Origin of the sequence: Micromonospora sp. NPDC018662 (genome assembly GCF_044391475.1) — a bacterium.
In the GTDB taxonomy this organism is placed as follows: domain Bacteria; phylum Actinomycetota; class Actinomycetes; order Mycobacteriales; family Micromonosporaceae; genus Micromonospora.
Genome location: NZ_JBISAC010000016.1, coordinates 1 through 56,691 on the forward strand (window position 1 = coordinate 1; position 56,691 = coordinate 56,691).

General features: G+C 73.1%; 55 protein-coding genes (1 of these 55 only partly in view). 42 read left to right on the top strand and 13 right to left on the bottom strand.

Annotated features, from left to right (window positions below; genetic code table 11):
• Positions 1-82 (top strand): acyl-CoA dehydrogenase family protein (locus ACH495_RS29790; protein WP_396861102.1); only part of this gene is annotated, 82 nt, incomplete at its 5' end.
• 95 nt (positions 83-177) lie between these two features.
• On the opposite strand, the gene ACH495_RS29795 is transcribed toward ACH495_RS29790, so the two are convergent.
• Positions 178-837 (bottom strand): hypothetical protein, encoded by a 660-nt coding sequence (locus ACH495_RS29795; RefSeq protein WP_396861035.1) that lies wholly within the window; start codon positions 835-837, stop codon positions 178-180.
• Between the two features lie 23 nt (positions 838-860).
• On the opposite strand from ACH495_RS29795, the gene ACH495_RS29800 reads away from it, so the two are divergent.
• The gene (locus ACH495_RS29800; protein ID WP_396861036.1) at positions 861-1,376 is read left to right on the top strand and encodes an acyl-CoA thioesterase; all 516 of its coding nucleotides are present in this window, start codon (positions 861-863) and stop codon (positions 1,374-1,376) included.
• A gap of 207 nt (positions 1,377-1,583) precedes the next feature.
• Entirely contained in the window at positions 1,584-3,554 is a 1,971-nt protein-coding gene (locus ACH495_RS29805) for an acetoacetate--CoA ligase (RefSeq protein WP_396861037.1), read from the top strand.
• 93 nt (positions 3,555-3,647) lie between these two features.
• Here ACH495_RS29805 and ACH495_RS29810 read toward each other — a convergent pair whose 3' ends face one another.
• Complete coding sequence (locus tag ACH495_RS29810; protein ID WP_396861038.1) at positions 3,648-4,337, bottom strand: TIGR03089 family protein; 690 nt, start codon at positions 4,335-4,337, stop codon at positions 3,648-3,650.
• A gap of 150 nt (positions 4,338-4,487) precedes the next feature.
• Between ACH495_RS29810 and ACH495_RS29815 the strand changes: the two genes are divergently transcribed.
• Both ACH495_RS29815 and ACH495_RS29820 read left to right on the top strand, forming a co-directional pair.
• Positions 4,488-5,633 carry a glycosyltransferase family 4 protein gene (locus ACH495_RS29815; protein ID WP_396861039.1) on the top strand — a complete coding sequence of 382 codons (1,146 nt, stop codon included), beginning with the start codon at positions 4,488-4,490 and terminating at the stop codon, positions 5,631-5,633.
• Between the two features lie 63 nt (positions 5,634-5,696).
• Positions 5,697-6,788: a mannose-1-phosphate guanylyltransferase gene (locus tag ACH495_RS29820; protein WP_396861040.1), complete on the top strand. Its 1,092-nt coding sequence runs from the start codon at positions 5,697-5,699 to the stop codon at positions 6,786-6,788.
• A 12-nt stretch (positions 6,789-6,800) separates the two neighbouring features.
• On the opposite strand, the gene ACH495_RS29825 is transcribed toward ACH495_RS29820, so the two are convergent.
• Positions 6,801-7,379, bottom strand: a complete 579-nt coding sequence (locus ACH495_RS29825; protein ID WP_396861041.1) for an NUDIX hydrolase — start codon at positions 7,377-7,379, stop codon at positions 6,801-6,803.
• Between the two features lie 39 nt (positions 7,380-7,418).
• Between ACH495_RS29825 and ACH495_RS29830 the strand changes: the two genes are divergently transcribed.
• Together ACH495_RS29830 and ACH495_RS29835 are read left to right on the top strand one after the other, a co-directional pair.
• Positions 7,419-8,459, top strand: a complete 1,041-nt coding sequence (locus ACH495_RS29830) for a hypothetical protein (protein ID WP_396861042.1) — start codon at positions 7,419-7,421, stop codon at positions 8,457-8,459.
• A gap of 243 nt (positions 8,460-8,702) precedes the next feature.
• Entirely contained in the window at positions 8,703-9,701 is a 999-nt protein-coding gene (locus ACH495_RS29835) for an ArsR/SmtB family transcription factor (protein ID WP_396861043.1), read from the top strand.
• 207 nt (positions 9,702-9,908) lie between these two features.
• On the opposite strand, the gene ACH495_RS29840 is transcribed toward ACH495_RS29835, so the two are convergent.
• Positions 9,909-10,994 carry a coenzyme F420-0:L-glutamate ligase gene (locus ACH495_RS29840; protein ID WP_396861044.1) on the bottom strand — a complete coding sequence of 362 codons (1,086 nt, stop codon included), beginning with the start codon at positions 10,992-10,994 and terminating at the stop codon, positions 9,909-9,911.
• Positions 10,991-11,938 (bottom strand): 2-phospho-L-lactate transferase, encoded by a 948-nt coding sequence (cofD, locus tag ACH495_RS29845; protein ID WP_396861045.1) that lies wholly within the window; start codon positions 11,936-11,938, stop codon positions 10,991-10,993. The genes ACH495_RS29840 and cofD overlap by 4 nt, the downstream gene beginning before the upstream one ends.
• 99 nt (positions 11,939-12,037) lie before the next feature.
• On the opposite strand from cofD, the gene ACH495_RS29850 reads away from it, so the two are divergent.
• The 6 genes from ACH495_RS29850 (at position 12,038) to ACH495_RS29875 (ending at position 18,689) form a co-directional block, all read left to right on the top strand.
• A complete protein-coding gene (locus tag ACH495_RS29850; protein ID WP_396861046.1) occupies positions 12,038-13,069 on the top strand; it encodes a hypothetical protein in 1,032 nt (343 codons plus the stop codon).
• Positions 13,070-13,194: 125 nt separating this feature from the next.
• Positions 13,195-15,708, top strand: a complete 2,514-nt coding sequence (locus ACH495_RS29855; protein ID WP_396861047.1) for a bifunctional FO biosynthesis protein CofGH — start codon at positions 13,195-13,197, stop codon at positions 15,706-15,708.
• A gap of 151 nt (positions 15,709-15,859) precedes the next feature.
• Positions 15,860-16,150: a hypothetical protein gene (locus ACH495_RS29860; protein ID WP_396861048.1), complete on the top strand. Its 291-nt coding sequence runs from the start codon at positions 15,860-15,862 to the stop codon at positions 16,148-16,150.
• Positions 16,151-16,223: 73 nt separating this feature from the next.
• Complete coding sequence (locus ACH495_RS29865) at positions 16,224-17,621, top strand: DUF4331 domain-containing protein (RefSeq protein ID WP_396861049.1); 1,398 nt, start codon at positions 16,224-16,226, stop codon at positions 17,619-17,621.
• A gap of 14 nt (positions 17,622-17,635) precedes the next feature.
• Positions 17,636-17,974: a phospholipase gene (locus ACH495_RS29870; protein WP_396861050.1), complete on the top strand. Its 339-nt coding sequence runs from the start codon at positions 17,636-17,638 to the stop codon at positions 17,972-17,974.
• Positions 17,975-18,428: 454 nt separating this feature from the next.
• Entirely contained in the window at positions 18,429-18,689 is a 261-nt protein-coding gene (locus tag ACH495_RS29875; RefSeq protein ID WP_013284161.1) for a WhiB family transcriptional regulator, read from the top strand.
• 72 nt (positions 18,690-18,761) lie between these two features.
• Here ACH495_RS29875 and ACH495_RS29880 read toward each other — a convergent pair whose 3' ends face one another.
• The gene (locus ACH495_RS29880; RefSeq protein WP_396861051.1) at positions 18,762-19,211 is read right to left on the bottom strand and encodes a metallopeptidase family protein; all 450 of its coding nucleotides are present in this window, start codon (positions 19,209-19,211) and stop codon (positions 18,762-18,764) included.
• Positions 19,212-19,366: 155 nt separating this feature from the next.
• Here ACH495_RS29880 and ACH495_RS29885 point away from each other — a divergent pair, with 155 nt between their 5' ends.
• Complete coding sequence (locus ACH495_RS29885; protein WP_343443388.1) at positions 19,367-19,744, top strand: DUF3499 domain-containing protein; 378 nt, start codon at positions 19,367-19,369, stop codon at positions 19,742-19,744.
• Positions 19,745-19,752: 8 nt separating this feature from the next.
• Here the strand turns inward: ACH495_RS29885 and ACH495_RS29890 are convergent, their stop codons facing one another.
• Both ACH495_RS29890 and ACH495_RS29895 read right to left on the bottom strand, forming a co-directional pair.
• Positions 19,753-21,129 (bottom strand): NAD(P)/FAD-dependent oxidoreductase, encoded by a 1,377-nt coding sequence (locus ACH495_RS29890; protein WP_396861052.1) that lies wholly within the window; start codon positions 21,127-21,129, stop codon positions 19,753-19,755.
• Positions 21,130-21,132: 3 nt separating this feature from the next.
• The gene (locus ACH495_RS29895; protein WP_396861053.1) at positions 21,133-22,479 is read right to left on the bottom strand and encodes an aspartate aminotransferase family protein; all 1,347 of its coding nucleotides are present in this window, start codon (positions 22,477-22,479) and stop codon (positions 21,133-21,135) included.
• 431 nt (positions 22,480-22,910) lie between these two features.
• Here ACH495_RS29895 and ACH495_RS29900 point away from each other — a divergent pair, with 431 nt between their 5' ends.
• Both ACH495_RS29900 and ACH495_RS29905 read left to right on the top strand, forming a co-directional pair.
• Positions 22,911-23,681, top strand: a complete 771-nt coding sequence (locus tag ACH495_RS29900) for a helix-turn-helix domain-containing protein (protein WP_396861103.1) — start codon at positions 22,911-22,913, stop codon at positions 23,679-23,681.
• Positions 23,672-23,869 (top strand): DUF397 domain-containing protein, encoded by a 198-nt coding sequence (locus ACH495_RS29905; RefSeq protein WP_181571771.1) that lies wholly within the window; start codon positions 23,672-23,674, stop codon positions 23,867-23,869. Before ACH495_RS29900 ends, ACH495_RS29905 begins: the two co-directional genes overlap by 10 nt.
• Here ACH495_RS29905 and ACH495_RS29910 read toward each other — a convergent pair.
• A complete protein-coding gene (locus ACH495_RS29910) occupies positions 23,848-24,360 on the bottom strand; it encodes an Lrp/AsnC family transcriptional regulator (RefSeq protein WP_396861054.1) in 513 nt (170 codons plus the stop codon). The two genes, ACH495_RS29905 and ACH495_RS29910, sit on opposite strands and share 22 nt — an antisense overlap.
• A 207-nt stretch (positions 24,361-24,567) precedes the next feature.
• On the opposite strand from ACH495_RS29910, the gene ACH495_RS29915 reads away from it, so the two are divergent.
• The 9 genes from ACH495_RS29915 to ACH495_RS29955 are packed head-to-tail and all read left to right on the top strand — an operon-like array spanning position 24,568 to position 33,017.
• The gene (locus ACH495_RS29915; protein ID WP_396861055.1) at positions 24,568-25,752 is read left to right on the top strand and encodes an extracellular solute-binding protein; all 1,185 of its coding nucleotides are present in this window, start codon (positions 24,568-24,570) and stop codon (positions 25,750-25,752) included.
• A 5-nt stretch (positions 25,753-25,757) separates the two neighbouring features.
• A complete protein-coding gene (locus ACH495_RS29920; protein WP_396861056.1) occupies positions 25,758-26,912 on the top strand; it encodes an ABC transporter ATP-binding protein in 1,155 nt (384 codons plus the stop codon).
• Positions 26,909-27,817, top strand: coding sequence for an ABC transporter permease (locus ACH495_RS29925; protein ID WP_396861057.1), 909 nt, complete (start codon positions 26,909-26,911; stop codon positions 27,815-27,817). Before ACH495_RS29920 ends, ACH495_RS29925 begins: the two co-directional genes overlap by 4 nt.
• Positions 27,814-28,647, top strand: coding sequence for an ABC transporter permease (locus tag ACH495_RS29930; RefSeq protein WP_396861058.1), 834 nt, complete (start codon positions 27,814-27,816; stop codon positions 28,645-28,647). Before ACH495_RS29925 ends, ACH495_RS29930 begins: the two co-directional genes overlap by 4 nt.
• Positions 28,644-30,065 carry an NAD(P)/FAD-dependent oxidoreductase gene (locus ACH495_RS29935; RefSeq protein ID WP_396861059.1) on the top strand — a complete coding sequence of 474 codons (1,422 nt, stop codon included), beginning with the start codon at positions 28,644-28,646 and terminating at the stop codon, positions 30,063-30,065. Before ACH495_RS29930 ends, ACH495_RS29935 begins: the two co-directional genes overlap by 4 nt.
• Entirely contained in the window at positions 30,065-31,267 is a 1,203-nt protein-coding gene (locus tag ACH495_RS29940) for a saccharopine dehydrogenase family protein (protein ID WP_396861060.1), read from the top strand. The genes ACH495_RS29935 and ACH495_RS29940 overlap by 1 nt, the downstream gene beginning before the upstream one ends.
• On the top strand, positions 31,264-32,277 hold the full coding sequence (gene speB / locus ACH495_RS29945; RefSeq protein ID WP_396861061.1) for an agmatinase: 1,014 nt from the start codon (positions 31,264-31,266) through the stop codon (positions 32,275-32,277). The genes ACH495_RS29940 and speB overlap by 4 nt, the downstream gene beginning before the upstream one ends.
• A 39-nt stretch (positions 32,278-32,316) precedes the next feature.
• The gene (locus ACH495_RS29950; RefSeq protein ID WP_396861062.1) at positions 32,317-32,709 is read left to right on the top strand and encodes a type II toxin-antitoxin system RelE/ParE family toxin; all 393 of its coding nucleotides are present in this window, start codon (positions 32,317-32,319) and stop codon (positions 32,707-32,709) included.
• Entirely contained in the window at positions 32,706-33,017 is a 312-nt protein-coding gene (locus tag ACH495_RS29955) for a helix-turn-helix domain-containing protein (RefSeq protein WP_107157744.1), read from the top strand. Before ACH495_RS29950 ends, ACH495_RS29955 begins: the two co-directional genes overlap by 4 nt.
• 15 nt (positions 33,018-33,032) lie before the next feature.
• On the opposite strand, the gene ACH495_RS29960 is transcribed toward ACH495_RS29955, so the two are convergent.
• Positions 33,033-33,500, bottom strand: coding sequence for a hypothetical protein (locus ACH495_RS29960; RefSeq protein WP_396861063.1), 468 nt, complete (start codon positions 33,498-33,500; stop codon positions 33,033-33,035).
• Positions 33,501-33,705: 205 nt separating this feature from the next.
• Between ACH495_RS29960 and ACH495_RS29965 the strand changes: the two genes are divergently transcribed.
• Complete coding sequence (locus ACH495_RS29965; protein WP_396861064.1) at positions 33,706-34,365, top strand: hypothetical protein; 660 nt, start codon at positions 33,706-33,708, stop codon at positions 34,363-34,365.
• Positions 34,366-34,447: 82 nt separating this feature from the next.
• On the opposite strand, the gene gabT is transcribed toward ACH495_RS29965, so the two are convergent.
• Entirely contained in the window at positions 34,448-35,719 is a 1,272-nt protein-coding gene (gene gabT, locus ACH495_RS29970; RefSeq protein ID WP_396861065.1) for a 4-aminobutyrate--2-oxoglutarate transaminase, read from the bottom strand.
• Between the two features lie 4 nt (positions 35,720-35,723).
• Positions 35,724-37,160 carry a gamma-aminobutyraldehyde dehydrogenase gene (locus tag ACH495_RS29975; protein WP_396861066.1) on the bottom strand — a complete coding sequence of 479 codons (1,437 nt, stop codon included), beginning with the start codon at positions 37,158-37,160 and terminating at the stop codon, positions 35,724-35,726.
• A 142-nt stretch (positions 37,161-37,302) separates the two neighbouring features.
• Here ACH495_RS29975 and ACH495_RS29980 point away from each other — a divergent pair, with 142 nt between their 5' ends.
• Positions 37,303-38,742, top strand: a complete 1,440-nt coding sequence (locus ACH495_RS29980; RefSeq protein WP_396861067.1) for an aldehyde dehydrogenase family protein — start codon at positions 37,303-37,305, stop codon at positions 38,740-38,742.
• Between the two features lie 6 nt (positions 38,743-38,748).
• Here the strand turns inward: ACH495_RS29980 and ACH495_RS29985 are convergent, their stop codons facing one another.
• Positions 38,749-39,984 carry an SUKH-3 domain-containing protein gene (locus tag ACH495_RS29985; RefSeq protein ID WP_396861068.1) on the bottom strand — a complete coding sequence of 412 codons (1,236 nt, stop codon included), beginning with the start codon at positions 39,982-39,984 and terminating at the stop codon, positions 38,749-38,751.
• A 78-nt stretch (positions 39,985-40,062) separates the two neighbouring features.
• On the opposite strand from ACH495_RS29985, the gene ACH495_RS29990 reads away from it, so the two are divergent.
• The 15 genes from ACH495_RS29990 to efeB form a co-directional block, all read left to right on the top strand.
• Positions 40,063-40,476 carry a YbaB/EbfC family nucleoid-associated protein gene (locus ACH495_RS29990; RefSeq protein ID WP_396861069.1) on the top strand — a complete coding sequence of 138 codons (414 nt, stop codon included), beginning with the start codon at positions 40,063-40,065 and terminating at the stop codon, positions 40,474-40,476.
• Between the two features lie 3 nt (positions 40,477-40,479).
• Positions 40,480-40,836: a hypothetical protein gene (locus tag ACH495_RS29995; protein WP_396861070.1), complete on the top strand. Its 357-nt coding sequence runs from the start codon at positions 40,480-40,482 to the stop codon at positions 40,834-40,836.
• Between the two features lie 24 nt (positions 40,837-40,860).
• Positions 40,861-45,138: a toxin glutamine deamidase domain-containing protein gene (locus ACH495_RS30000; protein ID WP_396861104.1), complete on the top strand. Its 4,278-nt coding sequence runs from the start codon at positions 40,861-40,863 to the stop codon at positions 45,136-45,138.
• Positions 45,135-45,578 carry a hypothetical protein gene (locus ACH495_RS30005; RefSeq protein ID WP_396861071.1) on the top strand — a complete coding sequence of 148 codons (444 nt, stop codon included), beginning with the start codon at positions 45,135-45,137 and terminating at the stop codon, positions 45,576-45,578. The genes ACH495_RS30000 and ACH495_RS30005 overlap by 4 nt, the downstream gene beginning before the upstream one ends.
• Before the next feature lie 16 nt (positions 45,579-45,594).
• Complete coding sequence (locus ACH495_RS30010) at positions 45,595-46,161, top strand: DinB family protein (RefSeq protein WP_396861072.1); 567 nt, start codon at positions 45,595-45,597, stop codon at positions 46,159-46,161.
• Positions 46,158-46,874 (top strand): deoxyribonuclease V, encoded by a 717-nt coding sequence (gene nfi / locus ACH495_RS30015; RefSeq protein ID WP_396861073.1) that lies wholly within the window; start codon positions 46,158-46,160, stop codon positions 46,872-46,874. The genes ACH495_RS30010 and nfi overlap by 4 nt, the downstream gene beginning before the upstream one ends.
• A 112-nt stretch (positions 46,875-46,986) precedes the next feature.
• The gene (locus ACH495_RS30020) at positions 46,987-47,952 is read left to right on the top strand and encodes a hypothetical protein (RefSeq protein WP_396861074.1); all 966 of its coding nucleotides are present in this window, start codon (positions 46,987-46,989) and stop codon (positions 47,950-47,952) included.
• A gap of 170 nt (positions 47,953-48,122) precedes the next feature.
• Positions 48,123-48,329 carry a Trm112 family protein gene (locus ACH495_RS30025; RefSeq protein ID WP_107157732.1) on the top strand — a complete coding sequence of 69 codons (207 nt, stop codon included), beginning with the start codon at positions 48,123-48,125 and terminating at the stop codon, positions 48,327-48,329.
• A complete protein-coding gene (locus tag ACH495_RS30030) occupies positions 48,326-49,522 on the top strand; it encodes an SIS domain-containing protein (RefSeq protein WP_396861075.1) in 1,197 nt (398 codons plus the stop codon). The genes ACH495_RS30025 and ACH495_RS30030 overlap by 4 nt, the downstream gene beginning before the upstream one ends.
• Before the next feature lie 28 nt (positions 49,523-49,550).
• Positions 49,551-50,600, top strand: coding sequence for a cation diffusion facilitator family transporter (locus ACH495_RS30035; protein WP_396861076.1), 1,050 nt, complete (start codon positions 49,551-49,553; stop codon positions 50,598-50,600).
• A 3-nt stretch (positions 50,601-50,603) separates the two neighbouring features.
• Complete coding sequence (gene manA / locus ACH495_RS30040) at positions 50,604-51,764, top strand: mannose-6-phosphate isomerase, class I (protein WP_396861077.1); 1,161 nt, start codon at positions 50,604-50,606, stop codon at positions 51,762-51,764.
• A 277-nt stretch (positions 51,765-52,041) separates the two neighbouring features.
• On the top strand, positions 52,042-53,541 hold the full coding sequence (ahcY, locus tag ACH495_RS30045; RefSeq protein ID WP_396861078.1) for an adenosylhomocysteinase: 1,500 nt from the start codon (positions 52,042-52,044) through the stop codon (positions 53,539-53,541).
• Between the two features lie 223 nt (positions 53,542-53,764).
• A complete protein-coding gene (gene efeU / locus ACH495_RS30050; RefSeq protein ID WP_396861079.1) occupies positions 53,765-54,724 on the top strand; it encodes an iron uptake transporter permease EfeU in 960 nt (319 codons plus the stop codon).
• 30 nt (positions 54,725-54,754) lie between these two features.
• On the top strand, positions 54,755-55,885 hold the full coding sequence (gene efeO, locus ACH495_RS30055) for an iron uptake system protein EfeO (protein ID WP_396861080.1): 1,131 nt from the start codon (positions 54,755-54,757) through the stop codon (positions 55,883-55,885).
• Positions 55,882-56,691, top strand: partial view of an iron uptake transporter deferrochelatase/peroxidase subunit gene (efeB, locus tag ACH495_RS30060; RefSeq protein WP_396861081.1) — the 5' portion only. Its footprint extends 513 nt past the window's final position; only the first 810 of its 1,323 coding nucleotides appear in the window; the start codon lies at positions 55,882-55,884; the stop codon falls past the right edge of the window. The genes efeO and efeB overlap by 4 nt, the downstream gene beginning before the upstream one ends.

Consider the following 56,691-nt stretch of genomic DNA (forward strand, 5'->3'; position numbering starts at 1 on the left):
CGACGCCAAGATCACCCAGATCTACGAGGGCACCAACCAGGTGCAGCGCATCGTCATGGCCCGTCAGCTGCTCAAGGGCTGACCGGCGGGACCGGGCGAACTCGGCGTGCGCCGGCCGATGCGTCGCCGGGCCCCCGGAGGGGGTGGGCCGACCGGCGACCGGCCGGCCCACCGGAGTCAGCGGAGTTCGTCGGGGCCGTCCGGGCGGTTGCCGGCCCGCGGCGGCGCCGACCAGGGCGACTCGCCGCCGGTGCGGCGGGGCAGGGGTTCGGTCGGGGTTTCCGGATAGGCCAGCGTGAGCGGGGCGGTGTCCGGGTCCTTCGCCGGGCCCGGCGCGGACCAGCCGGTGAGCGCGGGCTCGGGCTCGGTCGGGGTGCCGGCCGGGGTCAGCTCCGCCCCGGCCGTCCGCGGCGTGGGCGGGCGACGCCAGCGTCCACCACTGAACACGGCCATCAGCAGCAGCAGGCCGATGAGGAACAGCGTGCCGTTGTCCAGCGGCTGGTGCAGCGGCAGCGGGTCACCGAGCAGCCGCAGGTCGCCGGGAACCCGGTCCCGCACGGCGAAGGGCGCGACGAACAGCCCCACGTACGGGGCCGCGAGCAGCAGCCCCGCCACGAGCGGGCCGAGCGGCGAGAAGCGCAGCGTGCCGAGCAGGCCGAGCAGGATGCCGGCGACGCCGAGGTAGACGGCCGGTTCGATCAGGTTGGGGGTGCTGTACGTACCGATCTCCACCCAGCGGTTGACGGTCCGCCCAGATCCGTCCTGACCGAGCGTGACGAGCACCCAGGTGACGGGCGCCACCACCAACCCGGCGAGGAAGCTCCAGAGATGTCGCATCCGCGCACCGTACCGTTTTCGGCATGACAGATCATCCCGCGGTCCCGCCGGGTAAGCCGACCTCGTACTCCCGCGTCACGCTCAGTCGCATCATGACCGCTGTCGATGTCAATCTGTACGGGACCGTGCACGGTGGGGTACTGATGAAGTTCGTCGACGACGTGGCCGGCGCGGCGGCGGCCCGGCACAGCGGCGGCACCGCGGTCACCGCCTCCATCGACGAGATCGTCTTCTCCGAGCCGGTCCGGGTGGGTGATCTCGTGCACGCCCACGCCCAGGTCAACTGGACCGGCAGCACCTCGATGGAGGTGGGGGTGCGGGTGGTCGCCGAACGCTGGGACTCGGCCGAGGACGAGCCGGTCCGGGTCGCCACCGCGTACCTGGTCTTCGTGGGGGTGGACGTCGGCGGCGCGCCCCGCCCGGTCCGGCCGGTGCTGCCGGAGACGCCGGAGGACGAGCGCCGCTTCAAGGAGGCGGAGATCCGCCGCGCCCACCGGCTGGCCCGCCGCCGCGCCATCCAGGCCCACCGCGCCGCCTGAGGTGTTAAGCGGGGCCCCCGCCTATGCAGAATGCGTTAACAGGGGGCCCCTCCTTACATCCGTGCCCCACATGGGGCGGGGGTGCGGGGTGTGGGGCGGGCACGCACCGGGCGCGGCGCCGGGTGCGGAGAATGGCGGCACGAGGTAGGGCAAGATGGCGCCACGGCCCATGCACAGTGTCGTGCCGGGCCCCAGGGAGGGTGGAACGTGTCTGACGTGCTGTGGACGCCGCCGGCCGACGTGCGTGATCGGTCCCGGATCGGTGCCTACCTGCGCTGGCTGGCCGAGCACCGCGGGCTGGAGTTCGCCGACTACGACGCGCTGTGGCAGTGGTCGGTGACCGACCTGGACGGGTTCTGGTCCTCGATCTGGGACTACTTCGACGTGCTCGCACACACGCCCCCGACCGCAACACTGGCCGGGAGGTCCATGCCGGGCGCCCGCTGGTTCCCGGGCGCCACGCTCAACTACGCGGAGAACGTGCTGCGCATGCCGGGGCTCGGCGACGACGACCCGGCGGTGATCGCGCACGGGCAGACCCGCGCCCCGGAGACGCTCACCGCGGCGCAGTTGCGCGAGCGGGTCCGCCGGGTGGCCGCCGGCCTGCGCCGGCTCGGCGTGGGCCCGGGCGACCGGGTGGCCGCGTACGCGCCGAACATCCCGGAGACGTACGTCCTGCTGCTCGCCACCGCCAGCCTGGGCGCGATCTTCTCCTCCTGCGCGCCGGAGTTCGGCACCCGCAGCGTCACCGACCGCTGGCAGCAGATCGAGCCGACGGTGCTGGTCGCGGTCGACGGCTACCGGTACGGCGACAAGCCGATCGACAGGCGCGCCGAGGTGGCCGCCATCCGGGCCGCGCTGCCGTCGCTGCGGCACACCGTCGCCGTCCCGTACCTCGATCCGGCCGGCCCGGCCCCGGACGGCGCGATGACCTGGGCGGAGTTGGCGGCGGAGACCGACGAGCCGCTGTCCTTCACCCCGGTGCCGTTCGACCATCCGCTCTACGTGCTCTACTCCTCCGGCACCACCGGCCTGCCGAAGCCGATCGTGCACGGCCACGGCGGCATCCTGCTGGAACACCTGAAGATGCTGGCGTTGCACCACGACCTGGGCCCGGCGGACCGGTTCTTCTGGTTCACCACCACCGGCTGGATGATGTGGAACTTCCTGGTCTCCGGGCCGGCGGTGGGCGCGGCGATCGTGTTGTTCGACGGCAACCCGGGCCACCCGGACCTGGGCGCGCTGTGGCGGCTGGCGGCGGAGACCGGCACCACCTACTTCGGCACGTCGGCCCCGTTCCTGCTGGCCTCCCGCAAGGCCGGGCTGGTGCCGCGGGAGATCGCCGACCTGTCCGCGCTGCGCGGCCTCGGCTCGACCGGCGCGCCGCTGCCCGCCGAGGGCTTCACCTGGGTGTACGAGAACGTCGGCGACCGCCTCCAGCTCCAGTCGCTCTCCGGCGGCACGGACGTCTGCACCGGGTTCGTCGGCGGCGTGCCGCTGCTGCCGGTGCACGCCGGTGAGATCGCCTGCCGGGCGCTCGGCGCGAAGGTGGAGGCCCGGTCCGCCGACGGCTCGGCGGTGGTCGGCCAGCTCGGCGAGCTGGTGATCACCGAGCCGATGCCGAGCATGCCGGTCGGGTTCTGGAACGACCCGGACGGGAGCCGCTACCGGGAGGCGTACTTCGACGTCTATCCCGGGGTGTGGCGGCACGGTGACTGGATCACCGTGAACGAGCGCGGCGGCTGCGTGATCACCGGCCGGTCGGACGCCACGCTGAACCGGGGCGGGGTGCGCCTCGGCACGGCCGAGTTCTACTCCGTGGTGGAGGGGCTCGACGAGGTGGTCGACTCGGTGGTGGTGCACCTGGAGGACGACGAGGGCGGCGCCGGCGAGCTGCTCCTGTTCGTGGTGCTCGCGGACGGCCTGGAGCTGGACGACGCGATGCGGAAGAAGATCTGCCGTGAGCTGCGTACCGCGCTGTCGCCCCGGCACGTGCCGGACGAGATCCACCAGGTCAAGGCCGTCCCGCGCACGTTGAGCGCGAAGAAGCTGGAGGTCCCGGTCAAGAAGATCCTGACCGGCACCCCGGTCGACCGCGCCGCCGCCAAGGGCGCCCTGGCCAACCCCGAGTCCCTGACCGCGTTCGCCACCTTCGCCCAGCGCCGCCCCCCGGCCTGACCCGCCCCGGCGATCTTGCACTTGCTGACCCGGCGAAAGGGGTGAATCGCCCGGAACCTGGGCCGCAACTGCACGATCGCGGGGGAAGGGGGATCAGGGCAGGGTGTGGGTGGTCTTCTCGGTTTCGGCGCGGGCGGGGAGACGGGCCGGGTCGGGGTGGGCGCAGGCGACCACGCTGGCGTGGGCAGTGAGCGGGGCCAGCAGCCAGTCCACCGGGTCGGGGTGCCGGGTCACGTCGACCAGCAGGCGGTCGCCGGGGGAGAGGCCCAGCTCCGCGACGCGGGCCGCCGCGCGGGCCAGCAGCGCCGCGTCTCCCTCGCCACCCGAGGGGTACGGCGTGAAGTGGTCGCCGTGCGCGCGGACCGCACTGACGAAGTCGGCGCAGCCGGCCGGCACCTGCCGCATCGGCAGCGCGAACGGGTCCAGCGCCAGCGCGTAGCGCTCGCCGGCCGGCCAACGGGTCGCCTCGTCGACCCGGTCGACGGCGGTGAACAGCACCTCCACCGGGCCCGGCGCGTCGACCACTGTCAACGTGGCCGACCAGCAGCCGAGCAGCACCGCAGCGGTCTGCCAGTGCGGGGGCAGCAACACGCCGGCCGCATCGCCCGGCGCGCAGCCGACCTCGTCCACGAGCAGGTTGGCGGTCTTGGCCACCCAGTTCGCCAACGTCGCGCCGGACAGTTCGGTGCGCTCGCCGGTGGCATCGTCGTACCAGGTCAGCAGCGGTCGGGTGGGGTCGGGCGCGATCGCGTCGGCGAACACCCGGGCAATGTTGTCGGCCATCGGCGCGAACGATACGCGCCCGAAGTGCGTACTCGATGACAACGACAAGTCGGCGTACCGTCGGGTCGCAGTCAGCGTCGGGCGGCCCGCCCGGCGTAGGCTTGCCGACAGTGTTCTTTCCCACAACTGCGCCACCTGAGGAGTCGCCCCGTGACCGCCGGTCGCCCGCCCCGCGTTCTCATCGACGCCACGAGTGTCCCCGCCGATCGCGGCGGCGTCGGTCGATACGTCGACGGCCTGCTCGGCGCGCTCGGCCGGGTCTGCGGCGACGGTGTGGACCTGGCCGTGGTGAGCCTCCGCACCGATCTGGAGCGCTACACCCGGATGCTGCCCGGGGCCGAGATCGTCCCGGCGCCGGCGGCGGTGGCGCACCGGCCGGCGCGGCTCGCCTGGGAGCAGACCGGTCTGCCGCTGCTGGCCCAGCAGGTCGGCGCGGAGGTGCTGCACTCGCCGTTCTACACCTGCCCGTTGCGGGCCGGGTGTCCGGTGACGGTCACCGTGCACGACGCGACGTTCTTCACCGAGCCGGAGCACTACGACAAGTCGCGCCGGACGTTCTTCCGCAGCGCGATCAAGACCTCGCTGCGCCGCGCCGCCCGGGTGATCGTGCCGAGCAAGGCCACCCGGGACGAGCTGATCCGGCTGCTGGACGCCGACCCGACCCGGATCGACGTCGCCTACCACGGCGTCGACCAGGCCGCCTTCCACGCGCCCGGCGACGAGGAGAAGGCCCGGGTCCGGGCCCGGCTGGGGCTGGGCGACAACAGCTACATCGCGTTCCTCGGCGCCAAGGAGCCGCGCAAGAACGTCCCCAATCTGATCCGCGGCTGGGCCCGGGCGGTGGCCGACCGGCCGAACCCGCCGGTGCTGGTGGTGGCCGGCGGCCAGGGGCACGACGACGACATCGACCGCGCGGTGGCCGAGGTCCCGTCGCACCTGCGGCTGCTCCGCCCCGGCTACCTGCGCTACGCCGACCTGCCGGGCTTCCTCGGCGGCGCGCTGGTCGCCGCCTACCCGTCCTACGGCGAGGGCTTCGGGTTGCCGATCCTGGAGGCGATGGCGTGCGCCGCGCCGGTGCTCACCACGCCGCGGCTCTCGCTGCCCGAGGTGGGCGGCGACGCGGTGGCGTACACCAGCGAGGACCCGGAGCAGATCGCGGCCGACCTGGGCGCCCTGCTCGACGACGAGCAGCGGCGGCTGTCGCTGGCCAAGGCCGGCTTCGACCGGGCCAAGGAGTTCACCTGGGAGTCCAGCGCCGAGGTGCACATCGCCGCCTGGCGGCGGGCGCGCGCCTGACCGCGGCGCGGCGCGCCGTCTCGCCCGCCGGGGCGGCTCGCCCGCTTCGGGCATGATGTGCTGATGTTCTACGCCGTCATCCCGGCGGGCGGCAGCGGCACAAGGTTGTGGCCGTTGTCCCGCGCCGGCCATCCGAAGTTCCTCCACCCGCTGACCGGCACCTCCGCCTCGCTGCTCCAGGCCACGGTGGACCGGTTGGGGCCGCTGACCACACCGGAACGCACGCTGGTGGTCACCGGGGCCGCGCACGCCGCGGCGGTGGCCCGGCAACTGGCTGGCCTGCCGGAGGAGAACATCCTGGTCGAGCCGTCGCCGCGGGACTCCTGCGCGGCCATCGCGCTGGCCGCCGCGGTGATCGCCGGCCGCGCCCCGGAGGCGGTGATGGGCGCGTTCGCCGCCGACCACCTGATCGCCGACCCGGCCGGCTGGGCCGAGGTGGTGCGGCAGGCGATCCGCGGCGCCGAGCAGGGCTTGCTGATGACGGTGGGCATCACCCCGACCCGGCCGGAGACCGGCTACGGCTACCTGGAGACCGGTGACCCGGTCGGTGACGGGCCGCTGCGGCCGGTCCGCGAGTTCAAGGAGAAGCCCGCGGCCGACGTGGCGGAGGGTTACCTCCGCTCCGGGCGGCACCTCTGGAACGCCGGCATGTTCGTCTGGCGGGTGGACGTCTTCCTGGCCGAGTTGGCCCGCCAGCAGCCGGCGCTGCACGCCGGGATCACCGCGATCGCGGCGGCCTGGGGCGCCCCGGAGCAGGACGACGTGCTCGGCACGGTCTGGCCGACGCTGCCGAAGATCTCGGTCGACTACGCGGTGATGGAGGGCGCGGCGACCGCCGGCCGGGTGGCGACCGTGCCCGGCGACTTCGGCTGGAACGACGTCGGCGACTTCCACACGCTCAGCGAGGTGCTGCCGGCCGACGCGTCCGGCAACGTGGTGCTCGGCGGCGACGCGAAGCCGGGCGTGCTGCTGCACGACACCACCGACACCGTGGTCGTGCCGCACTCCGGCCGCCTTGTCGCCACGGTCGGCGTGCACGACCTGATCGTGGTGGACACGCCGGACGCGCTGCTGGTCTGCCCCCGGGGCCGCGCGCAGGACGTGAAGAAGATCGTCGACCAGCTCAAGGAGCGTGGCGAGGAGGGCCTGGTCTGAGTCGGCGTCCGTTCACCCCGCGACGCGGCGGGCCAGCACCGCCAGCGCCGGCGCCACCAGCTGCGCGGTGCCGCCGGCCAGCGGTTCCGGCAGCTGGTCCGGCGGGAACCAGCCCAGCGCCTCGGACTCGTCGCTGACCCGTTCGACCGCGCCGGGCGGGGCGAACACGGCGTACCGGACGTCGTGGTGCAGCGAGCCGCCCTGGCAGGCGACCGGGTGGACGTCCACGTCGATCGGTTCCGGGTCCAACGTCAGGCCGGCGATCCCGGACTCCTCGGTGGCCTCGCGCAGCGCGGCCGCCGCCAGCGTCCGGTCGCCGGGCTCGCAGTGCCCGCCGAGCTGCACCCACTTGCGGAACCTGCCGTGCAGGCAGAGCAGCACCCGGCTGCCGGTCGGATCGAGGACCAGCGCGCTGGCGGTGACGTGACCGGGCCGGTGCGCGCGGCTCATCGCCACCGGCCCGGCGGCCAGCAGCGCCAGCGTCCGGTCCCGGTTGGCGGCCGCGGCCGGGCTGGTCGCCGTCCAGCGGCTCAGCGTCGTCGTGGCGTCGGCGTGCAGGTCGGCGTACGCGGTGTGATCGGTGTCGGGCACCCGGACACTGTACGAGCGCGGCCTCCGTACCCTGACCCGGTGACCCTGCGACTCGTCGAGTTCCTGGTGGCCGGCAACGAGGCCAGCGATCTGCTGCCGGTCCGCTCGCCGGCGCTGCTGCGGGCGCACGGCGCGCGGCGCGGCTTCTGGACCGTGCTGGACGAGGGCCCGGTGGAGCAGTGCCTGGCGTTGCTGCTGGAACGCGACGACGGCGAGTGGGTGGCGCACCACGTGCCCGCCGACGCCGGCCGGGAGAACGGCCGGACCGAGGACGGCGAGGCGCTCGCGCACCACGACGGCTGGGTGTACGTCTTCGGCTCGCACTTCGGGTCGAAGGGCGGCCCGCTGCGGCCCCGGCGGGCGTTCGTGGCCCGGTTCCGGGAGGACGACGCGGTGTCCGGGCCGCTCGCCGTGCACGTGGTCCGCAACCGGTTCCGGCTGCACCGGGCGATCAACGACGCGCTCGTCGCCGCGCCGCTGACCACGCTGCCGCCCGGTGCGAGGGTCCGACAGCGGTTCCTGACCGAGACCGTGGCGCGGGGGACCGCCCGGGCCAAGGGGTGGGTGAGCCGGCTGACCGAGGACGACCTGCCGCTCAACGTGGAGGCGGCGGCGTTCACGCCGGCCGGGACGGTGCTGCTCGGGCTGCGGTTCCCGGTGACCGCCGCGGGCGAGCCGATCTACGTCGAGCTGGCCGGGGTGGCGGGGATGTTCGACGACGCCGACGTGCGCTGGCCGCGGGCGCTCGGGGCGTACGCGCTGACCGGGGTGACGCCGGCCGGCGCGCTGGCCGGTTTCCGCGCGATCACGCCGACCGACGACGGCGGCTACGCGGCGGTGATCGGGTCGATCGACGCGCTGGGCAAGGGGTCGGTGCTGCTCGACGACCACCCGCACGGCGGTGCGGTGACCTCCCGGCACGTGCGGTTCCGCCACGCCGCCGCCGACGACGCCCGGGTGGGCGCGGAGCTGGTGGCGGAGCTGGCGCCGTTCCATCACGTGGAGGGGCTGGCCGAGGTGGCGGGGCGCTGCTATTACGTGACCGACGAGGACCACCGGGTGGCGCTCTGGATCGGGTGAGCGAAGGCCGGACGGCACCCCTGCGGAACGAATCCGCAGACCCTCGTGGTGCCGTCCGGCCACGCCCGTCAGCCGGCGACCGGGTCGACACTGCACCCCGGCGTCGGCGGGCAAGGGAGAGTCTGCCGAACCGGCCGCCCTACCGTCGAGGTCTTTCACGTCACGCTTAAAGATGGAGATTACTGCCGGCGGGTAAAGTGCCAGGGGTGGCGGGCACCTCCGCCGTCCACCCGGGAGCGCTCCATGTTGAAGGTCATTTTCTCGAGCGAGGACATTCTGCGGACCCGGGTCGCCCCGGCCGCGGACCCGCTCTGGGAACTGGTCCTCAGCCTGCACCTGCTCCAGGGACGCAGCCGGGATCCCCTGTCGACGACCTGGCGGCGCGGCGTGGCGCGCGGCCTGCGGACCGACACCGGCCCCGAGCGCTACCGGCTGCTCCTCGCGCTCAACCCGCCACGCGGCTACTTCCCCGACTTCCTCACCCCGTCCGCCAGCCGGGAGGGCTTCGAGGCCGGCCTGGAGGCGGTCCGGGGCACCCCGGTCGACATGCTGCGCCGCGACCTGACCGTGCTCGCCGCGGAGAACCCGCTGCCACCGGCGGCGACGGCACTCGCCCGGGGCGAACCCGAGGTGCTGCGCGACCTCACCGACACCATGGCGCGATACCAGGAGCTGGCGATCAGCCCGTACTGGGCCCGGGTCCAGGCCGCCGTCGAGGCGGACCGGGCGCGGCGGGCGCGGGCCATGCTCGACGGGGGCGCCGAAGGGCTGCTGGCCAGCCTGCGGCCCACCATGCGCTGGGCCGACGGCGTGCTCGAGGTGCTCGACTACCCGGACACCCGGGAGCTGCACCTGGACGGCCGGGGCCTGTTGCTCGTCCCGTCCTTCTTCTGCTCCCGCACCCCGGTGGCGCTGCTCGACCCGAGCCTGCCCCCGGTGCTGGTCTACCCGGTCGACCGGCTCGGTGGCCTCACCCCCGAGGCCGCCGGCGCCCGGGACGGCGCCGCCGCCCAGCGCGAGGCGCTCGCCGCGCTGCTGGGCCGCACCCGCGCGGCGGTGCTCCAGGTCGCCGACGAGGGCTGCACCACCGGCGAGATGGCCCGGCGGCTGCGCATCTCCGCCGCCGCGGCCAGCCAGCACACCACCGTGCTGCGCAACGCCGGTCTGCTGGTCAGCCACCGGGACCGCAACACCGTGCTGCACACGCTGACCCCGCTGGGCCGCGCCGTCCTCGACGCCTGACCCGCCGCTCCCCGTCCCGAGCCGAGCCGCCACGCGCCGCTGCCGCCATCGGCGTCGAGGTCGATCGGCCACGGCCGAGACGGAAGAGAAGTGTTTTAGACGCCATGACTCTCAGGCATAATTATGACCGAGAGTCATGGCGCCTAAAAGTGGAATGCTTCCCGAGCGCCGAGCGCCGAGCGCCGAGCGGGGCGGGGCGGGGTGCGGTCAGAGCGCCAACGTCGCGCTGGCGGTGGTGCCGGCCGGCGGTGGCAGCAGGGTCGAGCCGACACCCTCGGCGGCCAGCGCCGTGCGCAGGCGTTGCAGGTCGGCGCCGAACCGGACCAGGTCCGGCCGGTCCACCGGGGTCGGCGCCGCGCCGAGCAGCAGACCGGTGGCCGTCGTCGGCCAGTCGGGCACCGTGGCGGCGAGTCCGGCGCGTACCTCCTCGTCCGTGACGTGCGTGAACACCGTGCCCGGGGCGACCACGTCGGCCACCGCGGCGATCGCCCGGTCCACCGCGGCCGGGTCGGGCGGCGTCGGCCCGGTGCCCTCGGGGAGCGTGGCCGCCGCCAGCAGGCCGGCGGCGCGCGCCTCGGCGGTGCCCAGCGAGAAGAGGTCCAGCGAGGCGTCCCGCACCAGCGCGCGGGCACCCTCGTCGTCGTCCCGGGCCGCGCCGAGGTAACCGCGGACCACGGCGACCGGCACCTGGTCGCACTTGCCCTTGATCAGCTCACCGGCGCCGGCCAGTTCGTCGACCACCGCCATCTGGGTGAGCTGGAGCTCGTTGCCGTACGGGTCGACCTCGCCCCGGTGGTCGCGGATCGCCGGCATGCCCGCCACGCCGAGCGCCACGTCGGTCAGCCCGTTGCGCCACGGGCGACCCATGGTGTCGCTGACGATGACCGCGACGTCGAGACCGTGCCGCTCGCGCAGCGCGGCCCGCAACGCCCGGGCGGACGCGTCCGGGTCCACCGGCAGCAGCACCAACCGGGTCTTGTCCACGTTGGACGCGTCGATGCCGGCGGAGGCCATCACGAACCCGTGGTGGGTCTGCACGATCCGGGTCGCGCCCCGGGTGGCGACCACCCGGGCGGTCTCGGCGGCCAGCACCCGGTCCCGCGCGGCGAGCCGCTCCGGACCGTCGGCGGGTACGTCGACCAGTCGGCCCTCCGCCTTCGACACGATCTTGCTGGTGACCACCAGCACGTCGCCGTCGCGCAGCCAGGGCGCCGCGCCGGCGATCAGCGCCGCCAGGTCGTCGCCCTCGGTCACGTGGCCGATGCCCGGCACCGGCAGGATCTCCAGCCTCACATCAACTCCAACGCGGCGCGCACCATCGCGGCGGTCGCCGCCTCGTCGGTCATCCGCAGCGGGGCCGCGCGGACGGACACGTCCGGCACCACGGCGTCCTCGTCCTCCGGGGCGACCAGCCAGCCGTCGAGCAGCCCGCCGCCGGACCGGCTGCCGTAGAGGGCGCCCACCCCGGCCGCGCTGCACTCGACGCCGAGCACGGCCAGGCAGCGGTCGGCCATGCCGCGTACCGGCGTGCCGCCGATGATCGGCGACACCCCGATCACCGGGGCCGGACCGCCGACCACCGCGTCGCGCAGGCCGGGCACGGCCAGCACCGGGGCGATGCTGACCACCGGGTTGCTCGGCGCGATCAGCACCACGTCCGCGGCGGCGATCGCCTCGACCACGCCGGGCGCGGGCTTCGCCGCCTCCGCGCCGACGAAGACGAACTGCTCCGTCGGTACGTCGGCCCGGTAGCGCACCCACCACTCCTGGAAGTGGATCGCCCGTCGCCCCTGCTCGTCGGCGATGACGGCGTGGGTCTCCAGGCGCTCGTCGGTGGCCGGCAGCAGGCGTACGCCGGGCTGCCAGCGGGCGGCCAGCGCCTCGGTGACCTGGGACAGCGGATAGCCGGCGTTGAGCATGGTGGTGCGCACCAGATGGGTGGCGAGGTCCTTGTCGCCGAGGCCGAACCAGCTCGGTTCCGCCCCGTACGCGGCCAGCTCGTTCTTCACCGTCCAGGTCTCACCGACCCGGCCCCAGCCACGCTCCGGGTCGGCGCCGCCGCCCAGCGTGTAGAGCACGCTGTCCAGGTCGGGGCAGACCCTCAGCCCGTGCAGCAGCAGGTCGTCGCCGACGTTGACCACGGCGGTCACGTCGGCGCCCGTCTCCCGGGCGTACGCCCGGACGCCGAGCAGGAACCGGGCACCCCCGATGCCGCCGGTCAGTACCACGATGCGCATGCCGTCCATCCTTCCGCACGTGCCGCCGTGGATCGCCCGGTGGCCGGAGAGACTAGGCTCACGTCGCCAACTGTCCGCTTTCGTCCCCTGGGGGAGTCCGTGACCAGCCCCACCGAGCCCGCGTCCGGTGACGCCGCGCAGGCCAGCCAACTGACCAAGCCGCTGCGCGAACTGGCCGCGCTCGTCCTGATCGGCGCGAACGCCGTGCTGCTCTTCGTCGGCCTGCTGCGCCTGCTGGTGCCGGTCGACGACTACAGCACGTTCGGCGGCCGGGCCGGCAGCACCTTCTTCGCCTTCGTCGGGCTGGAGTCGACAGTCCTGCCGTTGCTGGCCGTGCTGCTCGCCACGCATGTCCGCCCGGTGCTGCCGAAGGCGAAACTGATCACCCAGGTGGCGCTGGTCGAGTACGCCGTCGCCGCCTTCTTCGGTGCGCTGACGTTCCTGATCTGGCTGGTCAACCGGCTCGCCGACGGCGAGGTGCTGGACGCGTTCCTCGGGCTGCTCACCCGGGTGGCCTGGCTGGCGATCTTCGCGGTCGCCGCGTACGTGGTGTTCAAGATCTGGCGCACGCTCTACTACGTGCCGAAGCCCAAGCCGCAGCCCGGCGTCTACGGCCAGGCCCAGCCCGGTTGGCCGCAGCAGCCCGGCCAGCCCGGCGGCTACCCCGCCCCGGGCGGCTACCCGCCGGCCGGGGTGCCGCCGCAGCCGGGCCAGGCCCCGGCGGGCTACCCGTCGGCGGGCGCACCGCCGCAGCCCGGCTGGCCGCAGGCCGGTCCGTACGGCCAGCCGCAGTCGGCGCCGCCGTTCAACACCGCCCCGCCGCACGCCCCGCAGTCGGCCCCGCCGTTCGGCCAGCAGCCGGGCCAGCAGTTCGGTGGGCCCCAGGCCGGTCCGCAGGCGGGTGGCCCGCAGTTCGGCGCCCCGCAGGCGGGCTCGCCGTTCGACGGGCCGCAGTTCGGCGCCCCGCAGGCCGGCCAGCCGCAGTCGGCGCCGCCGTTCGGTCAGCCGCCGTCGGCCGACCCCACCCAGGCGATCCCGCGCCAGAGTGCCGAGCCGGGCCAGCCGGCGTCCCCGGCCGACGACGAGCGCACCCAGCGCTTCGACCGCGAGGACCCGAACCAGCCCCGGTGAACCTCGGTGGCGGGCGGCGGACCACCTCCGCCGCCCGCGCCGGAGCGCCACCTGGCAGCAGGTGTTAAGCGGGGCCCCCGCCTCTACCGAAAACGTTAAGCGGGGCCCCTCCTTACACTGGGCCGATGGTTGATCGCAGCGACTCCGTCCCCACCGAGGCGAGCGTCCGGCGGGCGCTGGGCCGCGCCGCCACCGGCCGGGCGTTGGACGCGGACGAGGCGGCCGCGCTGCTCACCGCGCGCGGCGTGGCACTCGACGAGCTGCTCCGCGTCGCCGGGGAGATCCGCGACGCCGGGCTGCGCGAGGCCGGCCGGCCGGGCGTGGTCACGTACTCCAAGAAGGTCTTCATCCCGCTGACCCGGCTCTGCCGGGACCGCTGCCACTACTGCACGTTCGCCACCGTGCCGCACCGGCTGCCCGCCGCCTACCTGGAGCGCGACGAGGTCCTCGCCATCGCCCGGGAGGGCGCGGCGCAGGGCTGCAAGGAGGCGCTGTTCACGCTCGGCGACCGGCCGGAGGAGCGCTGGCCGGCGGCCCGCGAGTGGCTGGACGAGCGCGGCTACGACTCCACGCTCGACTACCTGCGCGCCTGCGCGGTGGCGGTGCTGGAGGAGACCGGCCTGCTGCCGCACCTGAACCCGGGCGTGCTGTCCTGGTCGGAGTTGCAGCGGTTGAAGCCGGTCGCGCCGAGCATGGGCATGATGCTGGAGACCACCGCGACCCGGCTCTGGTCGGAGCCGGGCGGCCCGCACTTCGGCTCGCCGGACAAGGAACCCGCGGTGCGGCTGCGGGTGCTCGACGACGCCGGCCGGGTCGGCGTGCCGTTCACCACCGGCATCCTGATCGGCATCGGCGAGCACCGGGCGGAGCGGGTCGACGCGTTGTTCGCGATCCGCCGCGCGATGCGGGAGTACGGCCACCTCCAGGAGGTGATCGTGCAGAACTTCCGCGCCAAGCCGGACACCGCGATGCGCGGCATGCCGGACGCGGAGCTGCACGACCTGGCCGCGACCGTGGCGGTGGCCCGGGTGCTGCTCGGCCCGAGGGCCCGCATCCAGGCCCCGCCGAACCTGATCGCCGGCGAGTACGACCTGCTGCTGCGCGCCGGCATCGACGACTGGGGCGGCGTCTCGCCGGTCACGCCGGACCACGTCAACCCGGAGCGGCCCTGGCCGCAGCTCGACGAGCTGGCCGCGCGGACCGCGGCCGCCGGGTTCACGCTGCGCGAGCGGCTGACCGTCTACCCGGAGTACGTGCGCGCCGGCGGGCCGTGGCTGGACCCGCGCCTACTGCCGCACGTCACGGCGCTCGCCGACCCGGCGACCGGGCTCGCGGTCGAGGCGGCCCGCCCGGTGGGGCGGCCCTGGCAGGAGCCGGAGGAGGTCTTCGGGGGCCGGACCGACCTGCACGCCACCATCGACGTGACCGGCCGGACGGAGGACCGGCGCGGCGACTTCGACAGCGTCTACGGCGACTGGGCCGAGGTGGCGAACAAGGTCACCCGTCCGGCGCCCGGAACCGGCGGCGGGGACGCCGACCTGCGCGCCGGCCTGCGGCTGGCCGCGGACGACCCGGCCGCGCTGCTGACGCCGGCGCACGAGGCGGCGGCGCTGGCGTTGTTCGGTGCGGACGGCCCGGCGCTGGACGAGCTGTGCCGGATCGCCGACGACGTGCGCCGGGACGCGGTCGGCGACGACGTGACCTACGTGGTCAACCGGAACATCAACTTCACGAACGTCTGCTACGTGGGCTGCCGGTTCTGCGCGTTCGCCCAGCGGGAGAGCGACGCGGACGCGTTCCGGCTCTCCCTCGACCAGGTGGCCGACCGGGCCGAGGAGGCGTGGGCGGCCGGCGCCTCCGAGGTCTGCCTCCAGGGCGGCATCGACCCGAAGATGCCGGTCACCGGCTATGCCGACATCGTCCGCGCGATCAAGGCGCGGGTGCCCGGGATGCACGTGCACGCGTTCTCCCCGATGGAGATCGTCACCGCCGCCGCGAAGGCCGGCGTGCCGGTGCGGGAGTGGCTGGGCCGGCTGCGCGAGGCCGGCCTGGACACCATCCCGGGCACCGCCGCCGAGATCCTCGACGACGATGTGCGCTGGGTGCTCACCAAGGGCAAACTGCCGGCCGCCGCCTGGGTCGAGGTGGTCAGCACGGCCCACGAGCTGGGCATCCGGTCCAGCTCCACGATGATGTACGGGCACGTCGACCACCCCGGCCAGTGGCTGGCCCACCTGCGGGTGCTGGCCGGCGTACAGGACCGTACCGGCGGGTTCACCGAGTTCGTGGCGCTGCCGTTCGTGCACACCAACGCGCCCATCTACCTGGCCGGCATCGCCCGGCCGGGGCCGACCTGGCGGGAGAACCGGGTGGTGCACGCGATGGCCCGGTTGCTGCTGCACGGCCGGATCGACAACATCCAGTGCTCCTGGGTGAAGCTCGGCGACGCCGGCACGGTGGAGATGCTGCGGGGCGGCTGCAACGACCTGGGCGGCACGCTGATGGAGGAGACCATCTCCCGGATGGCCGGCTCGGGCAACGGTTCGGCCCGGACCGAGGAGCAGTTGCGGTCGATCGCCACGGCGGCCGGCCGGCCGTTCCGCAAGCGGACGACCGCGTACGGTCACGCCCGCGCCTGACGTCGAACCTTTTCCCGCCCTACGCCGTACCTGTGGATGCCGGCGGCGGTTGCGGCGAGGACCGCCGCCGGTGACCCCAGCCCGGGGATCCGGCGGCGTCCGGGTGCCCGGCCCTCGCGGCGCTGCGGCGCCGGTTGTGGAAAGGTTGCCGATGAGCACTGACGAGACCACCGACGCCCCGAAGCGGCGGACCTGGCCGCGGCTGACCCGCCGGCAGACGCTGACCGCCGCGGCGAGCGCCACCCTGGGCGCGGCGGCGCTCACCGTGCCGGGCCTGTCGGCCGCGCAGAACACCCCGACCGCGGGCCGGCGCGACGAGCCGATCGTGGTCCACCTCCGCGACGCCGCCACCGGCACGATGGACGTCTTCGTCGGCACGACCCGGGTCCAGGTGCGCGACCGTGGGCTGGCCGACCGTCTGGTGCGCGCTGCCCGCCGCTGACCCCGCTCCTCCCGGCGCGGGCTCCCGGCGCCGGTCCGACGTACCCTTTCCCCCGACGAAGGTGTGGTCCGCCATGTCCTCTCACCGCGAGGCCCCGGAGATCGCCAAGGATCCGGTCGCCGACAGTTCCGACCTGTACGCGTTCGTCAGCCCGAGCCGGCCCGACACGGTCACGTTGATCGCCAACTACGTGCCGGTGCAGCTCCCCTCCGGCGGCCCCAACTTCTTCGAGTTCGGTGACGACGTCCGGTACGAGATCCACGTCGACAACGACGGCGACGGTTACCCGGACGTCACCTATCGTTTCGAATTCACCACCGAGATCACGAATCAGAACAGTTTTCTCTACAACACCGGGCCGATCGAGTCGCTGGACAGCAAGAACTGGAACCGGCGGCAGTTCTACAAGCTGACCCGGATCGCGGACGGCCGGGAGCACGTGCTGGCGAACAAGTTGCCCTGCCCGCCGTGCAACGTCGGTCCGCTGTCCACGCCGAACTACCAGAACCTGGTGAAGCAGGCGACGTTCAAGCTGTCCACCGGCGAGAAGGTGTTCGCCGGCCAGCGCGCCGACGGCTTCTTCGTCGACTTGGGCGCGGTGTTCGACCTGGGTACGCTGCGGCCGTTCCAGCAGCTCCACGTGGCCGGCAAGAAGCTGTTCAAGACCGAGGGCGAGCCGGTCAACGCGTTGGACCGGCTGAACGTGCACAGCATCGCCCTCCAGGTGCCGTTGAGCAAGGTACGCCGGAAGGCCGCCCGGTACGGCTACGCCGACCGCGCGTCCACCATCGGCGTCTGGACCACCGCGTCCCGCCAGCAGGTGCGGGTGCTCGGCGACCGGGTGTCGGCGGACACCGCCACCGGCCCCTTCGTCCAGGTGTCGCGGCTCGGCAACCCGTTGTTCAACGAGGTGATCGTGCCGATGTCGAAGAAGGACCTGTGGAACACGCTGCCGCCGTCGGAGGACAAGCGGTTCGCCGGGTTCGTCGAGCGGCCCGAGCTGGCCGCGTTGCTGCCGGTGCTCTACCCGGGTGTCTTTCCCAACCTGGACGCGTTGCACAAGGCGAAGAAGCCGCGCGCCGACCTGGTGGCGATCCTGCTCACCGGCGTACCGGCGGGGCTGATCGACGGCTTCGCCAACACCACCGGCGACACCCAGGCCGACATGCTGCGGCTCAACACGGCGATCCGGCCGAGCGCCCGGCCGGACCGGTTCGGGGTGCTCGGCGGCGACCTGGCCGGCTTCCCCAACGGCCGCCGGGTCGCCGACGACGTGGTGACCATCGCGCTGCGGGCGATCGCCGGGCTGACCGTGCCGCTGGTGGACAAGACGTTCAAGCCGGACGCGGCGGCGGCGGCCGTCACGCCGGGTCTGGACGCGACGGACGTGACCGCGCCGTTCCTCGGTGACTTCCCGTTCCTCGGCACGCCGTACGACGGGTTCGGCAACCCGCCGGCGAAGCGGTCCTGACGGGAGGGGGCGGCATGCACCGGCACCACGACCTCGGCCCGTCGTACCGCGGGACCGTGATGCTCGACCTCGGCGGCGACACCGGCGCGCTGATCATCCACACCGGTCGGGACCTGCACGGGCGGGAGATCGAGATCAGCCGCGCGGACCGGGACGGCCCGCGTACCCACTCGGCGGTACGGGAGCGGCACGTCCTGGACGGCGTGTTCCACAGTGCGGTCTACCCGGACCTGGAGGCGGGCGTCTATACCGTCTGGTGGGACGAAAACACGCCGGCCGGTGCTGTTTCCGTCACCGGTGGAGCGATCGCCGAATTCGTCTGGCCGACCAGCTCACCACCGCGAAGCGACTGACCGAACGCTCAGCTACCCACGCGCCCCGTCCACATGCTGGACGGGGCGCGGTCGGCGTTGGTGGATGGACGGGCGGTACCGCGCCGCGCGCGTTAACCTTTGCCCCACCATTAGTGATCTTGGGCGGCGGCCGACGGGGGCGTCCGGCCGGCCCGCCGGTGTTGCGCCACGGCAGAAAACTTGGGGCAACTCGCCGGGGAGGGCGTTACTCGCCCGGGGTCTGAATCGATAGGGCAGGTTGCGAGGCTACGGACGGCCGCAGCGGCCGTGCCGGACGTGTCGGGAGGGCGACTCCATTATCAAGTTTGGCTTGACGGCGCACGCATTACACGCGTGTAATTTGAATGGGGTTGTTCGCGCGGAACGCACCAATTGGGTCCGTACGGACAAGCACGCCTTTCGCGTGGGGGGTTGCAGCGGCGAATGACGCCGGTGCGCGACAAGGAGGCAATCGATGGACGGCCAGCTCGAGGTGGCCGACCTGCTCGGGAACGCGCCGGAGTGGCAGGAGCGGGCGCTCTGCTCGCAGACCGACCCGGAGGCGTTCTTTCCCGAGAAGGGCGGCTCGACCCGTGAGGCGAAGCGCATCTGCTCGCGGTGTGAAGTCAAGACGGAATGTCTGGAGTACGCGCTCGGCCACGACGAGCGGTTCGGGATCTGGGGTGGCCTCTCCGAACGGGAGCGGCGCAAGCTCAAGCGGCGGGTAGCCGCCTGACCCGACATGGACCGGGCGGTGGGGGCCGCCCGGGTCCGTGGGGTCGGCGTGCGGGGTGCGGCGAGACCGCCGTCAGGCCAGTTCGTCGGGGTCGACCCCGAGCAGGTTCGCCACCTGCTCGATGATCACGTCGTGCACGAGATCCGCGAGGTCCTCCCGGTCCATCGCGCGAAACTCCAGCGGCCGCCGGTAGAGCACGATGCGCGGCGGCACCTCCTGCCGGCCGGGCCGGCCCGGCAGCAGCCGGGCGAGCGGCACCTCGCCGTCCTCCAACACGTCGGAGTCGTAGACGTTCAGATCCGGGGGGACGTCCTCGACCGCGAACTCCACCCCGGCCAACTCCTTGGCGAACCGGCGTTCGAGCGTCTCCACGGTGTCGAGCACCAGGTCGTCGAAGACCTCGGCCTTGGTCCGGGCCAGTGGCACGGTGGCCGGCACCAGCCGCCCGCGCAGCCCCCGACCGTGCCGGTCGCGGTGGGTGCGCCGGCCGGAGCCGGGGCGGCTGTGCTGCGGGCTCGTCATGACGGACAGGGTAGCCCGGTGACCCGGCCGCCCCGCCGCCGCGCGGCACGCCCGGCGCGCCGGGGCGCCGATCGGACGAATTGTGATCACCGTGACGGGCGTGTCGTAACGCGAAGCGGTGCGCCGGACCCGGTAATGGGGATACCCTGCCGCACGTGAGGTCACCACGGCGCTGCTCCCGTAACGGCTGCCCCCGGCAAGCGGTCGCCACATTGACCTATGTCTACAACGAGTCGACAGCGGTGGTGGGGCCGCTCGCGGCGTTCGCCGAACCACACACGTACGACCTGTGTGAGCAGCACGCCCGCAGCCTGACCGCCCCGCGCGGCTGGGACGTGGTGCGTCACGAGGGCGAGTTCGAGCCGCCGCCGCCCACCACCGACGACCTGGTCGCGCTGGCCGAGGCGGTCCGCGAGGCCGCCCGCCCCGCGCCGCCGCGTCCCCCCGAGGACCCTCAGTCCCGCCCCCAGTCCCAGCCCCCGCACCAGCAGGGCCGCCGGGGCCACCTCCGGGTGATCCCCCCCAACCACTGACCGTCGGGTCAGTGGCCGAGGAAGCGGGTGAAGAGGGTGGCTCGGCGGGACGGGCGGTGGGTGCGGTGCTCGGCGGCGTCGGCCGTCGACATGATCTTCAGGCCGGCGTTCATGGCCAGCCAGCGCAGCGGCTCCGGCTCCCAGCGCGGGGAACGGTGCCCGACCCAGGGCAGCGCGGTCAGGTCGCTCTCCGCGCCCGTGATCAGGTCGGCCAGCGTGCGGCCGGCCAGGTTGCTGGTGCCCACGCCGTCGCCGACGTACCCGCCGGCCCAGGCCAGCCCGGTGCGGCGGTCCAGCCCCACCGACGCGGCCCAGTCCCGGGCCACGCCGAGCGGGCCGCCCCAGGCGTGCGTCACCGGCACGTCCGGGCCGAGCGCCGGGAACAGTTCGGCGAGCGTCCGGCGCAACGCCGCGAACACCCGGGGCTCCCGGTCGAAGTCGGGGCGCACCCGGGAGCCGTAGTGGTAGGGGGCGCCCCGCCCGCCGAACGCCAGCCGACCGTCGGCGGTGCGCTGGCCGTAGACGATGAGGTGCCGGTAGTCGGAGAACGTCTCCCGCTCCGCCAGCCCGATCCCGGCCCAGGTCTCCGCCGGCAGCGGCGCGGTGGCCACCATCAGCGAGTAGACCGGCGCCACCGCCCGCCGGTGCCCGGGCAGCCCCGGGGTGAACCCCTCGGTGGCGCGGACCACCACCTGCGCCCGGACCACGCCCGCCGGGGTCACCGCCGCGCCGGGCCGCAGCGCGGTGACCGGAGTGCGTTCGAAGACGCGTACGCCCCGGCGCTCCACCGCCCGGGCCAGGCCCCGGACCAGCTTCGCCGGCTGCACGGTGGCGCAGTGCGGCGTGTACGTGCCGCCGCGTACCCCGTCGGCGGCGCAGCGGGCGGCGGCCTCGGCGGCGTCGAGCAGCACCAGGTCGTCGTCGGCCAGCCCGTACGCGCGGGCCTCCTCGAGGGCGGCGCGGGCCCGGCCGAGCTGCGTCCCGGTGCGGGCCAGCACCACCGTGCCGCCGGCCTGCCAGTCGCAGTCGATGCCCTCGGCGGCGGCCACCCGGCCGACCTCGCGAACCGTGTCGTGCATGGCCCGCTGCATGGCCAGCGCGCGGTCCCGCCCGTGCCGCCGGGCCAGCGCCGGCAGCGAGGTGGGGAACAGCGCCGAGCACCAGCCGCCGTTGCGGCCGGACGCGCCGTATCCGGCGATCTCCCGCTCCAGCACCACGACCCGCAGCGTCGGATCGGCTTCGACCAGGTAGTACGCGGTCCACAGCCCGGTGTACCCGGCGCCCACGATCGCCACGTCGGCGTCCGTGTCGCCGGGTAACCCGGGTCGCGGGATCAGCGGCTCGTCCAGGTCGGACAGCCAGTGGGACAGCTCCTGGTAGGGCATGGTCTAGAGCCGGGACCACGCCTCGGTCAGCACCGCGCGCAGGATCTGCTCGATCTCGTCGAACTGCTGCTGCTCGGCGATCAGCGGCGGGGCGAGCTGCACCACCGGGTCGCCCCGGTCGTCGGCACGGCAGTAGAGCCCGGCGGCGAACAGCGCGGTGGAGAGGAAGCCGCGCAGCAGCCGCTCGGACTCCGCCTCGTCGAACGTCTCCCGAGTCGTCTTGTCCTTGACCAGCTCGATGCCGTAGAAGTAGCCGTCGCCGCGCACGTCGCCGACGATCGGCAGGTCGTGCAGCTTCTCCAGGGTGGCGCGGAACGCATCCTCGTTGGCCCGGACGTGCCCGACCAGGTCCTCGCGGGCGAAGACCTCCAGGTTGGCCAGCGCCACCGCGCAGGAGACCGGATGCCCGCCGAACGTCACCCCGTGGGCGAACATGCCGGTCTCGGTGAGGAACGGCTCCATCAACCGGTCGCTGGCGATCATCGCGCCGAGCGGGGCGTAGCCGGACGTGATGCCCTTGGCGGTGGTGATGATGTCCGGCTGGTAGCCGTAGCGGGTGGCGCCGAAGTATTCGCCGAGCCGGCCCCAGGAGCAGATCACCTCGTCGCTGACCAGCAGCACGTCGTACGCGTCGCAGATCTCGCGGACCCGGGCGAAGTAGCCGGGCGGCGGCGGGAAGCAGCCGCCGGAGTTCTGCACCGGCTCCAGGAAGACCGCCGCGACCGTGTCCGGCCCCTCCCGTTCGATCGCCCGGCCGATCTCCTCGGCGGCCCAGCGGCCGAACGCCTCGGCGTCGTCGCCGTGCTCCGGCGCCCGGTAGAAGTTGGTGTTGGGCACCTTGATCCCGCCGGGCACCAGCGGCTCGAAGTCGCTCTTGATGCCGGGCAGCCCGGTGATCGACAGCGCGCCCATCGAGGTGCCGTGGTAGGCGATGTAGCGGCTGACCACCTTGTGCTTGTTGGGCTGGCCGGTGCGCTTGAAGTAGGCGCGGGCCAGCTTCCACGCCGCCTCGACGGCCTCGGAGCCGCCGGTGGTGAAGAAGATCCGGTTCAGGTCGCCCGGGGTCAGCGCGGCGATCTTCTCGGCCAGCTCGACCGCGGTCGGGTGGGCGTACGACCAGAGCGGGAAGTAGGCCAGCTCGCCGGCCTGCTTGGCGGCGGCCTCGGCCAGCTCGGTCCGGCCGTGGCCGGCGTTGACGACGAAGAGCCCGGCGAGCCCGTCGAGGTAGCGGCGGCCCTGCGCGTCCCAGACGTACGCGCCCTCGCCCCGCACGATGGTCGGGACCTCGCCGGCGGAGTAGCTGGCCATCCGGGTGAAGTGCATCCAGAGGTGGTCGGTGGCGTTGGCCATGTCAGCCCCATCGGGTCTCGGGCCGGTCAGGGGTGACACCGGCCGCTCTGCCCACGGTTATCGCACAGTCGTTGCTGATAACGCAAGTCTCAACGGTCGGATGCAACGGATTCAGCGACCTCTGTTTGCATCAGCGACGGATTTCGCGGCTCCTGCGGTGGGTTCGGCCGGGCGGGCAGGTGGGCGTCGGACCCCTTTCGAGCTGAGTCGTTGGTGCTATCGCGTGAGTCGTTGGTGCTATCAGCTCGAAAGGCGCTCTCCGGCGGACGTCGACCCCCGCCGCTGGGGACACCTTCGGGGCCTTTCCCGGGCACCGGGTGCCCACCTCCGATGTCGGCAAGAGATCCGGACGCGACACGCCGGGTGAGTGCGGATATCGATACGGAGCGTCGCTACGGTGCCGCCCATGGGTGACCGGACGGGAGGCGCGGATGGCGAACGAGGTGCTGCGGGTGGCGATGGCGGAGAAGGGCGAGACGGCCGAGTCGCTCGCCGCGAAGGTCCAGGTCGATCCGAAGACGGCGGCGCGCTGGGTGACGGCCGACCGCATCCCGCATCCGCACAGCCGGGTCGCGGTCGCCGAGGTGCTGGGCCGCGAGGTCGCCGAGCTGTGGCCGGAGCCGTTCCGCCGCCGCGACCTGACGTGGTTCCGCCCGTGGGTCGAGCTTGAGCAGGACGCCACCAGCTTTCGGTGGTACGAGCCGCTGCTCGTGCCGGGCCTGCTCCAGACCGAGGGGTACGCCCGCGCGGTGCTGGGCACGGGCGCGTTGTTCGCGCCCGCCGAGGTGGACGAGATCGTGGCGAGCCGGATCCCGCGTCAGCGCGTCCTCGACCGGGACGACCCGCCGCAACTCGTGGTGGTGATCGACGAGGTGGTGCTGCGCCGGCCGGTCGGCGACGGGTCGGTGATGGCCGGTCAGCTCCGGCATCTCGCGGCGGTCGCCGGGCGGGAGCACGTCCAGGTCCGGGTGATCCCGGCCGACAACCCGTGGCACACCGGGCTGGCCGGCCCGTTCGTCCTGGGCCGGCTGCCCGACGGGACGGAATTGGCGTATCTCGACAATCAGCTCCGCGGTCAGGTCGTGACCGATGCCATCGACGTCGCTAGCCTGGGTCGAAGGTGGGAGAGCGTGACCGGTGAGGCGCTGCCCCGGCGGCGCTCGATCGAGCTGATCAGGGAAGTGGCGGAGACATGGACATGACCGGCGCCCGCTGGCGCACCGCGACCCGCAGCAGCAACAACGGCGGCGCCTGCGTCGAGGTGGCCGACAACCTGCCCGGCCGGGTGCTGGTGCGCGACAGCAAGGACCGGGCCGGCGGCACGCTCAGCTTCACCCCGACCGCCTGGCGGGCCTTCGTCGGCCAGGCTCAGGCCGTGCCCCAGCTGTAGGTCTGCTTGCGCAGCTTGAGATAGACGAACGCCTCGGTCGACAGCACCCCGGGCACGCCGCGCAGCTTCTGCAGGATCTCCAGCAGGTGCGCGTCGTTGCGGCAGACCACCTCGGCCAGCAGGTCGAACGATCCGGCGGTGATCACCACGTAGTCGATCTCCTCGAACTCGGCGAGCCGGTCGGCCACCGGCTCCAGGTCGCCGTCGGTGCGCAGCCCGATCATGGCCTGCCGGGGAAAGCCGAGTTGGAGCGGATCGGTCACCGCCACGATCTGCATGACGCCGGCGTCGAGCAGGCGCTGCACCCGCTGGCGTACCGCCGCCTCGGAGAGGCCGACCGCCTTGCCGATGCTCGCGTACGGGCGTCGCCCGTCCTCCTGGAGCTGCTCGATGATCTGCTTGGCCACGTCGTCCAACAGAGCGTGACTGGAGCCTTCACGCACGGTGACCCGGCGGGTACCGTTGCCGTTCTCCAGGTGCCGGTTGGCCATCGCCGCTCCCCATGTCCGATTCGCTGTGCAGAAGCGTAGTGCCCCGGCGCAGTCTGGCGTAATTCGTGGCCCCTAGCTATTCCCGCAACGGAATCCCTTGTGAGAGAGGGTTCCTCATGTCAGGATCAGGCCTCCATCGCCACTGACCTCCCGCCGGCGAGCCGCCCCCGTCCCGCCGCCGACGATGCCCCCCCAAGGAGTCGTCACATGCGTAGTCCCCTCCGGACGCTCACCCGGCGTGGTCTGCTCACCGGAACGCTCGGCTCGGCCGCGCTGCTTGCCACCGCGGGCACGCTCGCCGGCTGCGGCACGAAGGGCGCCCAGCAGACCGAGGCCGGATGTAAGAGCGACGACGTTTCCGCCACCGAGAAGAAGCTGGCGTTCTCGAACTGGCCGCAGTACATGGACACCGACGAGAAGGACGAGTCCAAGCGCCCCACGCTCGACGCGTTCGTCGCCAGCACCGGCATCCAGGTGACCTACACCGAGGACGTCAACGACAACAACGAGTTCTTCGGCAAGGTGCAGAACCAGCTCGCCGGCTGTCAGAGCACCGGCCGGGACATCATGGTGCTCACCGACTGGATGGCCGCCCGGATGATCCGGCTCGGCTGGGTCCAGAAGCTGGACAAGGCGAAGATCCCCAACGTCGAGGCGAACCTGCTGCCGTCGCTGCGCGGCCGGTCCTTCGACAAGGACACCCAGCTCGCGATCCCATGGCAGTCCGGTCTCGCCGGTCTCGCCTACAACGCCAAGGTGACCAAGGAGATCCGCACCGTCGACGAGCTGCTCACCCGACCCGACCTCAAGGGCAAGGTGACCGCGCTGTCCGAGATGCGCGACACCATGGGCCTGCTGATCCAGGCCGGCGGCCACGACCCGGCCAACTTCACCCCGGCCCAGTTCGACGACGCGCTGAACAAACTCAAGAAGGCCGTGGACAGCAAGCAGATCCGGCGCTTCACCGGCAACGACTACGCACCCGACCTGGCCAAGGGCGACATCGCCGCGTGCATCGGCTGGTCCGGCGACGTGATCCAGCTCGGCTTCGAGGACCCCAAGGTCAAGTTCGTGGTGCCCGAGTCCGGCGTCATGCTCTGGTCGGACAACATGCTGGTGCCGAACAAGGCCACCCACAAGGCCAACGCCGAGGCGCTGATGAACTACTACTACGACCCGGCGGTGGCGGCGAAGCTGGCCGCGTACGTCAACTACATCTGCCCGGTGCAGGGCGCGCAGGCCGAGATGGAGAAGATCGACCCGGACCTGGCGGCAAACCCGCTGATCTTCCCGGACGACGCGATGCTCGCGAAGTCGAAGGTCTTCATGGCCCTCGACGAGCAACGCGAGAAGGAGTACGAGACCAAGTTCCAGCAGGTCATCGGGGCGTGAGGCAGATGGCGCAGGAAGCACCGGCCGGCGATCTGCGACTGGCCGACCTGACCAAGCGGTTCGGCGTGTTCACCGCCGTCGACGACCTCAGCCTCACGATTCCGCAGGGCTCGTTCTTCGCCCTGCTCGGCGCGTCCGGCTGCGGCAAGACCACCACCCTGCGGATGATCGCCGGGCTGGAGACGCCGACCGGCGGGCAGGTGCTGCTCGGCGACCGGGACATCACCGGGCTGCGGCCGTACAAGCGGCCGGTCAACACCGTCTTCCAGAGCTACGCGCTCTTCCCGCACCTGGACATCCACGAGAACGTGGCGTTCGGGCTGCGCCGCCGGGGCATCCGCAAGGTGGGCGACCAGGTGGAGCGGATGCTCGCGCTGGTGCAGCTCCAGGGGTACGGCCAGCGCCGGCCGGCCCAGCTCTCCGGTGGTCAGCAGCAACGCGTGGCGCTGGCCCGGGCACTCATCAACCACCCGCAGGTGCTGCTGCTCGACGAGCCGCTCGGCGCGCTCGACCTGAAACTGCGTCGGCAGATGCAGCTCGAGCTGAAGCGCATCCAGACCGAGGTCGGCATCACGTTCGTGCACGTCACCCACGACCAGGAGGAGGCCATGACCATGGCCGACACGGTCGCGGTGATGAACGCCGGCCGGATCGAGCAGCTCGGCGCGCCGGCCGACATCTACGAATATCCGGCCACCGCGTTCGTGGCGAACTTCCTCGGCCAGTCCAACCTGCTCGCCGCCGACGCCGGCGGCCACGCCGGGGACGACGTGCTGGTCACCGCGCACGGCGCGCGCTTCTCGGTGCCCGCCGGCCGGGCGCGGCTCGTCGACGGTCCGGCCTTCCTCGGCGTACGCCCGGAGAAGCTGCACCTGGTCGACGGCCCGGACGAGGTGCCCGCCGGCCACCAGCACGTCGGCGGCGTGGTCACCGACGCCTCCTACGTCGGGGTGAGCACCCAGTACCTGGTGCGCACCGCGTGGGGCAGCGAGCTGTCCGTGTTCGCGGCGAACAGCGGGCTGGGCGGTCGGCTCGCCGCCGGCACGCCGGTGACCGCGCACTGGGACCCGCGGCACGCATTCCTGCTGCCCCGGGCCGCCGGCGCGGACGACCAGACCGCGCCGCTGCTGGACGAGCCGCCGGTGGGGGCGTTGCCGTGACCGCGCTGGCCCACGTACCGACCTCCGCCGGGTCACCCGCGCCGCCCCCGGCGCGGCGCGGACGGCACCGGCTGCTGCCGTACCTGCTGTTGCTGCCCGGCGCGGCCTGGCTGCTGGTCTTCTTCGCGTTGCCGCTGCTCCAACTCGCCGCCGCCAGCCTCTACGACCCGGCCGGCTCGCTCTCCACCGGGTACGCGATGACCTGGGCGGTCGGCAACTACCCGGACGCGTTGCAGGCGTACTGGCCGCAGTTCCTGCGATCCTTCCTCTACTCGGCGATCGCGCTGGTGCTGGCGCTGCTGATGGGCTACCCGCTGGCGTACGCGATCGCGCAGAAGGCCGGCCGCTGGAAGAACCTGCTGCTGGTGGCCGTGGTCGCGCCGATGTTCACCAGCTTCCTGGTGCGCACGCTGGCCTGGAAGACCATCCTGTCGGACAACGGCGCGGTGGTCGGGCTGCTGCGCGACGTGCACCTGCTCGGGCCGGACGGCCGGCTGCTGGCCACCCCGATCGCGGTGGTGCTCGGCCTGACGTACAACTTCCTGCCGTTCCTGGTGCTGCCGCTGTACGCGAGCCTGGAGCGGCTCGATCCCCGGCTGCTGGAGGCGGCGAGCGACCTGTACGCGAGCCCGCTGCGCGCGTTCGCGAAGGTCACCCTGCCGCTGTCGATGCCCGGCCTGATCGCCGGCACGCTGCTGTTCTTCATCCCGGCCACCGGCGACTACATCAACGCCGAGCTGCTCGGCACACCGAACGAGTACATGATCGGCAACGTCATCGACTCGGCGTTCCTGGTCCGGCTCGACTATCCGCAGGGCGCGGCGCTGTCGTTCCTGCTGATGGCCGCGATCCTGGTGATCGTCTTCACCTACCTGCGCAAGGCCGGCACGGAGGAGGTGCTGTGAGCAACGTCAGGCGGTGGCTCGCCGACCGGTGGGTGATGGGCGTGGCAGTGCTCGTGCTCGGCTACCTCACGCTGCCGATCCTGGTGGTCGCCGGGCTCTCCTTCAACCGCCCGTCCAGCCGGGTCTCCTACGACTTCCACGAGTTCACGCTGGACAACTGGGCCCGCCCCTGCGCCACCGCCGACATGTGCGACGCGGTGGTCCGCAGCATGGAGATCGGCCTGATCGCCACCGTGGTCTCCACAGTGCTCGGCACGCTGATGGCGTTCGCGCTGGTCCGGCACGGCTTCCGCGGCCGGTCCGGGATCAACGGCCTGATCTTCCTGCCGATGGCCACGCCGGAACTGGTGATGGGCACCTCGCTGCTCGCGCTCTTCGTCGCCGCAGGCGTGCCGCAGGGCTTCTGGACCATCGTCATCGCGCACGTGATGTTCTGCGTGTCGTTCGTGGTGGTCACCGTGAAGGCCCGGCTCGCCGGCATGGACCGGCGGCTGGAGGAGGCCGCCATGGACCTGTACGCCAGCGAGTGGCAGACGTTCCGCCGGATCACCCTGCCGTTGGTGCTGCCCGGCATCGTGGCCGCCGCGCTGCTCGCGTTCTCGCTCAGCTTCGACGACTTCATCATCACCAACTTCAACGCCGGCACCACCGTCACGTTCCCGATGTACGTCTGGGGCGCCGCCCAGCGGGGCATCCCGCCGCAGGTCAACGTCATCGGCACGGCCATGTTCGCGATCGCGTTGCTGCTGGTCGGGGCCAGCTCACTGCGCGGCCGGCGGGCTCGACGGGCCGCGCTCGCGGTGATCGCCACCCCGGCGGGGAAGCCATGACGTCCCCGCATACCGGCCGGGCGCTGGCCGACGCCGCGCCCGTCCCGTACTGGCTGGACCGCCCGGTTCGCCCCGACCCGCTGCCGCCGCTCACCGGCCCCGCCACCGCCGACCTGCTGGTGGTCGGTGGCGGCTACGCCGGGCTGTGGACCGCGCTGCTCGCCAAGGAGGCCGACCCGGACCGGGACGTGCTGCTGGTGGACGCCGGCACCTGCGGCTGGGCGGCGTCCGGGCGCAACGGCGGGTTCTGCGCCGCGTCGCTCACCCACGGGCTGGCCAACGGCGTCGAGCGGTTCCCCGACGAGATCGCCGAGCTGGAACGGCTCGGCCGGGAGAACCTGGACGCGATCGGCGCGACGATCGACAGGCACGGCATCGACTGCGACTTCGAACGCACCGGGGAACTGGCGGTGGCCGTCGCGCCGTACCAGCTCGACGGGCTCGCCGCCGACGCCGAGCTGGGCCGCCGCCACGGCCGCGACGTGCGGCTGCTCGACCGCGACGAGGTACGCGCCGAGGTGGCCTCGCCGACGTACCTCGGTGGGATGTGGGACCGGGACCGGACGGCGCTGCTCGACCCGGCGAAGCTCGCCTGGGGGCTGCGTCGGGCCGCGCTCTCCCGGGGCGTCCGGATCCACGAGCACACCCGGGTCACCGGGCTGGCCGCCGACGGCCCGACGCTGCGCGCCACCACGGCCGGCGGCGCGGACGCCGCGCCCGGCGCGGTGCGGGCCCGCCGGGTGGCGCTGGCCACCAACGCGTTCCCGCCGCTGCTGCGCCGGCTGCGCGCCTGGACCGTGCCGGTGTACGACTACGCGCTGATGACCGAGCCGCTGACCGCCGCCCAGCGGGACGCGATCGGTTGGCGCAACCGGCAGGGGCTGGCGGACACCGGCAACCAGTTCCACTACTACCGGCTCACCGCCGACAACCGGATCCTGTTCGGCGGCTACGACGCTGTCTACCACTACGGCAACCGGGTGACCCCCGCGCTGGAACAGCGCGAGGCCACGTTCCACACCCTGGCATCGCACTTCTTCACCACGTTCCCGCAACTGGACGGGCTGCGGTTCAGCCACCGCTGGGGCGGCGTCATCGACACCTGCACCCGGTTCTGCGCGTTCTTCGGCACCGCCCACCAGGGGCGGCTGGCGTACGCAGCCGGGTACACCGGGCTCGGCGTCGGCGCGACCCGGTTCGGCGCGCGGGTCACGCTCGACCTGCTCGCCGGCGCGGACACCCCGCTGACCCGGCTCGACCTGGTGCGCCGCAAGCCGCTGCCGTTCCCGCCGGAGCCGTTCCGGGCCGCCGGCATCAACCTCACCCGCTGGTCGCTCGCCCGCGCCGACGCGCGGGACGGGCGGCGCAACCTCTGGCTCCGTACTCTCGACCGCTTTGGACTGGGGTTCGACTCCTGATGCGTATCCTCCTCGTCGGCGCCGGTGGCGTCGGCTCCGCCGCCGTATCCATCGCCGCCCGCCGTTCCTTCTTCGAGACCATGGTCGTCGCCGACCACGACCCGGCGCGCGCCGCCCGGGCGGTCGCCGGCCACGGCGACCGGTTCGTGGCCGCCACCGTCGACGCGTCGTCCGCCGACGCGGTCACCGCGCTCTGCCGCGAGCACCGGATCACCCACGTGTTCAACGCGGTCGACCCGCGCTTCGTCCTGCCGATCTTCGAAGGGGCGTTCGCGGCCGGGGCCGACTACCTCGACATGGCCATGTCGCTGTCCCGGCCGCACCCCGACCGCCCGTACGCGGAGCCCGGCGTCAAGCTCGGCGACGAACAGTTCGCGGTCGCCGACCGGTGGGCCGCCGCCGGCCGGCTGGCGCTCTGCGGCATCGGCGTCGAACCCGGCCTGTCCGACGTCTTCGCCCGCTACGCCGCCGACGAGCTGTTCGCCGAGATCGACGAGATCGGGGTACGCGACGGCGCGAACCTCACCGTCGCCGGCTACGACTTCGCGCCCTCATTCTCCATCTGGACCACCATCGAGGAGTGCCTCAACCCGCCGGTGATCTGGGAGGCCGACCGCGGCTGGTTCACCACCGAACCGTTCAGCGAGCCGGAGGTGTTCGACTTCCCGGCCGGCATCGGCCCGGTCGAGTGCGTCAACGTGGAGCACGAGGAGGTGCTGCTCATCCCGCGTTGGGTGAAGGCGAAGCGGGTCACCTTCAAGTACGGCCTCGGCGCGGAGTTCATCGAGGTGCTGCGCACGCTGCACAAGCTCGGTCTGGACTCGACCGCCCCGGTGCGGGTGCGCGGCGTCGACGTGTCGCCGCGCGACGTGGTGGCCGCCGCGCTGCCCGACCCGGCCACGCTCGGCGACCGGATGAGCGGGAAGACCTGCGCCGGCACGTACGTCACCGGCACCGGGCCGGACGGCCGACCCCGCCGGGTCTACCTCTACCACGTGGTCGACAACGAGTGGTCGATGACCGAGTACGGGCACCAGGCGGTGGTCTGGCAGACCGCTGTCAACCCGGTCGTGGCGCTGGAACTGCTGGCCACCGGCGCGTGGTCCGGCACGGGCGTGCTCGGCCCCGAGGCGCTGCCGCCGACGCCCTTCCTCGACCTGCTCACCGACTACGGTTCCCCCTGGGGGATGGAGGAACGATGACCCGCTACGGCCCGATGTACGGCCCCGACGTCACGTTCCTCGGCGTGCCGCCGTGCACGGTCGAGGAACCGGTCACCTATGCCGACGCCGACGTGGTGGTCATCGGCGCGCCGTTCGACGGCGGCACCTCGCACCGGCCGGGCACCCGGTTCGGTCCGTCCGCCATCCGGCAGGCCTGCTACCTGCCGCACGACGGCTCCCGCCCGTCGTTGGCGCTGCGCGTGGACGCGCTCAAGGACCTGTGCGTCTACGACGCCGGGGACGTGGAGATGTTCGGCGGCGACATCGAACGCTCGCTGGCCGCGCTGGAGACCGCCGTGCACGCGGTCGCCGCCGCCGGAGCCATCCCGGTGGTGCTCGGCGGCGACCACTCCATCGCGTTGCCGGACGCCACCGGCGTGGCCCGGCACCACGGGCTCGGCCGGGTCTCGCTGGTGCACTTCGACGCGCACGCCGACACCGGCGACGTCGAGTTCGGCTCCCTGCACGGGCACGGCCAGCCGATGCGCCGGCTCATCGAGTCCGGCGCGGTACGCGGCGACCGCTTCCTCCAGCTCGGGCTGCGCGGCTACTGGCCCGGCCCGGAGACGCTGGCGTGGATGGCGGAGCAGCGGATGCGCTCGTACGAGATGACCGAGGTCGTGGCGCGCGGCCTGGACACCTGCCTCACCGAGGCGTTCGGCATCGCCACCGACGAGTGCGAGGGCGTGTTCCTCTCCGTCGACGTGGACGTGGTCGACCCCGGCATGGCTCCCGGCACCGGCACGCCCGAGCCGGGCGGGCTGACCTCCCGCGAGCTGCTCGACGCGGTCCGCCGGGTCTGCTACGAGCTACCAGTGGTCGGCCTGGACGTGGTCGAGGTCGCCCCGCCCTACGACCACGCCGACATCACCGCCTACCTGGGCAACCGCGTGGTCCTGGAGGCCCTGTCCGCGATCGCCCGCCGCCGCCGAGACGCCGAAACCGGAACGACCTGGAACCCCACCCAGCCCCTCCTCGACGCCCGCTGAACGTGGCCCGCCAGGTTTAGCTCAGGCTATAGTTGGCGCATGGGCGCTGACGGGAAGCGGTGGTCGGTCCGGGTCACCGGTGAGGTCCGGCACTGGTTGCGCGACCTGCGGCACCACGACCCGGCGTCGTACGAGAGCGTCCGGGTGGCGGTGGACAAGTTGGCCGAGGTCGGGCCCGGGTTGGGACGTCCGCTCGTGGACACGCTGCGTGGGAGCAGCCTGCGCAACCTCAAGGAACTGCGCCCTCGCTCGGGTCGCGACGTGGCGATCCGGGTGCTGTTCGTCTTCGACCCGTGGTCGCAGGCTGTCCTTTTGGTCGCCGGAAACAAGGCGGGCGACTGGAGCCGCTGGTACCAGCGGAACATCCCGGCGGCGGAGATCGCCTACAAGGCTTGGCTCGACAACGAACGTGAGCGAAGGGGGGAGTTGTGACGGAGTTCCACGACTGGGACGAGGTCCGCGCCGAACTCGGCGGCGACGACGAGGCGTACGCGCAGGAGCGCGCCCGGACCGAGGCCTGGGTGAGCGCCTTCCACCTGGCCGAGGAGCGCAAGCGGTTGGGGCTCACCCAGCGGCAGGTCGCCGAGATCATGGGGGTCACGCCGGGTCGGGTGAGCCAGATCGAGAACGGTGACCTCGACGTCAACGAGGTGGCCACGCTGAGCCGGTACGCCAACGCCCTCGGCGCCAGACTGCGGATCATCTTCGACTACGGCGACGACCTCCGGCAGATCGCCTGACCCGGCCGCCGCGGGTCAGTGACGCGGGCAGTGGGGGAGCAGGCGTAGGCGCTCGGTGGTCTCGGTGAGGGAGTTGGGCTCGACGACCAGGCGGGCCGTGGTGGTGGCGGGGCCGGGGCGGAACGTGCCCGTGTCGGCGGGGATGGTCGCCGTCCAGGTGCCGGCGGTGCGCTCGTCGGTGCACGCGCCGATCACCCCGAACCCGAAGCCGGTGACGTCGGTGCCCCGCACCCGCTGGCCCAGGTGCACCTCGATGTAGGCCAGGCCGCGCTCGTCGCCGCAGTCGAACCGGCCGCGGACGGTGGCGGTGTGCGCGCGGACGTCGGCGGCGCCGGACCAGTTGACGGAAATGGCCGGGGCGGAGGCCGCCGGGGTGGAGGCCGTCGGGGCGGCGACGGCGGCGCCCGGCGCGAGTCCGAGCGTGGCGACGGTGGCCAGCGTGGCGAGGCCGGTGGCGAGCAGGGGCGGTCGGACCGGGTGCATGCGCGGACTCCTGTCGGGCGGTGGTGGGGCGAAGCTCCGATGTGGACGGCGTCAGCATCCCATCACCGCGATGTCCGCAATCTGCAAGATCTTGGACAGGTCGGCCGGTCAGGCGCGCGGCGGCCCCGCCAACCAGGCGACCGACTGAACGGTCCGGGGCCGGCATCCGTATCAGGCGTCGAGGACACCGACGACGGGAGTGAACGTGAGGGTGCAGCGCAAGCACGTGCTGGCGGCGACCGTGGCGGTGGTCGCCTCGGTGGGCCTCTCGGTCGGCACCGGAATGGGATTCGCGGAGACCACGCCGGCCGGGCGGTCCGCCTGCGTCGGGTCGGTGACGTTCTCGGCGGAGGGCGGGGCGCCGGCCGCGACCAGTGACCGGTTCCCGGCGGGCACCCGGCTGCGGGTGACGAACCTGGACAACAACAAGAGCGCGACCGTGACCGTGGTCGGGCCGTCGGGCAGTTGCGTGCTGCTCAACGCCGCCGCCATGGACCTGGTCCGGGAGCCGGGCAAGAACGTCATCCGCCGCAACGTGGTGGAACGCCTCGACGGCGCCGCGCCCGCCCCCGGCGGCGGGCAGCCGGTCGAGACGCGGCCGGGCAACGCGCAGCCGATCGGCGGCAGCGTCTGCACCGGGGCGATCACGTTCTCCGCCGAGACCGGCCCGCCGGCCGCCACCAGCGGGCAGTTCCCGGTGGGCACCCGGCTGCGGGTCACGAACCTGGACAACGGCCGGGTGGTGACCGTGACGGTGACCGGGCCGTCGGGTAGTTGCGTGCTGCTCAACACGGCGGCCATGGACGCGATCCGCGAGCCGGGCAAGAACCTGGTCCGCCGCAACACGGTGCAGTTGCTGCGCTGACGATGACGGAGGTGGGACACCACGGGCGAAACCTGGGGGGGATCCACGCCCGTGGTGTTCCACGATCAGGGGTCGACAGCCGTCAGCCGAAGGCGGCGTCGAGGATGTCGAGGCCCCGGCCCAGCTCACCGTCGGCGATCACCAGCGGGGGCAGGAAGCGCAGCACGTTGCCGTAGGTGCCGCAGGTCAGGGTGAGCAGCCCGGCCGCGTGGCAGGCCGCCGAGAGCGCCGCCGTGGCCACCGGATCGGGGGTGGTCCCGCCCGGCTGCACGATCTCCATGGCGAGCATCGCGCCCCGGCCGCGTACCTCGGCGACTCGCGGGTCGCGGGCGGCGATCGCGTGCAGCCGCTCGCCCATCACCGCGCCGATCCGCCGGGCGGCGGCCGACAGGTCCAGCTCGTGCATGGTGGCGATAGCGGCGAGCGCGGCGGCGCAGGCGATCGGGTTGCCGCCGTACGTGCCGCCGAGGCCGCCGACGTGCACCGCGTCCATCAGCTCCGCCCGCCCGGTCACCGCCGCCAGCGGCAGCCCGCCGGCCATGCCCTTGGCGAGCGTGACCAGGTCCGGCTCGACGCCCTCGTGCGCGCAGGCGAACCAGTCGCCGGTCCGGCAGAAGCCGGTCTGGATCTCGTCGGCGACGAAGACCGCCCCGGCCGCCGTCGCCCACTCGCGCAGCGCCGGCAGGAACCCCTCGGCGGGTACGACGAAGCCGCCCTCGCCCTGGATCGGCTCGATCAGCAGCGCGGCCACGTTCTCCGCACCCACCTGCTTCTCGATCATCTCGATCGACCGGGCCGCCGCGGTCGCGCCGTCGAGGCCGCCGTCGCGCAGCGGGTACGACATCGGCACCCGGTAGATCTCGCCGGCGAACGGCCCGAACCGGTGCTTGTACGGCATGTTCTTCGCGGTCAACGCCATGGTCAGGTTGGTCCGCCCGTGGTACGCGTGGTCGAACACCACCACCGCCGGCCGCCCGGTCGCGTGCCGGGCGATCTTCACCGCGTTCTCCACCGCCTCGGCGCCGGAGTTGAACAACGCCGACCGCTTCTCGAAGCCGCCCGGCGTCAGCGCGTTGAGCTGCTCGCACACCGCCACGTACGACTCGTACGGCGCGACCATGAAGCAGGTGTGGGTGAACCGTTCGACCTGGGCGCGGACCGCCTCGACCACCTTCGGCGCGGAGTTGCCCACGTTGGTGACCGCGATGCCGGCCGCGAAGTCGATCCACTCCCGCCCGTCCACGTCGGTGAGCGTCCCGCCGCCCGCCCGGTCCACGTACGCGTCGACGACGCTGCCCACGCCCCGGGCCACCGCCGACGCGCGGCGCTTGCGCAGCTCCTCGCTCGATGCCATGGTCTCAGCCTTCGATGTTGTGCATGACGTGCTTGACCCGGGTGTAGTCCTCCAGGCTGTAGACCGACAGGTCCTTGCCGTGGCCGGAGTGCTTGAAGCCGCCGTGCGGCATCTCGGACACGAACGGGATGTGCGTGTTCACCCAGACGCAGCCGAAGTCGAGCCGGCGGGTCATCCGCATGGCCCGGCCGTGGTCGCGGGTCCAGACCGAGGCGGACAGGCCGTACTCGACGCCGTTGGCCCAGCGCACCGCCTCGTCCTCGTCGGTGAACCGCTGCACGGTGATCACCGGCCCGAACACCTCGTCCTGGATGATCTCGTCGGCCTGCCGGACGCCGGACACCACGGTCGGGGCGTAGAAGAAGCCCCGCTCGCCGACCCGGCTTCCGCCCGTGGTGACGTCCGCGTGGTCCGGCAGGCGGTCCACGAAACCACTCACCCGGGCGAGCTGGTTGGCGTTGTTCAGCGGGCCGTAGAGCACGTCCGCGTCGTCCGGCCCGCCGGTGCGGGTGTTGCGGGCCTGCTCGGTGAGCGCGGCGACGAAGTCGTCGTGGATGCCGGGCCCGGTGAGCACCCGGGTCGCGGCGGTGCAGTCCTGGCCGGCGTTGAAGTAGCCGCCCACCGCGATCGCCTCGGCCGCCGCCGCCACGTCCGCGTCGTCGAAGATCACGACCGGGGCCTTGCCGCCCAGCTCCAGGTGGGTCCGCTTCAGGTCCGGCGCCGCCGCGGCGGCGACCTCCATGCCCGCCCGGGTCGAGCCGGTGATCGACACGAGCTGCGGCGTCGGGTGGGAGACCAGCGTACGGCCGGTGTCCCGATCGCCGCAGACCACGTTGAACACGCCCGGCGGCAGGTGCTCGGCGGCGATCTCGGCCAGCAGCAACGTCGACACCGGCGTGGTGTCCGACGGCTTCAGCACCACCGCGTTACCGGCCGCGAGCGCCGGGGCGATCTTCCAGACCGCCATCATCAGCGGATAGTTCCAGGGCGTCACCTGGGCACAGACGCCGATCGGCTCGCGCCGCACGTAGGACGTGTGGCCGGCCAGGTACTCACCCGCCGAACGCCCCTCCAGCAGGCGCGCCGCGCCGGCGAAGAAGCGCAGCTCGTCCACGGCCGGCGGCAGCTCCTCGTCGGTGGTGAGCTGCCGGGGCTTGCCGGTGTTGCGCACCTCCGCGTCGACCAGGTCGGCGGCCCGGGCCTCCACCGCGTCCGCGAACTTCAGCATCGCCCGCTGCCGCTCCGCCGGGGTGGCGTCCCGCCAGCCCTCGAACGCGGCGGAGGCGGCCCGCATCGCCGCGTCCACGTCCGCCGGCCCGGACACCGGCGCCCGGGCGAACACCTCGCCGGTGCACGGGTCGACCAGATCGGCGTAGCCGCCGTCCACCGGGTCGACGTACTCGCCGTTGACGAAGTTGCGCAGCTGCTGCTGGTCGCTCATCTCAAGTCTCCGAGAGGGTGGCCGGAAGGAAGGTCAGCGGAGGTTCTCGCAATCTGACTGCCATCTTGGCTACTGAATCCGAGGCAGACAAGGGTTTGAGCAACTGTTTCCGCGCGGGCGTTCCTGGTCTACGCTGCCGGACGTGGAGCCGAGAGCCTTCTACGTCGCCGGTCGCCCCGCCCACGGCGAGGCAGAGTTGACAGTCACCCACCCGTACGACGGGCAGTCGGTGGGGCGTACCACGCTCGCCACGGCCGACCAGGTCGAAGCCGCCGTCGCGAGTGCCGCCCGGGTGGCCGCGGAAGCCGCGGCCCTGCCCGCGCACGTCCGCGCGGCGGCCCTGGACCACGTGTCCCGGCGGCTCGCCGACCGGGCCGACGAGGTCGCGGCCCTGATCACCGCCGAGAACGGCAAGCCGGTCAAGTGGGCGAAGGCCGAGGTGGGCCGCGCGGTGTCGGTGTTCCGCTGGGCCGCCGAGGAGGCCCGCCGCTTCTCCGGCGAGCTGCAACGCCTCGACACCGACCCGGCCGCCACCGGGCGGATCGCGCTGGTCCGGCGGGTGCCGCGCGGGCCGGTGCTCGGCATCACCCCGTTCAACTTCCCGCTCAACCTGGTCGCCCACAAGGTCGCCCCGGCGCTCGCCGTCGGCGCCCCGATCGTGGTCAAACCGGCCCCGGCCACCCCGCTCACCGCGCTGCTGCTCGGCGAACTCCTCGCCGAGACCGACCTGCCCGAGGGCATGGTCTCGGTGCTGCCGCTGCCCAACGAGCGCGCCGCCGACCTGGTCGCCGACCCGCGGCTGCCGGTGGTCTCGTTCACCGGCTCCGGGCCGGTCGGCGCGGCCATCCGCCGCGCCGCCCCGGACAAGCACGTCACGCTGGAACTGGGCGGCAACGCGGCAGCGGTGATCTGCGCCGACTGGTCCTCGGACGAGGACCTGACGTTCGCCGCGCACCGCATCGCCACGTTCTCGAACTACCAGGCCGGGCAGTCGTGCATCGCGGTGCAGCGGGTCCACGTGCACGAATGGCTCTACGACGGCTTCCTGCCCCGGCTCGTCGCCGCCGTCCAGGAACTACGCACCGGCGACCCCCGCTCGGAGCTGACCGACGTCGGGCCGCTGGTCTCCGTCGAGGCGGCGCAGCGGGTGGAGGCGTGGGTGGACGAGGCGGTCGCCGCCGGGGCCACCATCGAGGTGGGCGGCCGACGCGACGGCGCGACCTATCCGCCGACCGTGCTCAGCGGCGTGCCGGCCGACGCGAAGGTCAGCGCCGAGGAGGTCTTCGGGCCGGTGCTGGTGGTCGCCCCGGTCGCCGACGACCAGGCCGCGTTCGCCGCGGTCAACGACTCCGCGTACGGGCTGCAGGCCGGCGTCTTCACCCACCGGACGGACGTGGCGTTCGCCGCCGCCCGCACGCTTCAGGTCGGCGGCGTGATCGTCGGCGACGTGCCGTCGTACCGGGCCGACCAGATGCCGTACGGCGGGGTGAAGGGGTCGGGCGTCGGGCGGGAGGGGGTACGCAGCGCCATGGACGACTACACCGAGCCACGCGTCCTGGTGCTCACCGGGGTGGCGTTGTAGGGCGGGTCACCAGGTGCCGTCGTCGCGGACCCGGGGAGCGGCGCGACCGAGCAGCAGGGTGGTGAGAGCGGCGTCGACATCGGCGCCGAGGAACCACTCGCCGGCCTGGTCGAGCGCGAAGACCCGGCCGTGCTCGTCGACCGCGAGGATGCTCTCCTGACGCTCGCTGCCCAACGGGAAGAGGCGGGCGCCCAGGACCGCGCCGAAGTCGGCGAGGCTGTCGGCGGTGTGCGCGGCGCGAAGCGGATTCGTCGTGAACCGACTGATCCACACCTGTTCCCCCGGCCCGCGCCGTCGGCTCAGGACGGCCGGAAACGCGGTGAGCGCCTCCTCGGCGGCCGGAAAGACCTCGTGTCGGTGATGCTGGCCCGCGACGGCCGTGGTCTCGGCGATCGCGCCCATCGAAAGGGCCTCGTTGAACATGCTGACCTGCCAGCCACCGTCCGCCAGCGCATGGGCGACCTCGTCGGGGAACCGTCCCGGCTGGACGAGGTCCCGCGGCTCCGGACGCCACTCCTCGACGAACGCGAGGTCGGACCAGGGCAGGACCGCGACACGCACCAGGAACCTGACGCACGAGTCGCAGGGCAGCTCGGCCGCGCCGCCCGCCGGATCGCCCGGCTCGCGGCTCCGGAAGGTCTCGATCCGACCCGCGCCGAGCAGCCCGCGTGCCTCGTCGAGGGTCATCGGCGGAAGGCCGTCGGCGGCGCGGCGGTGGTCGTGCTCGTGCAGCGCGTCGGAGACGACGATCATCTCGGCGTGCCGCTCGCCGCCCCGCACCAGGTGACCGGCGGGCAGCTCGTCGAGATAGGACCGCACGAGCGGGTGATGGTGCAGCTCGACGTCGCCCTTCGCGCCCTGCGCGACGTGCAGCCGGCCGTCCAGGGTGAGGTGCGCGGCGGCGCCCGGCGTGGGCAGCCGGGTCAGCTCGCGGAGCAACTGCCCGGCCGGGTCGACGGTGCGGGGGGCGCGCGGCTCGGTCGGGCGGCGTTGCCGGTACATCTGCTCGACCGCGGCCGCCGGCACCCGGGGCCAGGTGGAGACCTCGCCCGTCTCCTTGTCGATGACCGTGGTGGCCAGGTCGCCGGGCAGGGCCCGCGCCTCCGTGGACACGGTGGACAGGACCACGTAACCCAGCTCGAACTCCTCGACCACCGGAGTGCAGGGGAAACCGAGGCGGTCGGAGTCGCGCCGGGCCCACACGGAGGCGAGCTGCTCGGCCTGCTGTCGCTCGATCACCACCTGAAATTACCGGACCCCACGGATTCCGTGGCACCCGGTATGGTCGGCCCTACCCACAGTGACGGAAGGGGAGCGGTGGTGGCCGAGAGTGCGGACCGGGATGCGAACCGTGCGCTGCGTGCGAGGTTCGACGAGGTGTACGGCCAGTATCAGCGACTGCGGTCCGGTCTGGACGAACTCCAGACCCGGCTGACCGAGTTGCGGGTGACCGAACGTTCCGACGACGGCCAGGTCACCGCCGTGGTGGGGGCGCGCGGCGAGCTGATCAGCGTCGAGGTGAGTCCCGCCGTGTTCCACGACCGGGACGCCCGGGCGCTGAGCCGGAAGATCACCGAGACCGTGCTGCGCGCCTCCGCCGCCGCGTCCGCCGCCACCCGTGAGCTGGTCACCGGCTACCTGCCTCCCGGCTCGCCGTCGGTCGACTTCCTGCGTACCCATGACTTCGGCGCGCTGCTCGGTCGGGCCGACGCCGTGGCGTCACGCGGTGAGTGACCGGTGTCCGCGGAGGAGATCTGGCTGGACGCGGACCGCGCCCGGCGCGGTGGCGCCGACCTGGCCGTGACCGGCAAGGCCGTGACCGCGGCCCGGCGGGAGACCGGCGATCCGATCGCCGCGGCGAGCGCCCGACGACCGTGGGGGCGGGATGACATCGGCGCCGCGTTCGACAAGCACTACCAGGGCTACGCCGAGACGCTGCTGCGGGCGTGGGAGCTGCTCGGCCGGTCGCTCGAAGGGATCGGGTCGGACGTGGTCCGCTCGGTCACCGCGACCGTGGAGACGGACCTGAGCAACGCCCGTGACCTCGGGCAGATCCCGCACCAACGACACAACCCGCATCGGCCCTGGCGCTGACCACCGGAGGATCCGCGCGTGAGCATGCTGCCCAGCCCGATCCCGCACCCGCTCGACTACTGCCCCTGGGACGTGCCCGGCTGGATCTACGAGGCGCTCGACTGGGTGGTCGGCGTGGAGTGGCCGGAGGGCAACGAGCGTGCCGTCTGGGACCTGGCCGACCAGTGGTACGGCGTGGCCGGCGTCCTGGCCGGCCCGCGCGACGAGGCCACCACCGCTGCCGGCGAGGTGAAGAGCGGGTACGGCGGGGTCGGCCTGGTGGCGCACGCCTTCGACACGGCCTGGGACAAGGTGGCCGGCGGCGAGGACGCACCGCTGCACGCCCTCGTGGCGGCCACCGACGAGCTGGGGCGGCTGGTCGACTCCTGCGGCTGCGACATCGAGGGCGCGAAGCTGGAAGCCTGGATCGAGCTGGGCATCCTGGTCGTCGAGCTGCTGTCCCTCGCGGTGGTCACCGTGCTCACGCTCGGCGCGGCGTCACCGGCGGCCGGCGCCGCGATCACCGCCACCCGCATCGCCGTGCAGCAGATCTTCAAGCGGCTGGTGGCCCAGTTGGCCCGCAAGGCGGTCAAGGAGGGCCTGAAGGAGGCCGGCGAACGGGCCGCGAAGGAGGTCGTCAAGAGCGGAGCCCGAGGGCTGGCCCGCAAGGCGGTGCTCGGCGGGCTGGCGGAGGCCGGGCAGGAGGCGGGCACCAGCCTGGCCACCCAGGCGTACCAGAATTCCACCGGCCGCCGGAACGGCCTCGACCTGACCGACGTGGGCGCGTCGGGGCTCGGTGGCTTCGCCGGCGGCGCGGTCGCCCCGCTCGCCGGTCTGGGCCGACACACGAGCGGGCGGTTCACGCAGATCGGGGAGCGCCTCGGGCGGGAGATGGCCGGCGAGAGCCTCGCCGAGACCGCGGCCGGGCTGGCCACCGGCCAGGGCCCGTCGTTGGAGGACCTGGCGCGGGCTGCGGCGTCCGGCGCGAGCGGTTCCGCCACCGGGCAGACCGAGACGGCGCTGCATCACCGGCTCGACGGGAAACTGGGCGGGCTCACGGCGCCGCCAGTCGGCCTGGATCTGCCACCGGTCGGCGGGGAGACGCCACCCGGGCCCGGTCCGGCCGGCTACGTGCCGGACCACCGGGCCGCCGAGCCGCCCCCACCCGTGCAGGGCGGCGATCCGGCTGTCCACTCCCGGCCGGCTCCGGCCGCCGTCACGAGTTCTCCGACCCCGCCGCTGGCCGATGCCGTGGCGGCGGCCCCTCACCTCGACCCGGTGGGCGCGGCACCCCCGGCGCCGGAGCTGCCCCCCTCGGCGCGGCCCTCCCTGGGAAGCGTCGACGCCGCCGTCGTGACAACCACCTCGACCACCACCACTCCCACGCTGTCCTCAGTGACCGTCGACGCGCCGCACCCCGGTACCGCTCTCGCCGGGCCGGGTGAGGTCCGGAGCGGCGCGATCCCGGCGTCGGCGGTGATCGACACGAACGTCCTGGCCCCGACCGCTCCCGTGCAGGCGGCGGCGACCCTTTCCCCGCCGCTCGCCGACCACCCGTACCCGGCGATGCCGCCGTCGCCGGATCGGCTCACTGCGGGTGGACATGAGGGGAATCTCGCTGCGCCGCCAGCCCCGCCGCTCCATCCGCAGGGCGCACCGAACCCGGGAGCGCCCGCCGTCGGCCCTGATCCCCGGCCGGTGCCGAATCCTCGTTTTCCTCTGCTGGACTCGTTGGCTCCGCCGCGTCCCACCGCCGACTCGACCCCGATTTCCGGTCCGTCCCACCCCCGGCCCCCGCGCCACGAGACCTTCCAGCAGCGGGCCGCGCGACTGGCAGCCGACCGCGAGGCTCTGGATCGGCGGCGTTACCAGGGCTACCTGCAATCTCAGCGGGCGCTGCACGAGGAGAATCGGCGGCAGGCGCAGGTCAAGGAGTTCCGCGACCTTGCCGATCAGCACTACGAGGCAGCGCGCTGGCTCCTCACCCGAGGCTACGAGCTGCGCCAGGCCGGGCAGCACCAGCTCGCCGACCAGCACGTGCGGGAGGGACGGCTGCGGGAACGCCTGCATTATCGGGCTGTCGACGAGGCGGACGCGGTACGTGCCGGTAAGCGCCTGCCGGATCGGGTGATGGTCGAGGACGACCTCGACTTCTACCGGATCAACGACGACGTGGCGGACCTGGCCCTCGGCGCGGTGGAGACGGCCGACCACTCCGCGCTCACCGGCCACGGGCATCCACCGCCGGTCGACCGGTCCCGCCCCTACGGCCGGCGGGGTGGCCTCCGGCCCCCGCTCGCGCTGCACCAGACCGACCTCGAACGGCAGATGCCCCGCAATCCGGACGGCAGCGTGATCCGGACGGCCGACCCCCGGCGTGGCGACTGGTTCCGGCTGGCCAACGACGGTGGCCCGGCTGCCGACGCCACCCGGGGCATCAACTGCCTCGACTGCACGCTGTCGCTCTTCGAGACGTGGGTGCACGGTCGGCCACGCGTCGCCGCGCCGCGCACCTTCGACGGTTACCTGTCGGGCGACGTGCGCCGGCCGGTCGGCGGCGAGCTGGACGGACCGTTGCGGGTCGAGGAGACGACCGGGGGACGGTTCCAGAACCTGTGCGTACCCGACCACCCCGGGACGGCCGGCGAGGACCGACGAAGGCTCGTCGAGCGTGGCTACCGCGACCTGCACGCGCAGCTGGCGTCGGGCGGTCACGGCAGCTACGCCTTCCTCATCACCAGCTTCGAGGGCGGCGGCTCGCACGCCTGGGTGGCGCTCAACCAGAACGGCACCGTGCTCTACCTCGACCCGCAGAGCGGGGTGGTGGCGGGCCAACCGCTCTACCGGCACAGCGGCGTCCCGTTCGACGGCAACGTGGTGGGGGTGGACGCCCTGGTCCTCGGTCCGGACGGCCGGCCGATGCCGCTCACCGGCCGACCGCCCGGCGACTACAACGTGCTGCCCGAGCCACGACATCGTCCGGCGCCGCCGCGACCGCCCGACCCGCCGCCTCGCAAGAACGGAGGTACGCCCGACTTCAACCGCGTCCACCTGCTCGGCGAGTCCACCACCTTCCACCGACCGCCGGGCACCCCGTTCCCGGGCAGCGCGCCACAGGCCGAGCCGGAGCCCGATCGGGTACGCGACGCGCACCGCACGGCCCACGCGACCCGGATCGCCGCCGGGCTCTACGTCGGGGACGCGCTGGCGGCGAGCGGCAGCCTGGCCGACGCCTTCGCCGCCGGGGTGACCCCGGTCGAGTTGGCGCAGCACGCCGACGGGCCGACGTTGCGTCGGCTCCTACCGGGGCTGGACGAGGCGGCGGCCGGCGACCTGAACCGGCTCTTCGCCGACCCGCGCGTCCAGCGGATGCTCGACCAGAGCTGGGAGGCGCCGCCACGGCGCGAGGAACTGCTGGCCGAGACGCTGGTGCGGCAGCTCGCCGAGCGTCCCGACCTGGTCCGGATGATCCTGGCGACGCCGGAACTCGCCAACTCGCTGACCGCCCGGCCGGTGACTCTGCACCACCTGGCCAGCCACCAACAGGCCATCGACGTCTTGGGCGACGTAGTGCGGGAGATCCGCGAGCGCGGCGCAAAGGCCGTCGCCTCGGCACCGGTACCTCCCGTTGAGGCCACCCCGCTCCGTTCCGACCAGATCGAGGTGAGTCAGCGGTTCGAAGGTGAGCGTCCAGTGCCGGCCCAGCCGGGGTTCGACAAGGCCAGCCTCGTCGATCCGTCGTATTCGAAGTCGTATCTGGATCGGCTGTATCGGGACGCGGCGGTCGCCCAGCATGAACTCGACTTACTCGGTAGCCGGTTGGCTCAACTGTCGACGCTCGGGGCCGAGTACAAGCCACGCCCCGGGCCGAAAGATCGTGCCCGAGCTGAGGACAAGGTTGCCCGGAACGGCGGCAGAGCCGACCGCCTTCGAGACCTTGCGGCCGGTAGGGTTTCGTACCAGACCTTGGATGATCTGTACGCGGGGCTGGCGAGCCTCACCAGCAACCCTGATCTCGATGTGGCGAGATTTGAGGATCGATTCCGTGATCCCCAGGACAGCGGCTATCGAGATATCCAGTTCCTGGTACGAACCGCTACCGGACACATCGGCGAGTTCCGCCTGCACCTGGCCGCGCTGGACCGGGTGGCGGTATGGGAGCACTCCCTGTTCGAGGTCTGGCGTGACATCGAGGCGGTGCCCCGGAGCGAGGGCCGTAATCTCTCCCCCGCGGAATCAGCGATCCGGAAGGGCATCGTCCGGCGCCAACGTGAACACTTCTGGGCCGCCCTTCAATCGACCCTGAGTGGTGGACAGCGATGACGGAAGCGGCGGCGGACGGGCTCAACCTTGCCGGCTACTACGACTACTACGACACCCCTGTGAAGATCATGCCGACAGCGGAGGGTGGTCTGATCGCCTGGCGGTTGGATCTCCGGACGGGCGGCTGGCAGGCAGCCGACGACATCATTGACGAGATAGTTTTCGCCATGGGTGGGGACATCTTCGTGCGGTCGGCTGAGCGATTCGTGCAGCGTGTTGAAGAAGAGCGGGGGCTGAGTCTCAGCGGAGAAGGGCCGATCTTCGCGCTCTACGAGACCGTGCGGGCGATCGACGAGCAGGCCACCGCGGAGAGGCGCGCGTACACGCCGGAGGAGGCAGCACTCGTCGCGGGTATCCGGCGGCGCACCTTCGTGATGTTCGAGGAGCAGCTCCAGCGTGCCGGCGATCCCGGTGCCGACCCCACCATCGCGGCCTCCTGATGGCCCCGTGCCGGTCATGAGCACCGATGCGGGGGCCGGTCCGCGCCGGTTCGGCTGGGAGGACATGTTCGTCTCGCCGGAGGAGGATCCCCGCGTCGACGCTCCGGGGGCGGACGAGCGGAGCGTCCTGGTCGGCGAGCTGCGGTACCACCGTCTCACGTTGGAGTTGAAGTGCGCCGGGCTGGACGCGGAGCAGCTCGCGCGGCGGTCGGTGCCACCGTCGACGATGTCGTTGCTCGGGCTGCTGCGTCATGCCGCCGAGCGTGAACGGCACTGGTTCCGCCGCGTCATGGCCGGGAAGGACGTGTCGCGGATCTGGCCGACCGGTGACGTGGACTGGCCCTTCAACGGCGCCGTCGCCGATCCGGCGCTGGTCGAGCAGGCGTGGACGGCGTGGCGCCGTGAGGTGACGTTCGCCGAGCGGTTCGTGGCGGCGGCGCCGAACCTGGAGGTCAGGGGCCACCGGGGGGACCGGATGGTCTCCCTGCGGGAGCTGCTGGTGCATGCGATCGGGGAGTACGCCCGGCACAACGGGCGAGCCGATCTGCTGCGCGAGCGGATCGACGGCCGGGTGGGCCGGTGACACCCGCGCGCCCCGGGCCGGTGGCGGCGGAGGGCGTCCCGTACCGGCCGCCGGCCGACGTGGCGGAGGCGCTGCGCGTACAGGAGGAGTTGCGGTCCCGGGTCGATCTGGTCGGGCCCGGTCCGAGCGCGCCCGCGACGGTGGCCGGGCTGGATGTCGCGTACGCGGAAAGCGGTGACCGGCTCGCGGCGGCCGTCACGGTGCTGGACGCGGTCACGCTGGCCGTGGTGGACGAGGCGGTGTGCGTGGGGCGGCCGGCCTTCCCGTACGTGCCGGGGCTGTTCGCCTTCCGCGAGATGCCGGCGTTGCTCACCGCGCTGGAGCGGCTGACCGTCCGCCCGGAGCTGCTGGTGTGCGACGGGCACGGCGTGGCGCATCCGCGCCGGTTCGGGTTGGCCTGCCACCTGGGGCTGGTGACCGGGCTGCCGGCGCTCGGGGTGGGCAAGACGCCGTTGGTCGGCTCGTGGACCGGGCCGGGTCCGCGGCGCGGTGACCGGGCCGACCTGCGGGACGGGGAGGAGGTGGTCGGGCGGGTGCTGCGTACCCGGGACGGGGTCCGGCCGGTCTTCGTCAGCGTCGGGCACCGGATCGGGTTGGACGAGGCGGTGGAGCGGGTACTGGCTCTGACGCCCCGGTACCGGCTGCCGGAGACCACCCGGACGGCCGACCAGCTCTGCCGTCGGGCCCTCGCGGCGGGCGGCGACCGAAGCTGACCGTGTGGCGTAACGCGGCACACATGTGGGGCGCTCGATGAGCGGGTGCCGGGGTGGCCCGGTAGTAACCTGACCGGCGGATCCCGTCCGGGACGGAAACGGTGAGGTGGAGATGTCGGTGAGGCGGCACGCGGCGCGTTGGGCCACGGTCGGCGTGATGCTGGGTGGCCTGGTGGCCGCCGCGGCGTCCCCGGCGCTGGCCGACGGCGACCGGGTCGGGCTGCGCTCGGCGAGCAGCTTCACGGCCGGCGGTTCGGCGGGCGCGATGGCGGTCGAGGTGCGGAAGCGCACCGAGGGGTGTGTGGCGCTGCGTACCACGCTCGGGTTGAAGCTGGACGGCCTGCGGGCCGACCAGGTCCGGGTGCAGGTGGCGTCCGGTGGCCGCTGGGTGGCGGTGCCGGCCTCCGGTGGTGGTGGCGTGGTCACCACCACTCAGGTGGCACCGATCGAGCGGCCGCTGTGCAAGGGGAAGGGCGCGACCGTGCGCTACCGGGTGTCCTTCCTGCCGGGCGCCGTCGGCGGGCGGCTGGAGATCGCCGGCGAGGCGAGCGCCGCGAACGGCCAGGTGCTCGGCCGCGCCGGCCGGACTGCCCGGCTGGTGGGCGCGGAGCGTACGCCGAGCCCGAGCCCGACCCCCTCCCGCAAGCCCTCGCCGACCCCCACGCCCAGCGCGGTCGCCGCCGCGCCGGCCGAGACGGCCGGTACGTCGGCGGTGGTCGCCGCCGTCGATCCGGCTGCCGGTGTCGCCGCCGACGATTCGTCCTTCGGAGGTTCCATGGTCATGTGGTTCGGCATCGCGCTGGTACTCGTCGGCGTCGCGCTGATCGTCCTGCTGGTGCGTCGCAGCCGCGCGGACCGGACGGACGACGGCCCGGTGGTCGAGCATCCGCCGGTCCCGCTGCCCCGCAGCAGCACCACCTACCGCTCCGGGACGCCCGGGCCGGCCCCGACGGTGTACGGCGGCGCCACCCCACCGCGTCCGACCGGCAACGTGTACGGGAAGCCCCCGGCCGAGGTTCCGCCGTCGGCCCCCGCGAACGGGGACGCCACCAGCGTGTTGCCCCGCATGCCGGACTGAGCCGGCCCCGACGGGGTCCCGGGTTTACCGTGACCATGGGTGGTGCCGGCCCGACCCGGCCGGCCGGGTGTCGCACGGGACCGGGTGCCGGGGGCGGTTCGCCGTTAAGATCGCGTGCGCCGGACGGCACCGCCGACCGGTGAGACCACATACGTGGAAGGAGCCGCGCCGTGGCCCTGGACCCGCAGTTGCTCGAGATCCTCGCCTGCCCGGACACACACCACGCCCCGCTCGACTACGACCCGCAGGCGCAGACGTTGACCTGCACCGAGTGCGGTCGCGTCTTCGAGGTCCGGGACGACGTCCCGGTGCTGCTCCTGGACGAGGCGCGCGGTGGTCCGGCGGCCGACGACGCGCGGGGCGGGTCGTCGCGGTGATGGACGGTACGGCCGGGGTGAGCGGGCACCGGCACGCGGACGAGGCACTGCTGGACGACCCGGCGCAGCTCGGCGAGCGGGATCCGGGCGGGATGCTGCGGTTCACCGCCTCCGCCGGCGCCCAGGTGCGCGAGTCGGCGGCGCTGGCCGCCGAGGCGAACCTGTCCGTGCTCGCCGACGACGGGCGTCCCCGTGCGGTGGTCATCGCCGGCATCGGCACGGCCGGGCGTACCGGGGACGTGCTGGCCACGGTCGCCGGGCCGCGTTGCCCGGTGCCGGTCATCCCGCACCGCAGCGCCGGCGTGCCCGGCTGGGTGGGTGCGGCGGACGTGGTCATCGCGGTGAGCGCGTCCGGCCGTAGCCCGGAGGCGCTGGGCGCGGCCGAGGCGGCGCACCGGCGCGGGGCCCGGCTGGTCGCGGTCGGCGCTCCGGACTCGCAACTCCAGTCGGTGGCCGAGCGGGCCCGCGCGCCGTTCATCCCGGTGCCGCGGCGGGCCCCGGCCCGGGCCAGCCTGTGGGCGCTCACCGTGCCGGTCCTGCTCGCCGCCCGTACGCTCGGCCTCGTGAAGGTCAACGAGGCGGATCTGGCGGAGACCGCGGCCCGGCTTGACGCCGACGCCGACCGGTGCCGGCCGACCGCCGAGTCCTTCGTCAATCCGGCGAAGTCCCTCGCGCTGGGGCTGGCCGGGTCGATCCCGATCGTCTGGGGCTCGTCCCCGCTGGCCACCGTGGCCGCCCGCCGGTTCGGTGACACGCTCTCCGCGAACTCCCGCTATCCGGTGGTGAGCGGTGCGCTGGGCGAGGCCGGCCGGGGCCGGGTGGGGCTGCTCGACGGCGTCTTCGGCGGTTTGGCCGAGGGCGAGCGGGACATCTTCGCCGACCCCGACGACACCGACCCGGACGGCATCCGGTTGCGGCTGGTGCTGCTGCGCGACGGTGGCCTCAACGCCGACGACGACACCGACGAGCCGCTGGCGGTGGAGGAGCGCCGCGCGGACGCGGTGCAGACGCTCGCCGAGCGGCGCGGGGTGCGCTGCGACGTGGTGACCGCCGAGGGCGGTTCCGCGCTGGAGCGGCTCGCGTCGCTGGTGGCGGTCCCGGACTTCGCGTCGATCTACCTCGCCCTGGCACACGGGCTGGACCCGATGGCGGTTCCGGCCATCACCGAAATGAAGGAGCTGGCAAACCAGTGAGCACGTGCGGCATCGAGCGAGGCGGGGCATGAGCGCAAACGGGGGCACCAAGGCGATCGTCGCCGCCCTGGCGGCGAACCTCGGCATCGCCGTCACCAAGTTCATCGCGTTCCTGCTGACCGGCTCGTCGTCGATGCTGGCGGAGTCGATCCACTCGGTGGCCGACTCCGGCAACCAGGGTCTGCTGCTGATCGGTGGCCGGCGGGCCAAGCGGGAGGCCACGCCGCAGCACCCGTTCGGCTACGGCCGGGAGCGCTACATCTACGCGTTCATCGTGGCGATCGTGCTGTTCAGCCTCGGTGGCCTGTTCGCGCTCTACGAGGCGTACCACAAGGCGTCCGACCCGCACCCGATCACGGAGTGGCAGTGGGTGCCGGTGGTGGTGCTGCTCGCGGCGATCGTGATGGAGGGCTTCTCGTTCCGGACCGCGATCAAGGAGTCCAACCTGATCCGGGGCAAGCAGACCTGGATCCGGTTCATCCGTCGGGCCAAGGCCCCGGAGCTGCCGGTGGTGCTGCTGGAGGACTTCGGCGCCCTGGTGGGTCTGGTCTTCGCGCTCTTCGGCGTCGGCATGACGCTGGCCACCGGCAACGGCCTGTGGGACGCCGCCGGCACCGCGATGATCGGTATGCTGCTGGTGATCATCGCGATCACGCTGGCGATCGAGACCAAGAGCCTGCTGCTCGGTGAGGGTGCCGAGCGCAGCGAGCTGGCCAAGATCGAGCAGGCCGTCACCGGCGGCCCGGAGGTCGAGCGCATCATCCACATGAAGACGCTCTACCTCGGCCCGGAGGAGCTGCTGGTGGCCGCGAAGATCGCGGTGCCGGCCTGCGAGAGCGCCGAGGAGCTGGCCCGGGGCATCAACGCGGTCGAGGCGCGGATCCGCCGCGAGGTGCCGATCGCCCGGGTGATCTACCTGGAGCCGGACATCTGGAGCGCGGCGGCGCAGCGGGCGGGCACCGGGCAGGCGGCCGACACCGCCGTGCCGGAGGCGGCGACCGAGCACGCCGGGGCGACGGCGGGCGCCGGTGGGACCGAGGCGCCGGCCGACGAGGTGGCCGGACGGCCCGGGAGCTGACCGATGGAGTTGTTGCAGGGCCGGATCCGGGACTACGCCTGGGGTTCGCGGACCGCGATCGCCGAGTTGCAGGGCCGGCCGGTGCCGAGCGACGGGCCGGAGGCCGAGCTGTGGCTGGGCGCCCACCCGGGCGCCCCGGCCACTGTCGACCGGGACGGCGGCCCGGTGAGCCTCACCGATCTGCTGGTGGCCGAGCCGGGGCACTGGCTGGGTGAGCGCCTGGTCGGCCGGTTCGGTACCCGGCTGCCGTTCCTGCTGAAGGTGCTGGCCGCCGACGCGCCGCTGAGCCTCCAGGCGCATCCGGACGCCGAACAGGCCCGCACCGGGCACGCGGCCGACACCGGGCGGGTCAACTACGTCGACCCGCACCACAAGCCGGAGCTGCTGGTGGCGCTCTCCGAGTTCGACGCGCTCTGCGGCTTCCGGGACCCGGCCGAGTCGGCGACGGTGATCGCCGGGTTCGGCGTACCCGCGTTGGCGCCAGTGGTGGCGGCGTTGCGCGACGGGCCGGCGGGGCTGCGCGAGGCCGTACGCGCGCTGCTGAGCTGGCCGGCGGCGGAGCGTGCCGGGCTGGTGGCGGCCGTGCTGGCGGCGGCGACCGCCGGGCCGGCGTCGCCGGACGCCGCGCTGGTGCGCACGCTTGCGTCCGGCTATCCGGCCGATCCGGGCGTGGTGGTGGCGCTGCTGCTCAACCGGGTCCGGCTGGCGCCGGGCGAGGGGATCTGGATGCCGGCCGGCAATCTGCACGCCTACCTGCGCGGCACCGGCGTGGAGATCATGGCGGCGAGCGACAACGTGCTGCGGGGTGGGTTGACCTCGAAGCGGATAGACGTGGACGAGCTGCTGCGGGTGCTGCGGTTCGAGGTGTTGGCCGACCCGGTGCTCCGGCCGGAGCCGGTGGCGCCCGGGGTGTCGACCTGGCCGGTGCCGGTGGAGGATTTCGCGCTGCACCGGGTGGTGGTGGGTGCCGCGTCGCCGGAGGTGCGGTTGACGCTGCCCGGCCCGCGGATGGTGCTCTGCCGGGCCGGCCGGCTGACCGTGGACGACGGGGTCGGCGTGGTGACGTTGGGTGCGGGCCGGTCCGCGGTCGGCCCCGCTGCCGGCGGCCCGTTGACGCTCACCGGCGAGGGCGAGGCGTTCGTGGCCACCTGCGGCCTGGGCTGAGCCGCTGATTTTCCGGAACCGCCGCGATTCGTGGTGTCCCACTGTAACTTCATGAGTACGCAGCGTTGTCGCGACGAAGGTCCGGGAACGCGCGGGGGATCCAAACCGGGGGGATGCACGGGGCGGCCGGGCCGTGGGCGGGAAGTCTGTCCACGACCGACCGCCCCGTGCGCTGTCCGCCGCCCCTCCACCGCCCCTCCACCAACCGGCCCCGGGTGAGCGGGCCCACGCGCGTAAGGTGGAAGGCTGCGCAGCCCTTCGTTCGACAGGAGCTTCCATGACCAGCACGCTTCCGGCGGCCCCCAGCGGCGCGCCGTCCGGCGCCCGGCCGAGCACCCTCGCCGAGGGCGACTACAAGGTGGCGGATCTGTCGCTCGCCGAGTTCGGGCGCAAGGAGATCCGGCTCGCGGAGCACGAGATGCCCGGCCTGATGGCGATCCGGCGTGAGTTCGCCGAGGCCCAGCCGCTCGCCGGCGCCCGCATCACCGGGTCGCTGCACATGACCGTCCAGACCGCCGTCCTGATCGAGACCCTGGTCGCGCTCGGCGCGCAGGTCCGCTGGGCGTCCTGCAACATCTTCTCCACCCAGGACCACGCCGCCGCGGCCATCGTGGTCGGCCCCGAGGGCACCCCGGAGGCGCCGGCCGGCGTCCCGGTCTACGCCTGGAAGGGCGAGACCCTGCCGGAATACTGGTGGTGCACCGAGCAGGTGCTCGCCTGGCCCGACGGGGCGGGTCCGAACATGATCCTCGACGACGGCGGCGACGCCACGCTGCTGGTGCACAAGGGTGCGGAGTTCGAGAAGGCCGGCGTCGTGCCGCCGGTCGAGTCCGCCGACTCCGAGGAATACGCCGTCATCCTCGGCCTGCTGCACCGCTCGCTCGGCGAGGACGGCCAGCGCTGGACCCGGATCGCCGCCGGCATCAAGGGCGTCACCGAGGAGACCACCACCGGCGTGCACCGGCTCTACGAGATGCACCGCGCCGGCACGCTGCTCTTCCCGGCCATCAACGTCAACGACTCGGTGACCAAGAGCAAGTTCGACAACAAGTACGGCTGCCGCCACTCGCTCATCGACGGCATCAACCGCGCCACCGACGTGCTGATCGGCGGCAAGATGGCAGTCGTCATGGGCTACGGCGACGTGGGCAAGGGCTGCGCCGAGTCGCTGCGCGGCCAGGGCGCCCGGGTCGTGGTGACCGAGGTCGACCCGATCTGCGCGCTCCAGGCGGCGATGGACGGCTACCAGGTCGCCACGCTGGACGACGTGGTCGAGCAGGCCGACATCTTCATCACCGCCACCGGCTGCTTCGACGTGATCACCAACGAGCACATGGCCCGGATGAAGCACCAGGCCATCGTCGGCAACATCGGTCACTTCGACAACGAGATCGACATGGCCGGCCTGGCGAAGCGCTCCGACGTGACCCGGGAGAACATCAAGCCGCAGGTCGACGTGTGGCGGTTCGACGACGGCCACGCCATCATCGTGCTCTCCGAGGGCCGCCTGCTGAACCTGGGCAACGCCACCGGGCACCCGAGCTTCGTGATGTCGAACTCGTTCGCCAACCAGACCATCGCGCAGATCGAGCTGTTCACCAAGACCGAGGAATACCCGATCGGCGTCTACGTGCTCCCCAAGCACCTGGACGAGAAGGTCGCCCGGCTGCACCTGGACGCGCTCGGCGCCAAGCTGACCACGCTCACCAAGGAGCAGGCTTCCTACCTGGGCGTCTCGCAGGAGGGCCCGTTCAAGCCGGAGCACTACCGCTACTGAGTTCCGCGCCCGGGAAGGGACCGGGGTCGGCCGCCGCGCGGCCGTCCCGGTCCCTTTTCGCGTACGCGGCGACGAACGGGTCCTCCGGCCCTGGCCGGTTCGGCCGGTCCCGGACGAGGCTGGGTGACGTTGCCGTGAACAACTTGACGCCGTGCCGGAACAGGAGCAAGGTATGGCTGCCCTAAGTTAACTGAGGCATGCCTGACCGACTACGGAGTAACGGATGTTCGCCACGTACCTGATCGGCCTGCGGGAGGGCCTGGAAGCGACCCTGGTGGTCAGCATCCTGGTCGCCTTCCTGGTGAAGTCGGAGCGGCGTGACCGGCTGCCCCAGGTCTGGGCCGGCGTCGGCCTGGCCGTGGCGCTCTCCGTCGTCTTCGGCTCGCTGATCCAGTACACCTCGACCTCGCTGCTGCGCACCTCCGAGTCGCGCGAGTTCTTCGAGGCGGTGACCTCGGTCGCCGCCGTGGTGTTCGTGACCTGGATGATCTTCTGGATGCGCAAGGCGGCCCGGTCCATCGCGGGCGAACTGCGCGGGAAGCTCACCGAGGCGCTCGCCGTCGGGTCGCTGGCGGTCGCCGGCATGGCCTTCCTCGCGGTGGTCCGGGAGGGCCTGGAGACCGCGCTGATCTTCTACGCCGCGGCCGAGAGCGTGGCCGGCGGCACCGGGGCGGGCTCGCTGTTCGCCCTGATCGGCGGCATCGCCACCGCCGTGGTGATCGGCTTCGGGCTCTACCGCAGCGCCCTGAAGATCAACCTGAGCCGGTTCTTCACCTGGACCGGCGCGCTGCTCATCCTGGTCGCGGCCGGCATCCTCAAGTACGGGGTGCACGACTTCCAGGAGGCCGGCGTGCTGCCCGGCCTCAACGACCAGGCGTTCGACATCTCCGCCACGCTCGACCCGAACGCCTGGTACGGCGCACTGCTCGCCGGCATGTTCAACATCACCGCCGCGCCGACCGTGCTGGAGCTGATCGCCTGGGTCGCGTACGCGGTCCCGGTGCTCGTGCTCTTCCTGCGCAAGCCGGCCCAGCCGACCCGGCCGGCCACGACCCCGGTCCCGCCGGCCGCGACCCCGGCCGCGAACGCGTCGGCCGAGTCCGCAGCCGAGCCCACCGCGACCCCGGCCGAGCCCGCACCGGCCGCTGTCGACGCCGCCGCCGTTCCGTCCCCGCGCGCCTGACCCACCCGTTTCCGAGGAGATCCCGCACCGATGCGTACCACTCGATTCGTCGCGCCCGCCGCCGCCGGGTTGCTCGCCGTCGCCGGACTGGCCGGTTGCGGCGGCGGTGACGACGCCGACGCGACCGCCGGCGGGCCGATCGCCGTCAAGGCGACCGACAGCGCCTGCGAGGTCGACAGCACCGAGATCGACGCCGGTCAGGTGACGTTCAAGGTGACCAACAACGGTTCCAAGGTCAACGAGTTCTACGTCTACGCCGCCGGTGACCGGGTGATGGGCGAGGTGGAGAACATCGCCCCCGGGCTGAGCCGCGAGCTGCGGGTCGAGTTGCCCGCCGGGACGTACGAGACCGCCTGCAAGCCGGGGATGAGCGGCCGGGGCATCCGGGGCGCGCTGAAGGTCAGCGGCACCGCCGCGAGCGTCGCGCCGGACGCCGCGCTCACCCAGGCGACCGCCAGCTACCAGCGCTACGTGCAGAGCCAGACCGCCGCGCTGCTGACCAAGACCGAGGAGTTCGTGGCCGCGGTCAAGGCCAACGACGTGGCGAAGGCCAAGGCGCTCTACCCGGTGGCCCGCACCTACTGGGAGCGGATCGAGCCGGTCGCGGAGAGCTTCGGTGACCTCGACCCCAAGATCGACGGCCGCGAGGAGGTGGTCGAGGAGGGCATGGAGTTCACCGGCTTCCACCGGATCGAGAAGGACCTCTGGACCACCGGCGACGTCAGCAAGGACGGCCCGATCGCCGACCGGCTCCTGGTCGACGTCAAGGCGATCGTGGCCAAGGCCAACGCCGAGAAGCTCACCCCGCTCCAGCTCGCCAACGGCGCCAAGGCGCTGCTCGACGAGGTCGCCAGCGGCAAGATCACCGGCGAGGAGGAGCGCTACTCGCACACCGACCTCTGGGACTTCAACGCCAACCTGGAGGGCTCGAAGGCGGCCGTCGGCGCGTTGCGCCCGGCCCTGGAGCAGCGCGCGCCCGACCTGGTCAAGCAGCTCGACAGCGAGTTCGCCAACGTCGAGGCGGCACTCGGCAAGCACCGGGCCGGCGACGGCTGGAAGCTGCACACCCAGCTCAGCAAGACCGAGCTGAAGGAGCTGTCGGACAGCATCAACGCGCTGGCCGAGCCGGTCAGCAAGATCGCGGCGGCCGTCGCCCGATGACCACCCCGGCCGGCGGTGACGCGACGAGCGAGCCGAACAGCAAGCAGGCCGGTCGCGGGATCTCCCGCCGGCGGGCGATGACCCTGGCCGGCGTCGGCGCGGCCGGCGTCGGTGCGGTGGCGGCCGGCGCGGGCGCGCTGATCGCCGGTGGCGGCCAGGCGTCGGCCACCGAGACGGCCGCCGGGGCGGTGCCGTTCCTCGGCGAGCACCAGGCCGGCATCACCACCGCCGCCCAGGACCGGCTGCACTTCGTCGCGTTCGACGTGGTCACCAAGGACCGGGACCGGCTGGTCTCGATGCTCCAGGAGTGGACCGCCGCCGCGGCCCGGATGACCGCCGGCAAGGACGCCGGGCTGATCGGTGCGGTCGGCGGCGTGCCGGAGGCCCCGCCGGACGACACCGGCGAGGCGCTCGGGCTGCCCCCGTCGCAGCTCACCGTCACTGTCGGCTTCGGCCCGTCGCTGTTCCGGGACGCCCAGGGGCGGGACCGGTTCGGCATCGCCGACCGCCGCCCCGCCGCGCTGGCCGACCTCCCGCACTTCGCCGGCGACGCGCTCAAGCCGGAGCTGTCCGGTGGCGACATCTGCGTCCAGGCCTGCGCCAACGATCCGCAGGTGGCGGTGCACGCCATCCGCAACCTGGCCCGGATCGGCATGGGCGTGGTCAGCGTCCGCTGGTCGCAGCTCGGGTTCGGGCGTACCTCGTCGACGTCGCGGGACCAGGCCACCCCGCGCAACCTGTTCGGCTTCAAGGACGGCACCGCCAACCTCAAGGCCGAGGACGCCGACCTGCTCCGCGAGCAGCTC

Coding starts and splice junctions, on each gene's coding strand:
- ACH495_RS29890 (WP_396861052.1), bottom strand. CDS start 21,129: ATGCCCTACCAGGAGCTGTCCCACTGGCTGTCCGACCTGGACGAGCCG.
- ACH495_RS29835 (WP_396861043.1), top strand. CDS start 8,703: ATGTTGAAGGTCATTTTCTCGAGCGAGGACATTCTGCGGACCCGGGTC.
- ACH495_RS30000 (WP_396861104.1), top strand. CDS start 40,861: ATGCTGCCCAGCCCGATCCCGCACCCGCTCGACTACTGCCCCTGGGAC.
- ACH495_RS29795 (WP_396861035.1), bottom strand. CDS start 837: ATGCGACATCTCTGGAGCTTCCTCGCCGGGTTGGTGGTGGCGCCCGTC.
- ACH495_RS29940 (WP_396861060.1), top strand. CDS start 30,065: ATGCGTATCCTCCTCGTCGGCGCCGGTGGCGTCGGCTCCGCCGCCGTA.
- efeU (WP_396861079.1), top strand. CDS start 53,765: ATGTTCGCCACGTACCTGATCGGCCTGCGGGAGGGCCTGGAAGCGACC.
- manA (WP_396861077.1), top strand. CDS start 50,604: ATGGAGTTGTTGCAGGGCCGGATCCGGGACTACGCCTGGGGTTCGCGG.
- ACH495_RS29975 (WP_396861066.1), bottom strand. CDS start 37,160: ATGAGCGACCAGCAGCAGCTGCGCAACTTCGTCAACGGCGAGTACGTC.
- ACH495_RS29935 (WP_396861059.1), top strand. CDS start 28,644: ATGACGTCCCCGCATACCGGCCGGGCGCTGGCCGACGCCGCGCCCGTC.
- ACH495_RS29895 (WP_396861053.1), bottom strand. CDS start 22,479: ATGGCCAACGCCACCGACCACCTCTGGATGCACTTCACCCGGATGGCC.
- ACH495_RS29875 (WP_013284161.1), top strand. CDS start 18,429: ATGGACGGCCAGCTCGAGGTGGCCGACCTGCTCGGGAACGCGCCGGAG.
- ACH495_RS29880 (WP_396861051.1), bottom strand. CDS start 19,211: ATGACGAGCCCGCAGCACAGCCGCCCCGGCTCCGGCCGGCGCACCCAC.
- ahcY (WP_396861078.1), top strand. CDS start 52,042: ATGACCAGCACGCTTCCGGCGGCCCCCAGCGGCGCGCCGTCCGGCGCC.
- ACH495_RS29860 (WP_396861048.1), top strand. CDS start 15,860: ATGAGCACTGACGAGACCACCGACGCCCCGAAGCGGCGGACCTGGCCG.
- ACH495_RS29820 (WP_396861040.1), top strand. CDS start 5,697: ATGTTCTACGCCGTCATCCCGGCGGGCGGCAGCGGCACAAGGTTGTGG.
- ACH495_RS30035 (WP_396861076.1), top strand. CDS start 49,551: ATGAGCGCAAACGGGGGCACCAAGGCGATCGTCGCCGCCCTGGCGGCG.
- ACH495_RS29800 (WP_396861036.1), top strand. CDS start 861: ATGACAGATCATCCCGCGGTCCCGCCGGGTAAGCCGACCTCGTACTCC.
- ACH495_RS29810 (WP_396861038.1), bottom strand. CDS start 4,337: ATGGCCGACAACATTGCCCGGGTGTTCGCCGACGCGATCGCGCCCGAC.
- ACH495_RS29910 (WP_396861054.1), bottom strand. CDS start 24,360: ATGGCCAACCGGCACCTGGAGAACGGCAACGGTACCCGCCGGGTCACC.
- gabT (WP_396861065.1), bottom strand. CDS start 35,719: ATGGCATCGAGCGAGGAGCTGCGCAAGCGCCGCGCGTCGGCGGTGGCC.
- ACH495_RS29870 (WP_396861050.1), top strand. CDS start 17,636: ATGCACCGGCACCACGACCTCGGCCCGTCGTACCGCGGGACCGTGATG.
- ACH495_RS29915 (WP_396861055.1), top strand. CDS start 24,568: ATGCGTAGTCCCCTCCGGACGCTCACCCGGCGTGGTCTGCTCACCGGA.
- cofD (WP_396861045.1), bottom strand. CDS start 11,938: ATGCGCATCGTGGTACTGACCGGCGGCATCGGGGGTGCCCGGTTCCTG.
- ACH495_RS29920 (WP_396861056.1), top strand. CDS start 25,758: ATGGCGCAGGAAGCACCGGCCGGCGATCTGCGACTGGCCGACCTGACC.
- efeO (WP_396861080.1), top strand. CDS start 54,755: ATGCGTACCACTCGATTCGTCGCGCCCGCCGCCGCCGGGTTGCTCGCC.
- speB (WP_396861061.1), top strand. CDS start 31,264: ATGACCCGCTACGGCCCGATGTACGGCCCCGACGTCACGTTCCTCGGC.
- ACH495_RS30010 (WP_396861072.1), top strand. CDS start 45,595: ATGAGCACCGATGCGGGGGCCGGTCCGCGCCGGTTCGGCTGGGAGGAC.
- ACH495_RS29855 (WP_396861047.1), top strand. CDS start 13,195: ATGGTTGATCGCAGCGACTCCGTCCCCACCGAGGCGAGCGTCCGGCGG.
- ACH495_RS30020 (WP_396861074.1), top strand. CDS start 46,987: ATGTCGGTGAGGCGGCACGCGGCGCGTTGGGCCACGGTCGGCGTGATG.
- ACH495_RS29905 (WP_181571771.1), top strand. CDS start 23,672: ATGGACATGACCGGCGCCCGCTGGCGCACCGCGACCCGCAGCAGCAAC.
- ACH495_RS29960 (WP_396861063.1), bottom strand. CDS start 33,500: ATGCACCCGGTCCGACCGCCCCTGCTCGCCACCGGCCTCGCCACGCTG.
- ACH495_RS29900 (WP_396861103.1), top strand. CDS start 22,911: ATGGCGAACGAGGTGCTGCGGGTGGCGATGGCGGAGAAGGGCGAGACG.
- ACH495_RS29950 (WP_396861062.1), top strand. CDS start 32,317: ATGGGCGCTGACGGGAAGCGGTGGTCGGTCCGGGTCACCGGTGAGGTC.
- ACH495_RS29865 (WP_396861049.1), top strand. CDS start 16,224: ATGTCCTCTCACCGCGAGGCCCCGGAGATCGCCAAGGATCCGGTCGCC.
- ACH495_RS30005 (WP_396861071.1), top strand. CDS start 45,135: ATGACGGAAGCGGCGGCGGACGGGCTCAACCTTGCCGGCTACTACGAC.